The sequence below is a fragment of the Thermococcus indicus genome (genome assembly GCF_006274605.1).
Taxonomy (GTDB): domain Archaea; phylum Methanobacteriota_B; class Thermococci; order Thermococcales; family Thermococcaceae; genus Thermococcus; species Thermococcus indicus.
The window spans coordinates 503425-556929 of record NZ_CP040846.1; the positions used below are offsets into that span (position 1 = coordinate 503425).

At 55.8% G+C, this 53505-nt stretch carries 64 protein-coding genes and 1 pseudogene (2 of these 65 cut by a window edge); 39 read left to right on the top strand and 26 right to left on the bottom strand.

The window, feature by feature from the left end:
- The 4 genes from rrp42 to FH039_RS02640 all read left to right on the top strand — a co-directional run.
- Positions 1-660, top strand: the 3' portion of a protein-coding gene (rrp42, locus tag FH039_RS02625) for an exosome complex protein Rrp42 (RefSeq protein WP_139680111.1). Its footprint begins 150 nt before the window's first position; 660 of the gene's 810 nt are visible here — the last part of the coding sequence; the start codon falls outside the window, past its left edge; it ends in the stop codon at positions 658-660.
- 23 nt (positions 661-683) lie between these two features.
- Entirely contained in the window at positions 684-971 is a 288-nt protein-coding gene (locus FH039_RS02630) for a hypothetical protein (RefSeq protein ID WP_139680112.1), read from the top strand.
- Between the two features lie 51 nt (positions 972-1022).
- Positions 1023-1427 (top strand): cell division protein SepF, encoded by a 405-nt coding sequence (locus FH039_RS02635; protein ID WP_014012603.1) that lies wholly within the window; start codon positions 1023-1025, stop codon positions 1425-1427.
- Positions 1428-1506: 79 nt separating this feature from the next.
- On the top strand, positions 1507-2181 hold the full coding sequence (locus FH039_RS02640; RefSeq protein WP_139680113.1) for a ZPR1 zinc finger domain-containing protein: 675 nt from the start codon (positions 1507-1509) through the stop codon (positions 2179-2181).
- On the opposite strand, the gene FH039_RS02645 is transcribed toward FH039_RS02640, so the two are convergent.
- Complete coding sequence (locus tag FH039_RS02645; RefSeq protein ID WP_139680114.1) at positions 2178-2702, bottom strand: ASCH domain-containing protein; 525 nt, start codon at positions 2700-2702, stop codon at positions 2178-2180. The two genes, FH039_RS02640 and FH039_RS02645, sit on opposite strands and share 4 nt — an antisense overlap.
- 59 nt (positions 2703-2761) lie before the next feature.
- On the opposite strand from FH039_RS02645, the gene FH039_RS02650 reads away from it, so the two are divergent.
- Entirely contained in the window at positions 2762-3139 is a 378-nt protein-coding gene (locus FH039_RS02650) for a hypothetical protein (protein WP_139680115.1), read from the top strand.
- A 21-nt stretch (positions 3140-3160) separates the two neighbouring features.
- Here FH039_RS02650 and FH039_RS02655 read toward each other — a convergent pair whose 3' ends face one another.
- From FH039_RS02655 to FH039_RS02695, 9 genes and pseudogenes are all read right to left on the bottom strand, one after another.
- Complete coding sequence (locus FH039_RS02655; protein ID WP_139681585.1) at positions 3161-4171, bottom strand: homoserine dehydrogenase; 1011 nt, start codon at positions 4169-4171, stop codon at positions 3161-3163.
- 44 nt (positions 4172-4215) lie between these two features.
- On the bottom strand, positions 4216-5061 hold the full coding sequence (locus tag FH039_RS02660; protein WP_139681586.1) for a CBS domain-containing protein: 846 nt from the start codon (positions 5059-5061) through the stop codon (positions 4216-4218).
- 81 nt (positions 5062-5142) lie between these two features.
- Positions 5143-6349, bottom strand: a pseudogene (locus FH039_RS02665) (sodium ion-translocating decarboxylase subunit beta).
- A 6-nt stretch (positions 6350-6355) separates the two neighbouring features.
- Positions 6356-6823 carry a biotin/lipoyl-containing protein gene (locus FH039_RS02670; RefSeq protein WP_139680116.1) on the bottom strand — a complete coding sequence of 156 codons (468 nt, stop codon included), beginning with the start codon at positions 6821-6823 and terminating at the stop codon, positions 6356-6358.
- A gap of 2 nt (positions 6824-6825) precedes the next feature.
- On the bottom strand, positions 6826-7197 hold the full coding sequence (locus FH039_RS02675) for an OadG family protein (RefSeq protein WP_139681587.1): 372 nt from the start codon (positions 7195-7197) through the stop codon (positions 6826-6828).
- 18 nt (positions 7198-7215) lie between these two features.
- A complete protein-coding gene (locus FH039_RS02680; protein WP_139680117.1) occupies positions 7216-8784 on the bottom strand; it encodes a carboxyl transferase domain-containing protein in 1569 nt (522 codons plus the stop codon).
- Positions 8785-8913: 129 nt separating this feature from the next.
- Entirely contained in the window at positions 8914-9345 is a 432-nt protein-coding gene (locus tag FH039_RS02685; RefSeq protein WP_139680118.1) for a translation initiation factor IF-2 subunit beta, read from the bottom strand.
- Positions 9346-9420: 75 nt separating this feature from the next.
- Positions 9421-14934, bottom strand: coding sequence for an LAGLIDADG family homing endonuclease (locus FH039_RS02690; protein ID WP_139680119.1), 5514 nt, complete (start codon positions 14932-14934; stop codon positions 9421-9423).
- On the bottom strand, positions 14934-15428 hold the full coding sequence (locus FH039_RS02695) for a hypothetical protein (protein WP_014012591.1): 495 nt from the start codon (positions 15426-15428) through the stop codon (positions 14934-14936). The genes FH039_RS02690 and FH039_RS02695 overlap by 1 nt, the downstream gene beginning before the upstream one ends.
- 106 nt (positions 15429-15534) lie before the next feature.
- Here FH039_RS02695 and FH039_RS02700 point away from each other — a divergent pair, with 106 nt between their 5' ends.
- Positions 15535-16047: a metallophosphoesterase gene (locus FH039_RS02700; RefSeq protein WP_139680120.1), complete on the top strand. Its 513-nt coding sequence runs from the start codon at positions 15535-15537 to the stop codon at positions 16045-16047.
- A gap of 87 nt (positions 16048-16134) precedes the next feature.
- Positions 16135-16983: a hypothetical protein gene (locus tag FH039_RS02705; protein WP_338064604.1), complete on the top strand. Its 849-nt coding sequence runs from the start codon at positions 16135-16137 to the stop codon at positions 16981-16983.
- On the opposite strand, the gene FH039_RS02710 is transcribed toward FH039_RS02705, so the two are convergent.
- Complete coding sequence (locus FH039_RS02710; RefSeq protein WP_139680121.1) at positions 16964-17554, bottom strand: hypothetical protein; 591 nt, start codon at positions 17552-17554, stop codon at positions 16964-16966. The two genes, FH039_RS02705 and FH039_RS02710, sit on opposite strands and share 20 nt — an antisense overlap.
- A gap of 89 nt (positions 17555-17643) precedes the next feature.
- On the opposite strand from FH039_RS02710, the gene rtcA reads away from it, so the two are divergent.
- From rtcA to FH039_RS02725, 3 genes are read left to right on the top strand one after another with little or no spacing between them, the layout of a single operon-like run.
- Complete coding sequence (gene rtcA / locus FH039_RS02715) at positions 17644-18672, top strand: RNA 3'-terminal phosphate cyclase (RefSeq protein WP_139681589.1); 1029 nt, start codon at positions 17644-17646, stop codon at positions 18670-18672.
- 53 nt (positions 18673-18725) lie between these two features.
- Positions 18726-18971, top strand: coding sequence for a UPF0175 family protein (locus tag FH039_RS02720; protein ID WP_139680122.1), 246 nt, complete (start codon positions 18726-18728; stop codon positions 18969-18971).
- Positions 18964-19443 carry a DUF3368 domain-containing protein gene (locus FH039_RS02725; RefSeq protein WP_240703259.1) on the top strand — a complete coding sequence of 160 codons (480 nt, stop codon included), beginning with the start codon at positions 18964-18966 and terminating at the stop codon, positions 19441-19443. Before FH039_RS02720 ends, FH039_RS02725 begins: the two co-directional genes overlap by 8 nt.
- Positions 19444-19547: 104 nt before the next feature.
- Here FH039_RS02725 and FH039_RS12125 read toward each other — a convergent pair whose 3' ends face one another.
- Complete coding sequence (locus FH039_RS12125) at positions 19548-19805, bottom strand: hypothetical protein (RefSeq protein WP_168188365.1); 258 nt, start codon at positions 19803-19805, stop codon at positions 19548-19550.
- A 76-nt stretch (positions 19806-19881) separates the two neighbouring features.
- Here FH039_RS12125 and FH039_RS02735 point away from each other — a divergent pair, with 76 nt between their 5' ends.
- Positions 19882-20133 (top strand): UPF0175 family protein, encoded by a 252-nt coding sequence (locus tag FH039_RS02735; RefSeq protein WP_139680123.1) that lies wholly within the window; start codon positions 19882-19884, stop codon positions 20131-20133.
- Positions 20130-20621: a DUF3368 domain-containing protein gene (locus tag FH039_RS02740; RefSeq protein WP_139680124.1), complete on the top strand. Its 492-nt coding sequence runs from the start codon at positions 20130-20132 to the stop codon at positions 20619-20621. The genes FH039_RS02735 and FH039_RS02740 overlap by 4 nt, the downstream gene beginning before the upstream one ends.
- Positions 20622-20710: 89 nt before the next feature.
- Here FH039_RS02740 and FH039_RS02745 read toward each other — a convergent pair whose 3' ends face one another.
- The 10 genes from FH039_RS02745 to shyB form a co-directional block, all read right to left on the bottom strand.
- Positions 20711-21544 (bottom strand): hypothetical protein, encoded by an 834-nt coding sequence (locus tag FH039_RS02745; RefSeq protein WP_139680125.1) that lies wholly within the window; start codon positions 21542-21544, stop codon positions 20711-20713.
- 41 nt (positions 21545-21585) lie between these two features.
- Positions 21586-21819, bottom strand: a complete 234-nt coding sequence (locus FH039_RS02750) for a hypothetical protein (protein WP_139680126.1) — start codon at positions 21817-21819, stop codon at positions 21586-21588.
- A gap of 45 nt (positions 21820-21864) precedes the next feature.
- Positions 21865-22710 carry a TatD family hydrolase gene (locus tag FH039_RS02755; RefSeq protein WP_139680127.1) on the bottom strand — a complete coding sequence of 282 codons (846 nt, stop codon included), beginning with the start codon at positions 22708-22710 and terminating at the stop codon, positions 21865-21867.
- Between the two features lie 9 nt (positions 22711-22719).
- Positions 22720-23043, bottom strand: coding sequence for a tRNA-binding protein Pbp11 (gene pbp11 / locus FH039_RS02760; protein ID WP_338064605.1), 324 nt, complete (start codon positions 23041-23043; stop codon positions 22720-22722).
- Positions 23034-23738, bottom strand: a complete 705-nt coding sequence (locus tag FH039_RS02765) for a DUF257 family protein (RefSeq protein WP_139680128.1) — start codon at positions 23736-23738, stop codon at positions 23034-23036. Before FH039_RS02765 ends, pbp11 begins: the two co-directional genes overlap by 10 nt.
- Positions 23738-24418: a DUF257 family protein gene (locus FH039_RS02770; RefSeq protein ID WP_139680129.1), complete on the bottom strand. Its 681-nt coding sequence runs from the start codon at positions 24416-24418 to the stop codon at positions 23738-23740. The genes FH039_RS02765 and FH039_RS02770 overlap by 1 nt, the downstream gene beginning before the upstream one ends.
- 103 nt (positions 24419-24521) lie before the next feature.
- A complete protein-coding gene (shyA, locus tag FH039_RS02775) occupies positions 24522-25769 on the bottom strand; it encodes an NAD(P)-dependent hydrogenase/sulfhydrogenase 2 subunit alpha (protein WP_139680130.1) in 1248 nt (415 codons plus the stop codon).
- The gene (shyD, locus tag FH039_RS02780; RefSeq protein WP_139680131.1) at positions 25766-26506 is read right to left on the bottom strand and encodes an NAD(P)-dependent hydrogenase/sulfhydrogenase 2 subunit delta; all 741 of its coding nucleotides are present in this window, start codon (positions 26504-26506) and stop codon (positions 25766-25768) included. Before shyD ends, shyA begins: the two co-directional genes overlap by 4 nt.
- Complete coding sequence (gene shyC / locus FH039_RS02785; RefSeq protein WP_139680132.1) at positions 26503-27372, bottom strand: NAD(P)-dependent hydrogenase/sulfhydrogenase 2 subunit gamma; 870 nt, start codon at positions 27370-27372, stop codon at positions 26503-26505. Before shyC ends, shyD begins: the two co-directional genes overlap by 4 nt.
- Positions 27369-28373, bottom strand: coding sequence for an NAD(P)-dependent hydrogenase/sulfhydrogenase 2 subunit beta (shyB, locus tag FH039_RS02790; RefSeq protein ID WP_139681592.1), 1005 nt, complete (start codon positions 28371-28373; stop codon positions 27369-27371). Before shyB ends, shyC begins: the two co-directional genes overlap by 4 nt.
- Positions 28374-28540: 167 nt before the next feature.
- Here shyB and nuoE point away from each other — a divergent pair, with 167 nt between their 5' ends.
- From nuoE to FH039_RS02805, 3 genes are read left to right on the top strand one after another with little or no spacing between them, the layout of a single operon-like run.
- Positions 28541-29005: an NADH-quinone oxidoreductase subunit NuoE gene (gene nuoE / locus FH039_RS02795; RefSeq protein ID WP_139680133.1), complete on the top strand. Its 465-nt coding sequence runs from the start codon at positions 28541-28543 to the stop codon at positions 29003-29005.
- Positions 28998-30800 carry an NADH-quinone oxidoreductase subunit NuoF gene (gene nuoF, locus FH039_RS02800; protein WP_139680134.1) on the top strand — a complete coding sequence of 601 codons (1803 nt, stop codon included), beginning with the start codon at positions 28998-29000 and terminating at the stop codon, positions 30798-30800. The genes nuoE and nuoF overlap by 8 nt, the downstream gene beginning before the upstream one ends.
- Before the next feature lies 1 nt (position 30801).
- A complete protein-coding gene (locus tag FH039_RS02805; protein WP_139680135.1) occupies positions 30802-33657 on the top strand; it encodes an NAD(P)-binding protein in 2856 nt (951 codons plus the stop codon).
- 25 nt (positions 33658-33682) lie between these two features.
- Here the strand turns inward: FH039_RS02805 and FH039_RS02810 are convergent, their stop codons facing one another.
- Together FH039_RS02810 and FH039_RS02815 are read right to left on the bottom strand one after the other, a co-directional pair.
- Positions 33683-34861 (bottom strand): aminotransferase class V-fold PLP-dependent enzyme, encoded by a 1179-nt coding sequence (locus tag FH039_RS02810; protein WP_139680136.1) that lies wholly within the window; start codon positions 34859-34861, stop codon positions 33683-33685.
- A gap of 66 nt (positions 34862-34927) precedes the next feature.
- Positions 34928-35830, bottom strand: a complete 903-nt coding sequence (locus FH039_RS02815; RefSeq protein WP_139680137.1) for an asparagine synthetase A — start codon at positions 35828-35830, stop codon at positions 34928-34930.
- 199 nt (positions 35831-36029) lie between these two features.
- Between FH039_RS02815 and FH039_RS02820 the strand changes: the two genes are divergently transcribed.
- Positions 36030-36611: a P-loop NTPase family protein gene (locus FH039_RS02820; RefSeq protein WP_139680138.1), complete on the top strand. Its 582-nt coding sequence runs from the start codon at positions 36030-36032 to the stop codon at positions 36609-36611.
- Here the strand turns inward: FH039_RS02820 and FH039_RS02825 are convergent.
- Together FH039_RS02825 and FH039_RS02830 are read right to left on the bottom strand one after the other, a co-directional pair.
- A complete protein-coding gene (locus tag FH039_RS02825; RefSeq protein WP_139681593.1) occupies positions 36604-37383 on the bottom strand; it encodes a hypothetical protein in 780 nt (259 codons plus the stop codon). The genes FH039_RS02820 and FH039_RS02825 overlap by 8 nt on opposite strands.
- A 29-nt stretch (positions 37384-37412) precedes the next feature.
- Positions 37413-38567 (bottom strand): pyridoxal-phosphate-dependent aminotransferase family protein, encoded by a 1155-nt coding sequence (locus FH039_RS02830; protein ID WP_139680139.1) that lies wholly within the window; start codon positions 38565-38567, stop codon positions 37413-37415.
- Between the two features lie 165 nt (positions 38568-38732).
- On the opposite strand from FH039_RS02830, the gene FH039_RS02835 reads away from it, so the two are divergent.
- The 23 genes from FH039_RS02835 to FH039_RS02945 form a co-directional block, all read left to right on the top strand.
- Complete coding sequence (locus tag FH039_RS02835; protein ID WP_139680140.1) at positions 38733-39899, top strand: MFS transporter; 1167 nt, start codon at positions 38733-38735, stop codon at positions 39897-39899.
- A gap of 219 nt (positions 39900-40118) precedes the next feature.
- Positions 40119-40667: a 50S ribosomal protein L16 gene (locus tag FH039_RS02840; RefSeq protein WP_139680141.1), complete on the top strand. Its 549-nt coding sequence runs from the start codon at positions 40119-40121 to the stop codon at positions 40665-40667.
- A 122-nt stretch (positions 40668-40789) separates the two neighbouring features.
- Positions 40790-41932, top strand: coding sequence for an RNA ligase (locus FH039_RS02845; protein WP_139681594.1), 1143 nt, complete (start codon positions 40790-40792; stop codon positions 41930-41932).
- Between the two features lie 1898 nt (positions 41933-43830).
- Positions 43831-44601 carry a putative RNA uridine N3 methyltransferase gene (locus FH039_RS02850; RefSeq protein WP_139680142.1) on the top strand — a complete coding sequence of 257 codons (771 nt, stop codon included), beginning with the start codon at positions 43831-43833 and terminating at the stop codon, positions 44599-44601.
- Between the two features lies 1 nt (position 44602).
- Positions 44603-45646 (top strand): 50S ribosomal protein L3, encoded by a 1044-nt coding sequence (locus FH039_RS02855; protein ID WP_139680143.1) that lies wholly within the window; start codon positions 44603-44605, stop codon positions 45644-45646.
- Positions 45647-45656: 10 nt separating this feature from the next.
- Complete coding sequence (gene rpl4p, locus FH039_RS02860) at positions 45657-46424, top strand: 50S ribosomal protein L4 (protein WP_139680144.1); 768 nt, start codon at positions 45657-45659, stop codon at positions 46422-46424.
- A gap of 6 nt (positions 46425-46430) precedes the next feature.
- On the top strand, positions 46431-46691 hold the full coding sequence (locus FH039_RS02865) for a 50S ribosomal protein L23 (protein WP_139680145.1): 261 nt from the start codon (positions 46431-46433) through the stop codon (positions 46689-46691).
- 13 nt (positions 46692-46704) lie between these two features.
- Positions 46705-47424 carry a 50S ribosomal protein L2 gene (locus FH039_RS02870; RefSeq protein ID WP_139680146.1) on the top strand — a complete coding sequence of 240 codons (720 nt, stop codon included), beginning with the start codon at positions 46705-46707 and terminating at the stop codon, positions 47422-47424.
- A 5-nt stretch (positions 47425-47429) separates the two neighbouring features.
- The gene (locus tag FH039_RS02875) at positions 47430-47831 is read left to right on the top strand and encodes a 30S ribosomal protein S19 (protein ID WP_014012557.1); all 402 of its coding nucleotides are present in this window, start codon (positions 47430-47432) and stop codon (positions 47829-47831) included.
- 10 nt (positions 47832-47841) lie between these two features.
- Complete coding sequence (gene rplV / locus FH039_RS02880) at positions 47842-48312, top strand: 50S ribosomal protein L22 (protein WP_014012556.1); 471 nt, start codon at positions 47842-47844, stop codon at positions 48310-48312.
- A 5-nt stretch (positions 48313-48317) separates the two neighbouring features.
- On the top strand, positions 48318-48950 hold the full coding sequence (locus tag FH039_RS02885) for a 30S ribosomal protein S3 (protein WP_139680147.1): 633 nt from the start codon (positions 48318-48320) through the stop codon (positions 48948-48950).
- Positions 48937-49137, top strand: a complete 201-nt coding sequence (gene rpmC, locus FH039_RS02890) for a 50S ribosomal protein L29 (protein ID WP_014012554.1) — start codon at positions 48937-48939, stop codon at positions 49135-49137. Before FH039_RS02885 ends, rpmC begins: the two co-directional genes overlap by 14 nt.
- Before the next feature lie 36 nt (positions 49138-49173).
- The gene (gene yciH / locus FH039_RS02895; RefSeq protein WP_206204241.1) at positions 49174-49440 is read left to right on the top strand and encodes a stress response translation initiation inhibitor YciH; all 267 of its coding nucleotides are present in this window, start codon (positions 49174-49176) and stop codon (positions 49438-49440) included.
- Positions 49326-49703 (top strand): ribonuclease P protein component 1, encoded by a 378-nt coding sequence (locus FH039_RS02900; RefSeq protein ID WP_139680148.1) that lies wholly within the window; start codon positions 49326-49328, stop codon positions 49701-49703. Before yciH ends, FH039_RS02900 begins: the two co-directional genes overlap by 115 nt.
- Entirely contained in the window at positions 49700-50035 is a 336-nt protein-coding gene (locus FH039_RS02905; RefSeq protein WP_014012551.1) for a 30S ribosomal protein S17, read from the top strand. Before FH039_RS02900 ends, FH039_RS02905 begins: the two co-directional genes overlap by 4 nt.
- Positions 50036-50040: 5 nt before the next feature.
- Positions 50041-50466, top strand: coding sequence for a 50S ribosomal protein L14 (locus tag FH039_RS02910; RefSeq protein WP_068665902.1), 426 nt, complete (start codon positions 50041-50043; stop codon positions 50464-50466).
- Positions 50467-50476: 10 nt separating this feature from the next.
- Entirely contained in the window at positions 50477-50842 is a 366-nt protein-coding gene (gene rplX, locus FH039_RS02915; protein ID WP_139680149.1) for a 50S ribosomal protein L24, read from the top strand.
- Entirely contained in the window at positions 50842-51573 is a 732-nt protein-coding gene (locus FH039_RS02920) for a 30S ribosomal protein S4e (RefSeq protein WP_014012548.1), read from the top strand. The genes rplX and FH039_RS02920 overlap by 1 nt, the downstream gene beginning before the upstream one ends.
- 11 nt (positions 51574-51584) lie before the next feature.
- On the top strand, positions 51585-52136 hold the full coding sequence (locus FH039_RS02925) for a 50S ribosomal protein L5 (protein ID WP_139680150.1): 552 nt from the start codon (positions 51585-51587) through the stop codon (positions 52134-52136).
- Position 52137: 1 nt separating this feature from the next.
- Positions 52138-52308, top strand: a complete 171-nt coding sequence (locus FH039_RS02930) for a 30S ribosomal protein S14 (protein ID WP_014012546.1) — start codon at positions 52138-52140, stop codon at positions 52306-52308.
- An 11-nt stretch (positions 52309-52319) separates the two neighbouring features.
- Positions 52320-52712 carry a 30S ribosomal protein S8 gene (locus FH039_RS02935; protein WP_014012545.1) on the top strand — a complete coding sequence of 131 codons (393 nt, stop codon included), beginning with the start codon at positions 52320-52322 and terminating at the stop codon, positions 52710-52712.
- A gap of 10 nt (positions 52713-52722) precedes the next feature.
- Positions 52723-53277, top strand: a complete 555-nt coding sequence (locus FH039_RS02940; RefSeq protein WP_139680151.1) for a 50S ribosomal protein L6 — start codon at positions 52723-52725, stop codon at positions 53275-53277.
- A gap of 10 nt (positions 53278-53287) precedes the next feature.
- On the top strand, positions 53288-53505 hold the 5' portion of the coding sequence (locus FH039_RS02945) for a 50S ribosomal protein L32e (protein ID WP_139680152.1). It continues 163 nt past the right edge of the window; 218 of the gene's 381 nt are visible here — the first part of the coding sequence; it begins with the start codon at positions 53288-53290; the stop codon falls past the right edge of the window.

Sequence of the window (53505 nt, forward strand, 5' to 3'; positions counted from 1 at the left end):
CTCGGCAACACCCAGGTTCTTGTGGGCGTGAAGGTCGACATGGGAGAGCCCTTCCCCGACCTCCCGGACAGGGGCGTCATAACGACCAACGTGGAGCTCGTCCCCCTTGCCTCCCCGAGCTTTGAGCCCGGTCCACCGGACGAGAACGCCATAGAACTCGCCCGTGTGGTTGACAGGGGTATAAGGGAGAGCCAGGCAGTTGAGCTTGAGAAGCTCGTCATAGTTCCGGGCAAGCTCGTCCGCGTCGTTTTCATAGACGTCCACGTCCTCGACCACGACGGCAACCTCCTCGACGCGAGCGGCATCGGCGCGATAGCGGCCCTGCTCAGCACCAGGATGCCAAAGGTGGTCTACAACGAGGAGACCGACGAGGTCGAGGTTCTCGACGAGTACGAGCCCCTCCCGGTCAGGAGGATACCGATACCGGTTACCATGGCCAAGATCGGTCCGAACATCCTCGTTGACCCGAACCTCGATGAGGAGCGCGTCATGGACGGCAGGATAATCGTAACCACCGACGAAAACGCCATGATATCCTCCGTCCAGAAGAGCGAGGGCGGTTCGTTCAAGCTTGAGGAGGTCATGTACGCGGTTGACACCGCGATAAAGAAAGCCGCCGAGATAAGGGAGAAGGTTCTTGAGGCCGTTAAGGCCGAGTGACCTTTTCCCCTTTGGTGATTTTTATGAGCCTTGTGGACGCCATCGCAGTGGTTGTGATGGTTCTCTTCACGCTCCAGTTTCTTGCACTGGCGGTTAGGGGCGGCTCAAAAAAGGAGCTCTTCCTGACCCTCGCGCTCTTTTCGATTACCCTCGGCGTCTGGCTCATCTACAACGCCTCCTTTACATGGGGATGGGACTTCTACACCTACGTACCCCTTGCTTTCGCGGTTGCCACCTTTCTCCTGAGCGTTTTTGGGCTTTATCGGCTGCGCGAGGAGGAAGGACCGGGCGAATTTCAGAAAGAGATATAAACACAAATGCCCAAAATAATCCAGCCTTATGATTAATTGGGGGGAACGGTTATGGGATTGTTTGACAGCCTTAAGAAGAAGGACGAAAAGCCCAAGCCCAAGAAGAGGCCGCCGGCGGCGGTTAAGAAGAGTGTTGCCGCTCCCAGGCATGACATCGATGTCGTTCCTCTTGAGGAGGATGTTATTGCTAAGGAGATAGTCAAGCCCCAGATCAGGTACCTCAAGAAGATCGTCGTCACCAGCTACGCCGATCTTGAGAGAATCTCGGAGGAGCTTCAGAACGGCAACATAGTTCTCGTTGACCTCACCCCGCTCGAGGTCAAGCCGGAGGTTCTTGAGAAGGTCGCGGAGCAGCTCAAGGGAATGGTAGGGGCCCTCGGCGGCCAGGCCGCTAAAATATGCAAGCACGAGATAAAGCTCATTCTCGTCCCGTCGGACATCAAGATAGCCAAGTGATTTCCTTTTTGGCCATTTCTACTTCTGCTTACCATGGATTTATAAAGGGGTCGGTCCCTCTATTCTCCGGTGGTGTGAGATGACGGAAGGTGAGAAGCCCAGGGTCGATGTGGGAGAGGCGGATGATATTCAGGTCATCTCTCTTGGGGACTGCCCGATCTGCGGCGGCAAGGGTACGCTCAAGGCCATGCAGTACATCCACGAGATACCCTACTTCGGCAAAGTCATGGAGAGCACGATATTCTGTGAGAAATGTGGCTACAGGAACGCCGACGTTGTGATGCTGGAGGACAGGCCGCCTAAGCTCTACACGGTTCGCGTTGAGGAGGAGAAGGACCTCTTCACCCGCGTCGTCAGGAGCAAGAGCGGGACCATAGAGCTGGAAGAGATAGGTGTCAAGATAGAGCCCGGTCCCGCGGCGGAGGGCTTCGTCAGTAACGTCGAGGGCGTTCTTGAGCGCGTTCGCGAGACCCTCCTCATGGCGAGGGAGTTCAAAAAGCAGGAGGGCGACGAGGAAGCGGTGCGCAGGGCGGACGAGGTGCTCGAGTACATCAACGCCGTCAAGGATGGCAAAAAGCCCCTGACTGTCAGGATAATGGACCCCCTCGGCAACAGCGCCCTCATCGGTGAGAAGGTGAAGAGCCGCCTGCTGACGCAGGAGGAAATCGATAGCCTCAGCCTCGGCCCCTACGTCACGGTCGAGCCCGAGGCTGGAGAGGATACCCCAGAGGAGAACCCAGAAGGCGGCTCTTAGAGATAGACTGCCTCCCTCGACAGGAGATCCTCGATAAGGTCCTTCACCCACTCCTTTCGGCTTTTTCTTGAGAGGTGGATTATGCCCTCAACCTGGACCCCGTAGCGCTCCCTCATCTCCTCCCTGCTCATGGGCTCCTTAAAGAGGAACGGCCTCTCTATCGTGAAGGCGTAGCCGTACCCCCTGATGTACTCTCCCAGCCACCGCTTCCCGTTCTCGCCGTGAACCAGGGTTAAACCGCTGGCTTCCCTGGTCATCTCCCACAGCGTGTCTAGGTCGGCCCTTATGACCTCCCCGACTTCGAAGCCCCCGGCTATGGTGCCCCTCTTTGTCAGGGTCTGTTCCTCGTGGAGGCCGAGCCTTCTCAGCGTGTCCCTCAGCTCGTAGGGGTTTCCCCTGGCCACGTAGAGAAAAACCGTGTCCCCCTCCTCGAACGCCCTGCTCTTCCTAAGCTCTACCGTCTTGAGTCCCCGGAATATCAGCTCCGCGTAGACCTGGTGGAGCGCTATCACGTGCTCCATGGTTTCACCTGGGTAAAGCTCAGCGAAGGGTTAAAAAGGATTGCGCGTCATTCCCTTCGATGGAAGTCTGGGCAGAAAAAGTCCACGTAAGGAACGGAAGACTTTGGAAGCTTGGCCTGTCCTATCTGGCAATCTCGCTGGTTCTTCTCGCGGTGAGCATCGGCAGATGGCCGGTTCTGCCGTTAATGGACGTTTTCATCGCCTTGGCTTTCCTCGTCCTCGCGTCCCGTTCCAGGGCGGTAAGGATAACCTGTGAAGGAGAAACGCTCCTCCTCGTCCCCGACTACTCGACCTTCACCCTGGTCGTCAAGAGGCCCGGTGGAGAGACCCTTTGCAGGGAGTTCTTTCCGCTCTTCGAGGAGAGGGAACTGGAAACCCCTGCGGAACGCTCAGGATTAAAGCTACTCCCCACCGCTTCGGAAAGGTCGAACTCCTGATAAGGGCTGGAGAAGGGGAAGTCAGGCTCCCCCGAGGCTTAGCGAGGCCTTCACGATGTCGCTTACCACGCCGCTCGCCGTCTCCTTCAATCCTGCCCCAGCGCCCCTGATGACCAGCTCGCCGAGCAGGTCGGTTCTTATTACCGCAATGTTTTCGTGGCTCTCAACTGTGAGGGGGCTTCCGAGCGGTACCTCCCGCGGTTCGACGACGACCTTTCCCTTCTCCACCGTTGCTACGAGCCTTATCGTCCTTCCGCGCTCCCGGGCCCTCCTCACCTCTCCCAATGTGACCTCCGCTATTCCCTTAACGGTTATATCGTCAAATGTTATCGGGTGGAATGCGAGGCAGTGAAGGATTGTTGCCTTGTAGCCTGCGTCGATGCCCAGGACATCGCCGCTTGGGTCTCTTTCGGCTATTCCGAGCCTTTGGGCAGTTTTTAGGGCCCTCTCAAAGTCCTGTCCCATCTCCATCTGGCTCAGAATGAAGGTCGTGGTGGCGTTGAGCACCGCCTCCATGCCCTCAATTGAGTCCGCTAGGATGCCCTCGCGCAGGAGGGTGATGATCGGCGTCCCGGCCATCACGGTGGCCTCGAATAGGTACGGAAGGTCTCTTTTCTCGGCTTCCCCGATGAGGTCGGAGTAGTGAAAGGCCAGGGGCGGTTTGTTGCTCGTAACGATCCCCTTGCCGTCCCTGAGTGCCGCCAGATGCCACTTGTAGGCGTTTTTGTCGTTGGTCACGTCGACGACTATATCGGCGTCTACTTCCCTCACGGCCTCCTCCGGCGTAAAATTGTACACCTCGTAGTCGTTGGTCCACGAGGAGAGCTTTCCGAAGTTTTCCTTTACCATGAGCGCCTCCCTGAGGTCTATCCCCTCGGGAAGCCACACCGTTCCGCTCGTGTCGGAGATGCTCACAACCCTGAACTTAAGCAGGTACTTCTCGCGGAAGAACGCCTCCTTGCTGAGGAGAACGCGCGCGGCTGCCCGTCCGACGTTCCCAAAACCGAAGAGCGAGAGCTTCACCTCCCTCACACGCATCACCGCAAGAAGGGGGAGAAGAGGGGCTTAAATCCTTTTCACTTGTTGAGGATCACTTTTATGATGTCCATGTCCCTGACGATGCCGACCAGCTCGCCCTCTCCCCTGATTACCGGGAGCTGCTCTATCTCGTACTTGACCATCTTCTGGGCGACGTCGTAGACGCTCATGTGCGGTGTCGCAACGACCAGCTCGCGGTTCATTATGTCCTCAACGGGCTTTTTCGGCAGCTGGAGCTCGGCCTTCTCGAAGAGGAGCGTCGGGTTGCTCTCGAGTATCCAGTCCTCCTCGCTCGAGGCTGAAAGGGCGGTGCTCTTCATGACGCGGATGACCTCGCTGTCCTTGAGGATGTCCGTCTCGTCCACCATTCCGATCAGGTTGCCTTCGTCGTCGATGACCGGGATGGCCATGGCGTTGCACAGGAGGAGGGCCTTGAGGGCGGCCTTGAGCGGCGTTCCCCTCCAGACAACGCCCACGTTCTTCTGGTAGTAGTTCTCTATCGTCACGTTCTTCAGCTTCTCGTTCTTGGCGAGGTATCTGCGCACTATGTCGCCAACGGTTAGAACTCCTATAACCCTGTTCTCATCATCAACGACGACGACACGCCTGTAGTCCATCTCCAGCATCGCCCTGACGGCCTTTTTGAGGTCGTCGTTGGGCTTCACCGTTGGCACGTCCCTCTTAACCAGCATTGCAAGCTGCTCCTCATCAGGGTGAAGCAGAACCCGCTTTATACTTATGATACCGACGAGGGCCTTGGTGTTTTTGTTGATTACAGGGAATGACCTTACCTTATGCTTCCTGAAGAGTTCGAGGGCGTATTCCCTCGTGGCTGGAAGCTCCACAACCACCGGCTCCGAAGTCATCAAAGTCTTCACACGCATTTCCTTCACCACCGCTTTAAGTTAAAGCGCCCTCCTCCTATTTTAAGTTTTTCATTCAAAAATTGACAAAAAGGTGGGGCCTCATCCCAGAAGAACCGAGATGAAAACACCCGCAGCAACGGCGGTTCCGATAACGCCGGCAACGTTCGGCCCCATGGCGTGCATGAGGATGAAGTTGCCCGGGTCCTCCTCGCTGGCCATCCTCTGAACAACGCGCGCTCATCGGTACCGCTGAAACTCCGGCCGCACCTATCATCGGGTTTATCCTTCCTCCGGAGAGCTTCATCATGAGCTTTCCGAAGAGCACACCGCCGGCGGTGGCGCTGGCGAAGGCAACGATACCGAGGCCGAGGATCATCAGGGTCTCCTGGGTGAGGAAGCTGTCGGCGCGCATCGTTGAACCGACGCCGAGGCCGAGGAAGATGGTGACGATGTTCATGAGCTCCTCCTGGGCTGCCCTGCTGAGCCTCTCCACCACTCCGCTCTCCCTGAACAGGTTGCCTATCATGAGCATTCCAACGAGCGGGGCGGCGCTCGGGACGAGGAGGCCGATGACGATCATGCTGACTATCGGGAAGATTATCTTCTCCCTCTTGGACACGGGCCTGAGCTGCTCCATCCTGATCTTCCTTTCCTCCTTCGTGGTGAGCGCCCTGATGATGGGCGGCTGAATGAGCGGGACGAGGCTCATGTAGGAGTAGGCAGCCACCGCCGTCGCTCCAAGTATCTCGGGCGCGAGCTTCGTGGTGAGGTAGATTGTCGTCGGCCCGTCGGCGCCACCGATGATGCCTATGCTCGCTGCCTGGTGCAGGTTGAAGCCGAGGGCCAAAGCCGTCAGCATCGCTATGAACACACCTATCTGCGCCGCCGCACCCATGAGGGCCGTCTTTGGATCCGCTATCATCGGCCCGAAGTCGGTCATGGCTCCGAGGCCAAAGAATATTAGCAGGGGCACTATCTCCGTCCTGATGAGGGTGTAGTATATTATGTCGAAGATGCCCGGGGGCCCGTACTGCTGGTTGAGGTAGCTCAGCGTCGCGAAGATGTTCTCGGCTATCTCCTCCGGCAGGTTCGGGGCTATCGGCCAGTTGGCCAGGTGGCCGAGAGGAATGTTCACCAGCACGGCGCTTATGCCTATGGGAAGGAGGAGCAACGGCTCCATCTCGTAGCGTATGGCCAGGTAGACGAGCGCCAGCCCGACCATTATCATGACGATGTTGCCCCACGTCAGGTTCAGCAGGCCCATTCCCTGGAAGAACGCTATTATCTGCTCTACGATCCCCGTCATGACCCCTCACCCGAGTTCTATGAGTGCCTGTCCGGTGTCCACTGTGTCGCCTTCCTTGACGAGTATCTTCTTAACCACTCCGTCCTTTGGGGCGGGAATCTCGTTCTCCATCTTCATTGCTTCCAGGACGAGGAGTCCCTGTCCGGTCTTAACCTCTTCGCCCTCTTTTACAAGTATTCTCAAAATCTTACCCGGCATTGGAGCCGTCACGGCACCCTCGCCGGCGGGAGCGGGAGTCGGGGCCGCCGGGGCAACCGGAGCCGGAGCGGTGGCAGTCACTGGGGCTGGGGCGCTCGGGACACTCGGGGCGCTCGCAGCGGGAGCAGCGCTCAGGACACCCACGTCGATTCCAAGCCCCTTCGCTTCAACGGTGTACTCCTTGTCCTCAAAGGCGACCTTGAAGCGGCCGCCTCCGAGTTCCTCAACCTCAACCTCGTACTCAACACCATCGACGATGACCTTAACCTTCGCCATCTTCACCACTTCCCGATTTCGTAGTTGAAGTCCTCAACTTCCTCCATGCTCGACTGAACGCCGTACAGGCGCCATGCATCTGAAACCTTCCTCCTGAATGGCAGGGGCCTGAGCTGGGCGGCCTTCTCGGCGGTGTACGCGAGAACCGCGGCGGTTACAACCGCGAGGTCCCTCGGCGGTATGGCGGGCTTCTCCTCCTCGGCCGCGGCGGTCGGCGCGGGGGCAGCGGGTGCCCTTGCGGATGTCTCTTTCTCAACGAGCCTCCTCTCGCTCCAGCCGACCGCGTAGAGGACGACCGCCAGTATGCTGAGCACCATGAAGACTATGGTGACACCCAGCACCGTCAGGTTCAGGCCCTCCGCGAACTCGCTCATTACTACCATGCTAACACCTCACAGCGGTATGTTGCCGTGCTTCTTCGGCGGCAGCTTGACGCGCTTGCTCTCAAGGGCCTCGAGTGCGAGGATTATCTTGGCCCTGGTTTCAGCCGGGTCTATGACGTCGTCGATGTAGCCCCTCGCGGCGGCTACGTACGGGTTGGCGAACTTCTCCCTGTACTCGGCTATCTTCTGCTGCCTCACTTCCTCCGGGTTTTCGGCCGCCGCTATCTCCTTCCTGAAGATGATGTTGGCGGCTCCCTCCGGCCCCATGACGGCTATCTCCGCGGTCGGCCAGGCGAAGACGAAGTCGGCTCCAAGGTGCTTGCTTCCCATGGCGAGGTAGGCACCGCCGTAGGCTTTCCTGAGGACGATGGTGACGAGCGGGACGGTCGCCTCGGCGTAGGCGTAGAGTATCTTCGCCCCGTGTCTGATGATTCCGCCGTACTCCTGCTGGGTTCCAGGCAGGTAGCCCGGAACATCAACGAGGGTAACTATCGGGATGTTGAAGGCGTCGCAGGTTCTCACAAACCTGGCAATCTTGTCGGAGCTGTCTATGTCGAGAACGCCGGCGAAGTGTATCGGGTTGTTGGCGACTATACCGACGGTCTGGCCGTTCATCCTTCCGAAGCCGACAACGGCGTTCGGGGCGAAGTACGGGAGTATCTCGAGGAAGTCCGGGTTGCCGTTCTCGTCCCTGTCGACTATCTCGTAGATGACCTGTCTCACGTCGTAGCCCTTGTTCGGGTCGTCCGGAACGATGGAGTAGAGGTTCTCGGTCTTCCTGAAGGGCAGGTCGTTAGTCTTGACGCGCGGCGGCTTCTCCATGTTGTTGGAGGGCAGGTAACTTATGAGCCTCCTTATGAGTGCCAGAACCTCCTCGTCGCTCTTGCCGACCAGGTGGGCCTGGCCCGCTCTCTGCGCGTGAACCATGGCACCGCCGAGCTGGGTCGGAGTGACCTCGACGCCGGTAACGGCTTTAACGACCTGAGGCCCGGTGATGAACATGAAGCTCGCCGGGTTGTCCACCATCAGAATGAAGTCTCCTATCGCCGGGCTGTAAACGGCTCCACCGGCGCAGGGCCCCATTATCGCGGTTATCTGCGGAACAACACCGCTGAGAATCGTGTTCATCTTGAAGATATCGCCGTAACCCTTGAGCGAATCAACGCCCTCCTGGATTCTCGCTCCACCGGAGTCGTTGAGGCCTATCACCGGCGCTCCAGCCTCGAGTGCCAGCTCCATGACGCGCTTTATCTTCGCCGCGTGCATCTCACCGAGCGAGCCGCCCATGACCGTGAAATCCTGGGCGAACACGAAAACGAGTCTTCCGTCGATGGTTCCGTAGCCGGTGATGACGCCGTCCGCGGGCAGTTCCTTCTTGTCCATGCCGAACTCCGTTCCACGGTGCCTGACGAAAGCACCTATCTCGACGAAGCTTCCTGGGTCCAGGAGCTTCTCAATCCTCTCGCGGGCGGTCAGCTTGCCCTTGGCATGCTGCTTTTCAACGGCAGCCTCTCCGCCCATCTCAAGAACCTTCCTCTTCCTCTCATACAGCTCGTTGACCTTTTCCTCCATGCTCATGAGAACTCCCCCTGATGGCTTGGGTGCCCGGCACTTGTAGTTTGTAAAGTTTAAAAGGGTTTTCAAAACCGTTAGGCCTTCCAAAGAAAAAATGTGCACAGTCGTGCAGAGAAATGGATGAAAAAGGGTTCAGAGGTGCTGTATCGGAGTCTCGGCACCGCACGCCTCACACTTGAGGAAGTGGAAGCGGCCCTTCTTGATGATCTTGGTGTCCGGACTGCCGCAGACCGGACAGATGACGTAGTCCCTGAGGTACTTCTTCATCTTGTTCGCTATGAGGTACGGTGTGAAGCGTCCCTGGAGGATTACGCGCCTGCCTTCGAGCGTTCCTGCCGTTGCGACCTCGCGCAGGATGAACTTGAGCAGGTGGTTCGGGTCGCGGTTCATGGCCTCGGCTATGTCGACGAAGTTCTCGATTATAGTCCTGTTTCCGGCTATTGTGACGGCCGCCGCGGGCACCTCGAAACGGGAAGTGTGATGCTTGACGTTCTCGGGGAGCTCCTCGTAAGCCTTATCGAGTAAACCTTCGAAATCGTAAAAGTCAACCTTCTTTTCGCTCATGCTCTCACCTCCATCTTAACTATCCGAAGGCGTTTATAACCTTTTGGCGTGGAAGATGAAAGGTAAGGGGAGGCCTCAGGATGCCATTCTGTAGAAGCCCGCCCTCGGCTCGTACACACGTCCTTCGCGCTTGAGGCCTTCAAGGAGTTTTCTTATTTCTCTTTCAGTACCGATTCCTGCCTGCTTCGCCGCCTCGAGGATATTATCCTCCGGCGCCCCGAACTCTCCCTCGCCCTCAAGGTTCTTTATTATGTCGATGAGCCTGTCTATCTTGTTTATCTTCCTGGAGCTCTTGCCGACCTCCAGTATGGAGATATCGAGCGTTCCCTCCTCGTCGGTGGCTATCTTCCTTATCATCTCCTCGATTATCTGAATCGCTGCCCTGGCATCTTCCCGCGTTACCGTCTCGCTCAGCCTCATTCTTGCGTGAGCCTCGCTCAGACGTATGAGCGCCTCGAGCTGCCTCGCGGTAACCGGAATCGGCTGAACGCCCTCCTCCTCGCCGGAGCGCTTGAAGCCCTTCCTCATCCTGACGTAGTAGCGCTTTATCTCGTCCATCGCCTCCCTGCTGAGAACGGGGTGGACGTTCTTCCTCGCGTAGGCTATGTACTTCTTGAGCAGGTCGTAGGGTATCTTCGGCGTCACGACCTCGGCCTCTCCCCTGCGGACCTTGAGGATGTGCTCCGCTATGCTTGCGTCGACCTTCTCGTCCGGCTCGTCCAGGAGCAGGAAGATGAGATCGAAACGACTCAGCAGTGTGGGCGGAAGGTCGAGCTGCTCGGGGAGGCTCTTGTGGCGGTTGAACCTGCCGTACTTGGGGTTAGCGGCGGCGATGACCGTCGTTCTGGAGTTCAGGGTCGCTGTGATGCCGGCCTTGGAGATGCTTATCGTGTTGTGGAGAACCAGTCCGTGGGAGACGAAGATGTGGTACGGCTCAACGGTGACATCGTAAACCCATTCCCAGCGGTCGTTCTGTATTTTCTCGATCTTGGTGACCCTCAGGAAGTTCACGTTGCCGTTCCAGTGGTGGAGGAAAGTCCCAAGCTCCTTATCCACCTCCCAGAGTATCTCCTCAACGAGACTATGTATTTTCTTAACAGCCCACTCATCGCCACGCCTGGCCCTTCTTGCGAGGGAACTCGCCGTTACTCCAACGGTATCGGGGGCCCTCGAAGATGGCAGCAGTTCGACGGCTCTGGCAGGATCCTCAGTGAGAACTTGTTTTATTGTCTCCACCCTCTCAAGAATCCTCTCAAGGAAGGGTTTTAGAGCACTCTCCTTCACGAGGGGCATCGCGAGCCTCTGCCTCTCCTCGGGTCTCTGCCTCACCCCAAGGATTTTTGCGGCTTTCTTCAGGTGGGCGACAACCTCCCTGGGAAAAGCCCTCTCATCCTCGGTCACCACGTACTTCCCGCCAACCTTCTTAACCCTCGCTACCTTCCCGAGGGAGTACAGATAGTCGGCCCTAGCCTCTGCCTCATTTGGCTCCTTGAACTCACTCTCCTCCACGGGCGGAAGTTCAATCGGGTATCTTGCAACCCCGAGGGCTATATCGCTCTTCTTAACCTCCTCGGCTGGTTTTTCCCGTATCCTACCTTTCTCCCACACCATTATTGGATGCTCCGGCGTGACGAGTATCTCCCGCCCGTTGGAGAACCTTATCCTTATGAACTTCTCTGGCGCTTTGTGTCTGCTCACCCTGTCCGCTTTGACTTTCACTATCTCCTTTTTTTCGAGGTCATAGGCAAGTAGATGGAGGTCATCAACGGGCAGGATCTCGGTGTCCTTGCCGAGGATTACTTTATCGCGGTTGGCTTCGATTAGGGAATCTACCAGCTCGCCGATCTTGACCTTCCTGCCGTCGGCTAAGAGAAGCTCAAAGTCGTGGTGATAGCTCTGCTGCTCAAGCGCTTCGTGTATGGCGCTCCTGTCGCGGTCGCTCATCTTGTCGAACTCATCGATTAGTGCGAACCCGCCATCGGCCAGAACCAGAACTCCAGCTTCCAGAACCCACGAGCCGGTGAACTCGTCGCGCACGGCTGCGGCGGTGTTGTGGACGACGAAGCCGTTGGCGATAAAGCTGTGGGAGCCTTCCACCGTTAGGTCGTAGACGTAGTCGTAGGGCGAATCCATTCTCTCAACTTTCTTAACTCTCTCCCACAGGAAGTCAGAGGTGGCAATGGCTCTCAGTGTCTCAAGCTTTGCCTTAACGTCATCTTCTCTGGCATAGTGTTCGCTAAGAAGCCAAGCAAGTTTGGAGTACAGGGACTTGTCCCTGCTTTCAAGAACTCTTGCCACCTCAACGAGAAGCCCAAACTTGAGCTTGCGCGGTCTTTTTCTGAGGAACAGCTCGTAGAATTCTTCATACCTCATTTCCAGTTCCCCGGGCTTCAACGCCTTCCCTATCTCTACCCTTATGTCTTCAGGAATCTCAACTGGCGACTCTTGTAGCTTGGCCTTTGAAAGGTTCTCCACGACCCTGACAAGAGCCTTCCTTGATATTGGCTTCCCCTTCTCCACGAGTGCCCCAAAGTTTGATCCATAGACCTGCTCAACACTCAGGCCGTAGAAAGTTCTGACTTCCTTTATCAGCTTTCCAACGCCCGGTATCACGTCAACGTTGGTATCGTACTTCTGACCCTTCATCCTCTCCACAAGGGCGTCGAGCTTTCTCGCCTTCTCTGGGTGTCCAAAGCCAATCTCCGTTGCGAACTTGAGCACGTTCTCGCCGTAGATTTTGAGCTCCCACCGGTCGTGCCTCGACGTTATCATCTTGTCTCCAAACTTCGAAGTATGACCCGCCCTCTTCCGCCTTCTCAGGTGCGAAACTATTCCGAATCTAAGAAGGGCGAGCTGGAGCTTTCTGGCGAGCTTTTCGCTGGTCGTGTCAAACTCAACGTAGGAAGAGCCTTTCTCACGTATAACAACAGTACCATCGCAGTCAAACAGTCCCCTTATGTATGAAGCAAGCACGCTCTTGGGGGAGGTGAAGAGTTCGTTTGCAAGGTCGAGCTTGTCAGACTTTGGAGATAGAGGAACGCCTAGTTTCTCCAACAGGTGGGCAACAACCTTAGAATGGAAGCGAAGTGATGGAACCCCATCTTTTACCTGCTCGGTAACTTCCACTCCAAAGAGTTCCTTTGCAAGCCCCGCAAACCTGCGCCTCATCTCCGGGTTCTTGTTGGTGAACCTTATAGCTACGCCCCAGCCAGCTTTGGAGACGCTACCGTCACCTGCAACCAGCCCAGCAAAGTAGGCCAGTTGTTCATCGAGGTATTTCGGAAGTTTCAACTTCGTTCCCGCTTGGAGGGAGACAGCTTCAGCGTTTATCTTGTCCCATTCCCAACCAGCCAGTTCAAGGAGCATGCGGAGATGCTTCATCCTTATGTTGCCCCTCGCTTTTGGATTGACCCAGTTGTAGTATAGCATGCCCTCGCTAACACCAAGCCTCTTTGCGAGTTCTCTCTTGCTAATGTGAAGCTCTTTGAGTGCCTCTTCGATGAGCCCCTCGACTTGATCTTTGATTCCATATACAATGAGGTCATCGAGATCCTTGAGAAGTTCCAGAACTGGAACTGTCCTTTCCTCAACGGTTAGTTTTCTGAGGGTTGCAACGTAGTCCCCTTCGCTAAAGCTCTTGGCCTCTTTCCATATCGGTTCCCCATTCTGAATCGTCAAGAGCTTCGTTTCAGGAGTCAACGTTAGCTCCTTGCCCGTTATTGTTCTAACCTTTACAAGCTCTTTGGGGGCTTTGAGCCTCCAAACCCTGCTCAGTGGTGCGTTCTTTATTTTTCCATCCTCCGCGGATAGGCTTTCACCGAGATAGGGGGAATATTCGACACCTTGAGAGTACTGAATTGAACCAATGTCTTTTACCCAATTCTCAGTAAACGTACCGATTTCGTGGACTCCACCCTCGAAAACCACAAGTGAGTCTGGGGCAACGCAGAGTCCGGCAGCAGAACTGCTCTTTCCGCTCGTGTAGATTGCCCTCGGCGCCAGATTGGCAACGTAGCGAAGGATTTGGCTGTTGTGAACGAAAATGTTGTTGGCTATGAAGTTGTGATGTTCCGGAACCTGGAGGTCGTAGACCCATGGATGTTCGGGTTTGTACTCCTCGATCTCGACTATCTTGTCCCAGAAGATGTCTGATTCGGCAAGGAGCTTCCGTAGGCTTTCGTCCTCAGTTTCAGGCACTATCCTCGGCTCATTGTTGCGCCTTGGCGTTGCAATGAAATCCCCAGCCCTCAGTTCCTCGGCCTTCCTTGTCTTGAACTGGCCGCCCTCAAAGGTAAAGAACGGGTGAGTCGGAGTAACCTTAATCTCCCTTCCGCTCGCGGTTTTTATCCTGAACATCCTCTCTGGAGCGGTTCTCTTCCAGGCGATGTTGGCCTTGACTTTTCTGACCTTTAGGTTTCTGGCATCGAGGGCGTAGAGTTCAAGGTCAATCGGGGTGTAGAAACCATCATCAACTTCTCCGAGCTCCCCTTCGGATTTGGCCCTCTCTATGGCCCCCTCAACCAACTCACCTATCTCTTTCAGGCTTCCATCGGCGAGGAGGACCTTCGTGTGGTAATCAACGCACTTTGCAACACCGGGGTCTCCAACGAGCAGAACGTGGCTCTCTCCCCTGAGCTTCGTCCCATCGGGGAGCGTTCTCTGCACACCGCCGAAGAGAGCGAGCGCTATGCCCTTCTTAACTGTCTTGTGGCCCCATATGGCGGGGGCTATGGAGTCAACGATGGCATCGACGATGTCCTTTCTCCTGGCCAGCTCGCGTATCTTCTGTTCGTCCTCCGGGGAGATCTCGAGCTCCTCTATCTCCTTGCTGAGCTGTTCTATGTGGTTCACCTCGAGAACCTTCTTGAATATGGGCCTCTTGTCCTTCTGCTCCAGGATAACGCGCAGGATCCCCGTGACGAGGACGCGGTCGCCCGGCAGGGCGGTATCGACGAGGTCGTCGAGGAGTATCGCGTCAACGAACCTGGGCATCTGGCCGCCCTTGAGGCTCTCCGGCCTGTCCTGAAGGCGGAAGCTCTGGAAGTTTATGAAGCGGCTCTTCTCGACGTCAAGGTCGACGTTCCTTGAGCCGCAGGCGTCGCACTTGGCAGGCTTGACGATGTTGTCGTAGGGCCTCTGAAGCCTGACCATCTCGTTGCCGCAGTCCTTACAGACAAATACCGCTTTTTCAACGAATGGTTTGACCTCGCTCACACGCGTGATGATTCCGTCAACCTGAATGAGCCTGTTTATGTGCTCGCTTCCGAGCTCCTTGACGAGGAGCGTCTTGGGGAGGTTGTAGAACCTCGCATGGGCGGTAAACTCCTCCTTCTTCTCGATGGGGGGTTCCCTCAGGACTATCTGAATGGCATCCTCCGCTGCTAGAATACTTTCCTCAGGGTTTTCTATCAGCTCCGCCGCCAGTTCCGGGTCGAATGAGTTGAGGTGCGTCCAGTCTATCGCGAGCGACCGTCTGGGGGTCACCGTGAGCAGGTCCTTCAGTTTGTTGAGGTAGACCTCCTTGCCCTCGTCGTCGACGTACTCCCTCAGAAAGCGCGCGTACCTCTCTATCATGTCCTCCCTGTCCATCACTCCTCACCGAGCCATTCGTTCCGTATCTTCGACAGCTGCAGGTATATCCTCCTCTCCTCCGGCGACAGGCGGGAGAGGAGTTCCAGGCTGTTGGGCCTCAGCCGCACCGCCTCGAGTATCTTTCTGAATCGTATCTGCTTGAGGTGTTCAAGCTTCTTCTTCAGGTTGGCCAGTTTGGTCAGCTTGATGTTTATGGTCTCTATGCTCTCGCCCGCGTTCAGCCTCACGTAGTTCTCGAGGTAGTACATGTAGAACTCCGCCCTCTCATACAGCCCGGCCGGGAGGGACGTGAGGGGCTCGCTCTCCCTCTCCTCGGCTATGGCCCTGTCTATCTCTCCGATCACTTTATCGGTCTCATCTATAACCTCGACCACCTTCGCTTCCCAGAGCTCCTTTGCCTTCCAATCCTCAACGAGCACGACGTCTCCGGCGCTCCAGTCCCCGAAGGGGCGGAGGATTTTAACGGGTATCACTGCCCTCCCCGTGAACATGACATCACCCTCTCGAATATACCCCTACCCCAGGATGCTCTTAAAGTTTGCCGAGATATGGATAAGCCTATAAGTCCCGCCGCCCTATTTCAGCGCAGGTGAGAGCATGCTGATAGGGATAATGAGCGATACCCATGACAACCTTCCGGCAATCGCGAAGGCTGTCGAGCTGTTCAACGAGAGGAACGTTGAGCTGGTCATTCATGCGGGCGATTACGTTGCCCCGTTCGTTGCCAGGGAACTCAAGAAGCTCAGGGCACCGCTCAAGGGCGTTTTCGGCAACAACGACGGCGAAAGGAAAGGCCTCTATGAGGCGCTGGGCATCTACGATGAGATACTGGAAATCGAGGCCGATGGCATGAAGATGGCCGTGACACACGGCACCGACGAGCGCATCGTCCGCGCGCTTGCCAGGAGCAGGCTCTACGACGTTGTCATAGTCGGCCACACCCACCGCTACGAGATACGCGAGGAGGGCAGGACCATACTCGTCAACCCCGGCGAGGTCTGCGGCTACGTCACCGGGGTGAAGAGCGTCGCCCTGCTCGACACCAGGAAGAGGGAGGTACAGATAATCAACCTCGACACCGGGGAACTCCTCGGGGCAATGAGTCTCTAACGAGCGTCTCTAAAGCGCCTCTGAATGGTTGCCGAGCTTCCTGCACTCTCGATTTTTGCCCATTGAATAAGCAGAAACGAACCGGCGATGGATATGGATGATATACTGATTCCGAAGGAAAGGCGCGACGCGGTCGTGCTGATAGGTGTGGATCGGTCCGGGAGCGTCGAGTTCATCAAGGTCTACGCTGTCAGCGAGGAGAAGGCAAAGGAAACGCTTGAGGAGTTCTTCAGCGCGAAGGGTCTGTTCCCCAGCGACTACCGCCTCGTGAGCAGGGGGGCCGAAGAAACCGGGGGGAAGGCGGTGATAACAACGCGGAGTGAGTCATCTCTGGGCGCATCCCTCTCGAGGCTCGGTCTCCGCCTGCTCTCGAACGGTGTGCTGTACCTTGAGGGTGTCGATAGGGTCTACCAGTTCACCCTGGTGAGCGAGGATCTCTACCGCAGGATAACCTCCGAGAAAGCGGAAACCGGTCCGGAATTTGAACCGCCGGCAATACTGCCGGAGGACGTCCTCTCCCTCGGCCTGGATACGCTCGTGGAAAACCTGCGGGGGATCGAGCTGGATGAACTCCTGCCGGAGGGCGCGGTTCTTCTGCGGGAACCCCCCGTCGATAGGGTCGCCGAGATTCTGGCGGAGGCTAGGGATTACCCGGTCGTGATTGAGACGAAGGACACCGGGAAATACGGGTCCCTTGATTTTCCCGTTGTGCTCAGGCTCCCCCCGCTCTCGCCGGATGAGTTCGCCGCCGAGCTGTCGGCGATACTCGGCTTCGAGGTTGGCGCGGGGTACTTCCTTGACTACCCCCCGGAGAAGCTCGGCCTGAGGAACGCGAAGGCCCTCGCTCGCCTCGTCCGGGTGCTCGTGGAGAAGAGGGGTCTGGGTGAGAGGGAGGCCCTGGCCCTCGCGGTGCGTCTTAACCTTGGAGAGCCTTGAAGTATCGAATCACCGCTTCCCTGAACCAGGGGTTGTTCTTTCCGAGGGCCGCGTTTATCAGTCCCCTGAGCCTTTCGTCATCCGCGATGTACACAAGCAGAAGCCCCTGATCCGGGCTGAGCTCGCCGAGAAACCCCGTTTCTTTCAGAAGACCCTCTCTGCTTCCGGTGGTTTTTTCAAGCTCCACTATCCTTTCGAGGTACGGTTCAACTTTCTCTCTCCTCGCCTCAAACTCCAGCCAGTCTATCGCCAGCCTCTCCCCGGGGGATATGTGGCGTCCTGGGCTTTCCATATAGGGCCTGAGAACGTCCCCGAGCTTCGAGCCCAGCATCTTCCTCCGGAACAGCTCCATGGCCCTGTAATCGTTTTGAAGACGCTTTTTGTCCACGAGGTCGAGGGAGTCGTAGAGGGCTATCCCAGTGAGGTAACAGAGGGCGGCGAAGGGAACCTCCGGGAGGGTGATGCAGTTTCGGGTTACCCTGACGAATTCTCCGTGTCTTCTTTCGGACCCCTCCAGGAGCATTCCCAGGGGATAGCTCAGGCTTTTGATGCAGAACTCAAGTTCGTCCATACTCACACCGCTTGAAATTCGTTCCGTAGAGTAAAAGCCTTTCGGCAAGGTTTTTAGCGGTTCCACCGAAACCCATAACGGTGAGAGGGGTGATAGTGATAGACGGTTCCTACGGCGAGGGTGGGGGCCAGATACTGAGGACGGCCATAGCCCTCTCCGTCATCACCGAGAAGCCCGTTAAAGTCGTCAAGATTCGCGCCAACAGGCCAAATCCAGGTTTGAGGCCACAGCACCTCCACGGAATTCTGTCCCTGAAGGAGCTGAGCGGCGCGAGGGTTAAGGGTGCTCAGGTCGGCTCGACGGTCCTTGAGTTCATACCCGGAAAGGCCGAGCCAAAGCGCATTCGCGTTCCGATAAAGACCGCCGGCAGTGTGACCCTTGTCCTTCAGGCGCTGCTGCCGGCAATGGCATTCATCGGTGGAAGCTTTGAGATAACCGGCGGAACCGACGTCCCCTGGAGCCCGCCGGTCGATTATCTGAAGAACGTAACGCTCTACGCCCTCGGGAAGATGGGGATTGAGGCTGAGATGGACCTCAAGAGGCGCGGTCACTACCCGAAGGGCGGTGGCCTAGTCACTGGAAGGGTTGAGCCCTGGGAAGAGAGGAAACCCCTGAAGGCCCTCGAATGGGGCAAGGTGGAGCGCTTCGCAGGAATAAGCCACGCCACCAACCTGCCGGCTCACGTCGCCGAGAGACAGGCGCGGGCTGCAGGGGAGAGGCTTGGGGAGCTTTACAGCGTCCCCGTTGAGATAGAGACCGAAGTCTCCCGCTCCCTTGGGCCGGGAAGCGGCATCGTCGTGTGGGCCGAGACAGGTTCGCTGAGGCTCGGAGGGGACGCCCTCGGAAAGCGCGGAAAGCCTGCCGAAGTTGTTGGCAGGGAAGCCGCCGATGAGCTCCTCGACCAGCTGACGGGCGGAAAAGCGGTTGACAGGTTCCTCGGCGACCAGCTGATACCGTTTCTAGCTTTCGCAGGCGGAGAAATAGGCGTTGCCGAGATCACCAGTCACCTGATCACCAACGTCTGGGTCGTGGAGCAGTTCCTCGGCAGAATCTTTGAGGTGGAGGGAGAAATCGGAGGGCCCGGGATTATGAGGGTGGTGAAGCGGGCGGAGGGTTAGAGGGGGCAAAGGCGTTAAATACATCGTGAACTTTAACATTGACAGGTGAGAGGATGGAAATAGTCATACCGGATGACGTTCTTGTATCCATCAAGCTCCCGAAGGGCGAAGTCGAGAGGGAGCTGAAGCTTGAGCTAGCGCTGATCCTCTACTCAAGGGGCGCCCTTTCCCTTGGAAAGGCGGCTAAGTTAGCGGGCCTCACGAAGAGAGAATTCTTAGGGGAGCTTGCGAGGCGAAAAATCCCGAGGCACTACACGGAGAGAGAGCTTGAGGAGGATCTGGACTTTGCCCGTGGTTAGCAATTCCACTCCATTAATCCACCTCGCCAAAATCGGAAGGCTTGAGCTTTTGAGGGAGTTTTTCGGCGAGGTTCTTATTCCTAAGGCCGTTTACAGGGAGTGCGTCCTTGAGGGGAAAGGTTCGAGGGATGCGGAGCTCATTGAAAATGCCGACTGGATAAAAGTTGTGGAAATAAATGACGAGACACTAAAGAAGTCGCTCATGCTGGAGCTGGACGAGGGAGAGAGCGAGGCAATAGTTCTGGCGATTGAAAGCAAAGCTGAGCTACTCTTAATCGACGACTACGACGGCAGGGAAGTTGCGAGGGCACTGGGGTTGAAGGTTACGGGAACGATTGGCGTCCTGCTGAGGGCAAAGTTCCAGGGGAGAATTCAAAACATTAAGGGGGAGCTTGAAAGGCTGAAGGAAACGGGCTTCTGGCTGAGCGAGGGGTTATATAAGAGGATTCTGGAAGAAGTTGGAGATGATTAGCTTTCCCTTGCTTTTTTCATGCCGATTTCAACGCCTTTGGCGATGGCTTCTTGGAGGAGTTTTTGAGCCAGGTTTCGGTATTTTCTCACATTTGATCAAGGAAATCAATTCCCGCCAAAAAGGGAGGCCAGTGCCATTAGCCATCCAAACAGTCCTGCACCCAACATGGCGGAGATTATCTCTAACGGTTGTGTAAGGAAGAACGCTAAAATCATGCCGGTAATTGCATTGCTTGAGGCTTTTTGTACTTGTTCAATGTTCTCTTCATCCCTGGGTCTCGCGGAGTCTGCGAGCATTATCAATCCCATGAGGACTGCCAAGGAGATAATAATGAGAACACCCGCCATGCTATGAGGATCCATTTCCCTCCTCCTGGAGGATATAATACTGGGCGAAGGGGTTAAATAGACTGAAGCGTCAACTTAAACTGGTGGGAAGATGGGAAAGAAGATAGTTGTCGAGCTTCCTGAGATGTTAAAGCTGCCAGAAGACGAAGTGGAGGAGAGGGTCAAGGTCGAATTAGCTATAAGGCTCTACGAGAGGGGAATACTCTCCTTTGGACAGGCCAGGAGGCTCGCAGGGCTGAACAAGTGGGAGTTCATTGAACTTCTCGTGAGGGAAGGGAGCGGTATACCCTACGATGAAGAGGAGCTTGAGAGCGACCTTGAAGTCCTGGGGGAGCTCTCATGAGGGCAGTTGTGAACTCGTCTCCGCTTATATTCCTTGCCAAGCTTGGACTTCTCAGCATTTTGGATGAGCTTTTCGATGAGGTCTACATCACCGATGCTGTCTATCATGAAACCGTCATTGAGGGAGTTGCACACGAAGAGGCCCTTGACATCGCAGGAGCAGGCTTTTTGAAGAAGGTCTCGGCCAAGAACCAGAGGCTCGTTAAGTTCCTGCTTGAGATGATTGACCACGGAGAGGCCGAGACGATAGCGTTTGCCCTCGAAAATGAGATTGATTTGGTCGTTCTTGACGACAAGGACGCGAGAAAGGTTGCGAGGGGTTTTGGGCTGAGGGTAACGGGAACTCTCGGGCTTCTCATTCTCGCCAAGGAAAGGGGGTTGATTGGAGAAGTTAGACCCTACGTTGAGGAACTCAGGAAGCGCGGGTTCAGGATCTCGGATGAAATCGTGGAGAAAATACTGAAAAGCGCGGGAGAAGTTACATCTTGATTGAGGTTTCTGATCTGTTGGCCTTCTCAAACTTCTATGCCTCAAGTTCTTTTGAATGAGTAATTTTCATGCGTTTTTATCTTAGGGGCTCAACCCTCCGTAATCCCCGAGAGGAACCTCTCGGCCCCTTCGAGGTCTTTCCTCCGGAGGTAAGCAATGACCCTGGCGTAGAGGCCGGCAAGCTGAAGGTCTTCCGCTTCCTCTATCCGCTTCCAGAGATCTTCCTCGACCCGCTTCAGCTCCTCATAGCCGGCGTTGAGGAGCTTGAGCCCCTGGACGATGCCGAGGAGCCTCGTGGCCTCTTTCCCGAGGCTTCCTCCGTTTTCAAAAAAGTCCCCATCCACTACCTTGTCCCATTCCACGGGCTCTACCATCTTCCCAAGTTCTGATGGCGGTTTTGATAATGGCTCTTTTAGCAGATTCTTCGGGATAACCTCTTCAACGAGTCTCAAGAACTCGACGAGCTCGGGTATCTTGTATATATCTTCAGGTGACTCGAATACTGGCTTGAATTTTCTCTTCCCAAATTCGTCGAAATATGGCGTCTTCATCTCAGCTATTTTTTCGGCTGCCGCGAGTGCTTTATCAACGGCCTCTTCCATCCTCTTCTTTGCTTCCAGCGTCAAGAGATCGTAGTGCGCCCTTACGAACTCTTTTGCCAGCTTCCTGCGGAGCTCCGGGTTCCTCTTTAATTCATCGAAACCTATCAAGATCCCGCCAATGTCATTTTCTCTCAATTTATCCGTTGCGTATTCCCTGTGCTTTGCAAACACGATCTCTTCGACGAACTTCTCCAACACCTTTGCATTGTTCTTTCCAAGATGTATGCTGGAAATGTTATTGGGTCCCGACAGTGCGGGAATATGTGTCAGTAATTGGAGGAATATATTCCATTTCATTGCGTCTTGAAGATCCCTCGCCATTATCGGCTTACTTTTGAGGTCTTCCCGTTCGACTCCGTGCTCTATGTCAGGTGTGTGTTATCAGTGGCATTATATATTCTCACTCCATCATTTTCTGGATCTTTCAGCCGCTCTGAGAGGTGTTTCTTATATATTTTTTCTTCTTCTAGCGTAGCGCTTTCTGGAATCTCTTCGAAGATATGATAATCCTTCGCTATTATCTCTTTCCTGAACATCCCCTTCTTTACCTCTATACGCCGCTTCCCCAACTTGTCTACAGAATAGAGCCTTACCATACGTGCCCCCTCAAAGACTTGGAGCAAAGGAGCATAAATCGCTTTTCACTCCCCCATCTCCACCCCGTAGACCTTCTTCGGATTTTCCACGTGAATCTTGTAAACGTCCTCCTCTGTGAATAATCCGTTCTGGAGGAATGCCTTCGTTCTCTTCGGCACGGTCTTCGGGCCGAGAACTGCGCCAGGCCTGCTCTTGTCGTCTATGTAGTCCGTCTCCATCATGAAGCGGTTGCCCTGCTTGATGGCCTCGGTGATGTTCTTCCTGCTCGCTATCACACTCGGAAAGACGCCGACCTCCTCGGCGACCTTGACGAGGGGAGGCGAGAAGTGCTTGACAACTTTGTAGGGCTTTATCCCGACCTCCCTAACATACTCGCCCAGCTCCCTGAATTTAGCTTCGTCGAAGCTCTCGGTGTGGAGCTGAACCGCGCAGTCCGCCTCTTTGGCGAGGCTCATCCCGTACTTCATCAGCTCGATGCTGGCACTCCAGATTTCCTCGGGAACCTCATAGTGCGGCCTGCCTATCTCGCCTATGGCTATGGCCTTCCCCTCAAGGCAGAGCTTTTGGGCGTATTCGAGGGCCTTCATGACCTCGCCTTTGGCGTATTCGAGGCCTTTCTGCTCGGCCAGATAAACGAACTCCGCGGGGTGTACGCCAACGACGGCATAGGCCTTGACGGGCGTCTCACTGTTTATCTTCTCGACGAGCTCGATGTGGAAGTCCATCGCGTTCATGAAGTCCTCCGCCTTCAGCCCGGGGAAGCCGTAGTCGTGGGCGGTCTTATAGACCACGACCAGATGCGTCCCTCCAGCGCGATGGAATTGCTTGACCGCCTCAAGAAACAGCCCCTTGTAGGGGTCAACGTGGAAGTGGTCGTCCCAGATTATCATACCATCACCTCACGACTGGTAGACCTCAAGGGTTTCCCCTTTCTCGCAAGGAATTTCGTTCTCGAGCATGAGGGCCACTCTGTCTCCGGCCACGGCAAAATTAACTTTTTGGTGGTTTCTCTCGATCTCCATGATGAGACCCGCTTTTCTCCCTTTGACCTTGTAGCCAGGATAGATGAGTCCCTCGAGAACCTCCCCTATTAAAACCTGTCGTTTAAGAACTCTGAGAATCTTTTCGACCTTAAATCTGCCCACAGGCCTTCTGGAAACTATCTCGACTTCTGGGGTCTCTTCCCTTTTCCTGCGGAATATCCTCAGAAAGTTCACTCCCACCACCGGAGGACTTCCCGCGGGGAAATCAGCAGGTATTCTTTGTTCATTAGGAGGGTGAATATAGATTTTCTCAGCCTAATCCTTATGACCCCCTCTCCTTCATCCGTTAGTTCTATCACCGACGTTGCTATGTCTTCCATTAGCGGCAGGGGATTGTAGGGAATTCTTTCAACTATAGACTTTTCAATCAGGTACACGTTTATCCTGCGTTCGTCCCCAAGTTTTTGTTTTATCAGGGCGAGATGGGTGTACATGTTGTGAACATCGTCCTGAAGGAATAGGAGTCTATCCAGACCTAAGACAAAATGTATGTAGGGACCGTCGGGTACTATCTTCTTCAATTCTTGATCGATTTTTTTCTGGTAAACATGGGGGTCGTTTTCAAAATTGATCTTGGCGAGAACGTTGCCGGCCTCTTGGCTTCCTCCAACCTTAAGAACCCTAATGTTGAAGCCCTCCGGATTGACTCCTAAGAACTCCAGATGAGCCAGGTAAACGGGCAGGGTATCGAAAATATCCTCGATTACTATGGGCATTCTCCTGCGTTTTGAGTATTCCATGAAAGCGTGAAGGGTAAATTCTGCCCCTAAAGATGCACTGTTCTCTATGATGGTAGTTCCTCCAGGCCATATCTGTTCGAGCATTGCGTCAAGATCCTTCTTTGTGATAAGGATAGGCTTTTTAAGGGCTTCCATCAGTCCCACCCCCCGGTATCGATTTTGGTCTCCCTCTCGAGTAGAGCTGGATTTATTGTCTTCAGAACCTTGAGATTTGCTCCCGTATGATAGGGGGTGAGTTTTATGACTGTAGTGGAGATTCTCTCGAGCTCTCCCATGACCTTTATCGGAAGGTTCTCGAGGACTCCCTCGTTAACTATGTAGAAGGCCTTTCGCTTCTTGTTTCCGACGAACTTCTGCATGCCGAGTATTATCCTATAGGTGTCGAGGGGATTCCTCACGTGGAGGAGCAGATTCTCCAGACCAAGAACGAGATTTATCGCAGGAGATGGGAACTTCTGAAAGGTTATGAAACTCGTTTTTTCGTAGTTTTGAAGGTACACCCTTGGATCTGGATGGAATGGGACCTTTGCTATGACGTTTCCGACCTCGAACCTTCCACCTGTTTTAAGAACGTAAACATTGTCCCTGTCAATGTTTATCGTGAGATTCATGAATTTGGCGTGGACGAGTATCGTGTGGAGGGCATCAAAATTATCATCTATGAGCAGTGGGACGTCTCTTTCTGCCGCGTAATCAACGAAAAATCTCAGCAGAAACTCTGGGATATAAGAAGTTGTGTATCTCACCAGAACCGTCTCTCCAGGGAGAACGGAGTCTGCTATCTCGAGGGCTTTCTCCCATTCCATTGCACCCATCTGTACAGGTTTAGTTCTCCAAGGATATAAACGTTTTGAGGGATTGTTGAGAATTCCGCACTGGGGTTGGACTTTAGATTTTACAGCGATAAAAGGAAAGGGGTCAAAACTTAACGAGGTGCACGGAGCAGGAGATACAGGGGTCGAACGCCCTTACGGTCTCCTCAAGCCTTCCTATCATCGCCCTCTCGTCGGCCTCGCCGTACAGTTTTCTGGCCTCCTCCAGCAGGCTGGCCTCCATCATCGCGTGGTTCAGCGCCGTTGGGGTTATTATGTTGGAGTAAGCGACCTTGCCGCTTCCGTCTATCCTGTAGTGGTGTATAAGGACCCCTCTCGGGGCCTCGACGTAGCCTATCCCCTCGCCCTCCCTGGGCTCAACCGGGACGTTCTCCCCTTCGATGCCCCTGTCGAGAAGGGTCTTTGCTATCTCGTTTGCCCTCTCGAGGGCATAGACCAGCTCTATAGCCTGGGCTAAGTTGTTGTAGCTAACGTAACCTGAGGAAAGTTTCTCCCTGTGCTCCTCAAAGAGTCTCTTAGCGGTGGGGGTGAGCATCTCCGACTTGAGGAGCAGTCTCGGCAGCGCCCCGACAAAGAATGCCTCGCCCTTGTAGCGGCTCTGCTTGGCAAAGCTGTAGACGAGGGAGCGTTCCTCTATCCTCTCGGTGTAGTGGAAGGCACCTTCCTCATCAGAGACCAGTCTTTCGCCCCAGAGGTAGCCGTCGGTGGCGACGAAGTGCCTTGCCTGGGCGCCGTATGGATCCAGTTGGGCGAAGAGCCTCACCGCTCTCCTCGCCAGCCTGAGGAGGGCTTCGCTTTCCTTCTCCACCCTCTCGAGCTCTTCCACCGTTGGATACCTGCCGAATCCGCCTGGCTTGACGTTTATCCCGTGTATCTCCCTGCCGCCTACCATCACCCTTATCCTGTTGCCGAAGGCCTTCAGGGCGAGGCCTTCCTTCACGAGTTCGCCGTGTTTTGTGGCCATCCGTATGGCGTCGGGATAGCCGAAGACGTCCGGGGCAACGAGGAGGTAAAGGTGCAGTGCATGGCTTTCCAGAAGTTCGCCGATGAGTCCGAGCTCCCTGAGGAGCGTTATCTCCCCCGGAACCTCAACGCCGAAGGCCCTCTCGATTCCAATGACCGAGGCGACGCTGTGGGAGAGGTAGCAGATGGCGCATATCCTCGCTTCAAGGTCCGGAACGTCGTAATAGTGTCTTCCCAGGGTGAGCAGTTCGAAGAATCTCGGCCCTTCGACTATCTGGAGCCTGACGTCCTTTACCTCGCCGTCCTCGATGACTATCTCGGCTTTGCCGTTGCCCTCAACGCGCGTGAATTCCCGCATCTCAATTATCATGGCTCCCACCTCGCAAAGGTCTTGAACTTCCTCACGATGTACTCGTCATCGTAGCCGAGGTCCTTGAGTATCTCGTACTCCCCGGCCGGGTTTACCTCGCCCGGCAACGGGCCTCTGCACCCTATGCACCCGAGGCCGGAGCGCACGCAGACAGCTTTGCAGCCCCCGTAGGTTATCGGGCCGAGGCAGGGAAGGCCTTTCTTCACCAGCACGCACTCGTACTCGTTGAGCTTGCACTCAATGCAGACGGGATAGTCCTTTCTAACGGGTTCGATGCCCTTGTCTATGTCCATGAGCACCTGGTAGACTTCCTCCTTGTCGTACGGGCATCCGGGGAGAGCAAAATCAACAGCCACGTATTCGACGACCGGTTTGGAGTCGAGGGCGCGCATCGGGTTCCCACCGTCTCCATAGACTGCCTTCAGCTTCTCCCTGATGGGCAGCTCAACGCTCCCCTGAACCGACCCGTGGGTCGCACAGGTTCCGAGGGCGATGAGGTACTCCGAGTGGTTTCTCGCCTCCTTGAGCAGGTTCAGGTCGCGCTGGGTCGAGACGGTTCCCGTTACGAGTGCAACGTCGTAGTGGTTCCCCTCGCTCAGGCTGGTCGCCATGTGGAACTCGGTTATCTCGTAGAATTCGAGGAGGTCGAAGAGCTTCTCGTAGAGGAAGAGAATGTTTAGTGCACAGCCGCCGCAGTCTGTAAGCTCAAAAACTGCCAACTTGAGCTTGTCCATCATATCAACCCCCTTGTGGAGAGAGCGTCCCAGTACGTGAAGACCGGTCCGTCCTTGCAGACGTACTTGATGGACGTGCTCGTTCCAACGATGCAGTGGCCGCACTTGCCTATCCCGCAGCGCATGCGCCTCTCCAGGGTCATGTATATCCTTCCGGGAGAAAGCTTTCTGTCGAGGAGTTCCCTTATGACGAACTTGTACATGACCGGTGGGCCGCAGATGAGGGCGTAGGTGTTCTCGACGTCGAACTCCTCTCCCCTGAACAGGTCGGTGACGACACCCTTGCACACCCTGTCCGAGAAACCCCTCTCAAGATAGATGCACGAGGGGCTTTCAACCTCGTAGGCGAGCTTGACGCTGCAATTCATGGCCTCGCCGTGCTTCAGGAGGTGTATTATCTCGTCACGGAAGAGTATGTCCTCGTAGGCCTTGGTTCCGTAGAGCAGCCAGACGTTCTCGTATTTGCCTGTGTCGATGGCGTACCAGAGAACAGAGCGAAGGGGCGCCATTCCGAGACCGCCGGCGACAAGAATCAGGTTCGAACCCTCCATCTTCTCCATGGGGAATCCGTTTCCGTAGGGCCCGCGGATCCCCACGACGTCTCCTTCCTTCATCTTGTGAACGAACTTGGTCATCCTGCCGACCTTTCTGATGCAGAGCTGGAAGTAGCCCCTCCTCGTGGGTGAGGAGCAGATGCTTATCGGGAACTCGCCGAAGCCGCGTATGTCAACGATGACGAACTGCCCGGGCCTGAAGTCGAACTTGGCCTCAACCTCGGGGTCGAGGAAGCGAAGTGTGAAGAGCTTCTCCCTCGACGTCAGGTCCTTCACTTCGAGAATCCTTGCGTCGTACGTCTGGTACGGGTTCATTGGAGCGACCCCCTTACCTCCTCAAGAACCTTAACGTGCTCTATCTTCGCCGGGCAGAACTCGTCGCATCTTCCACACCCGACGCAGTTGTAGCCGGCCGACGGGTCAAAGTAGCTCTTGCAGTAGTAGCGGTGCCTGAAGCGGTCCAAACGTGTGGGCCTGAAGTTGTGGCCTCCCGCAACGAGTCCATGATTTTCCATGAAGCAGGAGTCGTAGCGCCTCTCGCGGACGGCTTTGTACGCGTCCACCCAGCGGTCGCAGACCTCGTAGCAGCGACACGTCGGACAGACCATGTTGCAGTTGCCGCAGGCGAGGCATATCTCAGCGTACTTCTTCCACACGGGGCTGTTGTATGCCAGATCAAGCATGTCGGCGAGGCCCTCCTGTGGAAGCTCCTTCTGGAAGGCTTTGGAGCGCTTCTCCTCGAACTCCTTGAAGTTGGCGAGGTCCTCGTCGGTCACCTCCTCGAACAGCTCACCGTTCTCCCAGGCTATCTCGTGGCCGCGGACGCTGCCAATCCTCACAAGCCATCCGTCCGGCAGCTCGTGAAGGAACAGGTCGAAGCCGTCCATGGCGAAGTGCGTACCGAGGCTCTTGCAGAAGCAGTACTCGTCGGGCATGCAGCTTATTCCTATTATCAGGGTTTTCTCGCGCCTGCTCTTGTAGTACGGATCGGCCGGCTCGTCGAGGTACACCTTGTCGAGTATCTTTAGACCGTGGATATCACAGGGATGGAGTCCAAAGAGGACCATGGGCTCTGCTTCTACCTCCTCTTCCCAGCGGCCGTTTTTCAGCCTGAGAATGGCCTCTTTGGGCCTGAAGAAGAACTTCTTCGGCGGGAGCATGGTTCTGTTGTAGTCGAGAGCCATCTCCCCGGGGTCGTGCACTTCCTGGAAAGAATAGATGCACCCTCTTTTGACCGGGGCATACAGGGTACCCCAAGCCTCAAGGGACTTGAAGAACCTCCCAAAGTTTTTGGAGGATAGTTTTATATATCTCAAGGGCATCACCGCCTTAAATGGGATTACAATTTTAAGTTTGTAAAGAATCGATTTAAGAATTTTTCAAACGAATGGTTACCAACCAGATGTTACAAACTTGTACTTTAGTGCACGCTTATAAACATTAAAGTTGAGACTCTTTTGAGAAAATCCCGTGGTGATGCGAGATGGAAGCCTCGTTCGATTACATGCGCTCTTATCCACCGGAACCGAGTTCCCTAATCCCTCTTCTCCAGAGAACCCAGGAGCGCTTCGGTTACCTTCCCCGGGAGGCCCTTGAAGAGATTGCGAACTACCTCGGCGTCCCTCTCAGCAGGGTCTACGGCGTGGCGACATTCTACGCCCAGTTCAGGTTTGAACCCCTCGGGAAGTACGTCGTCAAAATCTGCCACGGCACAGCCTGCCACGTAAACGGCGCCGTGAACATATCCCAGGCGATAACGGAAGAGCTTGGGGTTGAGGAGGGGCAGACTACCGAGGACGGGCTCGTTACCCTTGAGCGCGTCGCCTGTCTCGGATGCTGCAGTTTGGCCCCGGTCATAATGATAAACGACAAGGTCTTCGGCAAGCTCACGCCTGACAAGGTCAGGAAGCTGATGAGAAAGCTCAGGGAGGGGAAGCTCGATGTCTGAAATCAAGGCCATCGCTGTCGGCATGAACTCCTGTGGAATAGCTGCCGGCGCGAGAGAGACCTACGAAGCCATAAAGGCCGAGCTCGAGAGAAGGAACCTCGACGTGAAGCTCAAGATAGTCGGCTGCGTCGGCATGTGCTACCGCGAGCCCCTCGTTGACATCATCACCGACGACGAGATAATCACCTACGGGCACTTTGACCCCAAGAAGGTTCCGAGAATCATCGAGGAGCACGTGGTCAACGGGAAGCCGGTCGAGGAGTGGATAGTCAAGCGCGACTGGTGGGAGGACGGCGAGAGGAAGACCTGGGACGTTGACGGCTACTTCGCCAAGCAGAGGAAGATAGTGCTCGAAAACTCCGGCTACATAGATCCGGAGAACATCGATGAGTACATCGCTGCCGGTGGCTATGAAGCCCTCAAAAAGGCCCTCAAAATGGAGCCCGAGGAGATAATAGACGTCATCATGAAGTCCGGGCTGAGGGGAAGGGGCGGTGCAGGCTTTCCGACCGGCCTGAAGTGGAAGTTCGCGAGGGAGGCCAAGGGCGACGTCAAGTACATCGTCTGCAACGCCGACGAGGGCGACCCCGGAGCGTTCATGGACAGGAACGTCCTGGAGGGCGACCCGCACCGTGTTATTGAGGGCATGATAATCGGTGCCTACGCGATTGGGGCAACCAAAGGGTTCATCTACGTGAGAGCAGAGTACCCGCTCGCCATAAGGAGGTTGAAGATAGCGCTGAAGCAGGCGAGGGAGAGGGGCTTCCTCGGTGAGAACATCCTCGGCTCGGGCTTTTCCTTCGACATCGTCATCAAGGAAGGTGCCGGGGCTTTCGTCTGCGGCGAGGAGACAGCGCTGATAGCCTCCATTGAGGGCAAGCGCGGAATGCCGAGGCCGAGGCCACCGTATCCGGCCCAGAAGGGTCTCTGGGGCAAGCCGACCAACATCAACAACGTGGAGACGTGGGCCAACGTGCCCTGGATAATCAAACACGGATGGGAAGCATACGCCTCGATAGGAACCGAGAAGAGCAAGGGCACCAAAGTCTTCGCCCTCTCGGGCAAGATAAAGCACGGCGGAAACGTCGAGGTTCCGATGGGCATGACGCTGAGGGAGATACTCTACGAGATAGGCGGTGGGACGAAGACAGGCAAGAGGATCAAGGCCGTCCAGCTCGGCGGGCCCTCCGGAGGCTGTATCCCCGAGTACCTCTTCGACACGCCCGTTGACTACGAGAGCGTGAACGCTACTGGGGCCATAATGGGGAGCGGCGGAATGGTCGTCATGGACGAGGATACATGTATGGTTGACGTGGCGAAGTTCTTCCTCGATTTCACCGTCAAGGAATCCTGCGGAAAGTGCACCTTCTGTCGCCTGGGCACCAAGAGGATGTGGGAGATACTGGACAAGTTCACCAAGGGAGAGGCGACGGAGGAAGACCTCGAAAAGCTCGAACGGCTCGCCTACCAGGTCAAAGCCGGGTCGCTCTGCGGCCTCGGGCAGACTGCACCTAACCCAGTTCTCACAACGCTCCGCTACTTCAGGGACGAGTACCTTGCCCACATTGAAGGAAAATGCCCCGCCAAGGTCTGCAAGCCGCTCATCAGGTACGTCATTATAGCCGACAGGTGCACCGGTTGCACCGCCTGCGCCATATTCTGTCCTGTCAAGGCTATCAGCGGCGAGAAACTGAAGCCCCACGTCATAGACCAGGAGGAGTGCATCAAGTGCAGGACCTGCTACGAGGTGTGCCGGTTCGATGCGATAGAGATAGTCGATGCGGGGGGTGAGTGAAATGGTCAAAATCATAGTCAACGGGAAGGAAATCGATGCTCCAGAAGGAAAGCCGCTCATAGACTTCCTCCGTGAAATAACCCATATCCCCGGCTTCTGCTACACGAACGAGCTCGACCCCTACGGCTCGTGCCGCTTGTGTCTCGTCTCCACCAAGAGGGGAGTCACAACCTCGTGCACCCTCAAGCCGATGGAGGGACTTGAGTTAGAGACCCTCAGCGACGAAGTCATCTCAATGAGAAAGACGGCACTTGAGCTCATACTCTCGGACCACTACGGCGACTGTATCGGCCCCTGTCAGGACGGCTGTCCGGCCCACAGCGACGTTCAGGGCTATTTAGCGCTCATAGCGATGGGCAAGTACCACGAGGCGGTCAAGCTGATGAAGGAGAAGTACATCCTGCCGGCTGTCCTTGGAAGGGTCTGTCCGGCCTTCTGTGAGGACGCCTGCCGGAGGAACCTCGTGGAGGAGCCCCTCGCTATAAGACAGCTGAAGAGATACGCGGCCGACTATGACCTTGAGCACGGCCCGTGGATGCCCGAGATTCCGCCCTCGACCGGGAAGAGAATAGCCGTCGTCGGCGGCGGGCCGGCAGGATTAGCATGCGCCTACTACCTCAGGACGATGGGTCACGAGGTCACGATAATCGAGGCGATGCCCCAGCTCGGCGGAATGATGCGCTACGGCATTCCGCCCTACAGGCTGCCGAGGGATGTTCTTGACAGGGACATAGCGACCGTTATCGACACGGGAATAGAGGTGAAGACCAACACCGCCCTCGGAAGGGATGTGACTCTCGACGAGCTCCGCGAGAAGTACGATGCCGTCTTCCTCGGCGTTGGCGCCTGGAGAAGCAGGAAAATGGGTATTCCTGGAGAGGAACTTGAGGGAGTGATGCACGGCATAGAGTTCCTCAGGAAAGTCAACATGGGCGAGGAAGTGAAGCTCGGGGAGCACGTTATAGTCGTCGGCGGTGGAAACACGGCCATGGACGTTGCGAGAACAGCTTTGAGGCTCGGTGCAAAGGTTACCGTCGTTTACCGCCGCTCACGGGAGCAGATGCCCGCCAACGAGAGGGAAGTTGAGGAGGCGATGGAGGAAGGCGTCGAGTTCCTCTTCCTCACGAACCCGGTGAAAATCCTCGGCGACGGGAAGGTCGAGGAGGTGGAGCTCATAAAGATGCGCCTCGGCGAGCCGGATTCAAGCGGCAGGCGGAGGCCTATACCGATCGAGGGCTCGGAGTTCAGGGTTAAGGCTGACAACGTTATCCTCGCCATAGGGCAGTACTGCGACGAGGAGTTCCTCAAGAGCCTCGGCATCGAGGCAAGGCGCGGAAAGGCGGTAGTTGATGATGTTACTCTCCAGACGAGCGTTCCCGGTGTCTTCGCCGGCGGCGACCTCGTCCTCGGGCCGTCAACGGTCATCGAGAGTATAGCCACGGGGAGGAGGGCCGCGATAATGATAGACCTGTACCTCAAAGGCAAGCTCGATAAGGCGAAGGAAGTCCTCACCGAGCCCGAGAAGCACGTGGGAGAAGTCCTAAACGACGACGACCTGTATAGGGTTCTCTTCGACCTCAGGCCCTACAACCACTGGAAGAAGGTCACCGAGAAGGACTATGAGAGCGTTGAAAGAAAGCCGAGGGCGAAGGTGAAGCTCCTCGATCCGGAAAGGCGGAAGAAGACCTTCGAGGAGGTCGAGCCGAACCTCCCGGAGGAGCAGGTTCTTGAGGAAGCGAGGCGCTGTATGAGCTGCGGCTGTATGGAGGTCTTCACCTGCAAGCTGAGGGAGTATGCGACGCTTTACAACGCTCAGCAGTACGCCTTCGAGGGCGAGCAGAACAAGTTCGAGATAGACGAGAGCCATCCGTTCGTTACCCTCGACAACAACAAGTGCGTCCTCTGCGGCCAGTGCGTCAACTTCACCCACGAAATAGCCGGAGAGGGGGTGCTGGACTACCTGTTCCGCGGATTCAAGACGAGGATCTCGCCGCCTCTCGGCGAAACCCTCGGCGATGTGGAAGGCAGGTTCATCGGGGAGATGATAGACCTCTGTCCGGTTGGAGCGATAACCGAGAAGCTTCCCTTCGTCAAGCCAGGGCCTTGGAAGACGAAAGCCGTTCCAACGGTCTGCAACGGCTGCTCCTTCGCATGTGAGATGAATGTGGAGGTCTACGACGGTATGCTCGTGAGGGCATCGAGGGTGGAAAACTCTTGGAACGGGCACCTCTGCGACGTCTGTCGCTTTAACAGGCCCTGGGCTGAAGACCTTGCCGGACCGCTCCTCAACGGCAAACCGGTGAGCTGGGAGGAGGCGAAGCGCTTCATGGCTGAGAGGGACTACGCCCTGATTTTAACTCCGGAGCTGACGAACGAAGAAATCGCTCAACTAAAGGCCTTCGCTGAGGATAAGGGCATCCCGGTAGGCTCGACCGTTAGTGGAAGCCTTTCTACGGCCACCCTTGAAGATCTCAGAAACGCTAAGAGGATTCTCCTGAGGGCTGATCCAGATAAGTTCCCGCTCCTTAAGATACTCCTGAAGGGCAAGGAAATCGTCGAGGAGGGCTACGACGTTGCGATACTCGAAAGCCCGGCAGTGCCTCTCGACGTTCCAACCCTCATCCTCCACGATGGAGTGAATGCCGCCGGACTCCTGAAAGCAGGAATAACGGGAATCCCGGAGAGCGAGGCCTACGTCGTCGTTGGCCGGCCCACTAAGGAACTGCCCGGAGACGTCCTTGTGGTTCCAGCGGGTGTGTGGGCAGAGAAGAGCGGAACCGTAACCAACGCCTTTGGGATGGAGTTGAAAATGGAGGGGGCGAGGGAAGGTTATTCGCCGGTGAAGTTTTTCTCGTGATTTTCTTTTCTCTTTGAGCTTTGATTCATTCGCCCATCGCCCCGAACAGAGCCTCAAGGAAGGCCTCAACATCTTCCAGCGTGTTGTACAGGTGCGGTGAGACCCTTATTCCGTAGTGGCTGAGGACGCCGCGGTGACTGACCGAGATTCCCTCCGCGGCGAGCTTTTTGTGCAGTCTCTCCTCTTCCTCGTAGCTTAGGCCCGTCTTTATCGTTACTATTGGTGAACCCTCCGCGAAGACATCAAGGCCCGCACTTAGAACCTCGTCCCTTATCCTGCCAGCTAACCTGAGGTTGTGGCGCTCTATCTCCTCGATGCCTATCTCGTTTATTAGCTTCAGGGACGCGAGGAAGGCTGAGGCCATAAGGTACGGCGGCCCGCCGCCGAAGTCGAGCTTCTTGACGCCCCTCGCGGGCTCCAGTTCGCCCCATGGATTCTTCTCCGGCAGGCCCCACCAGTTACTCCACTCTCCGGTCGGCGGCTCGTTGTTGAGCAGTCCGGTTATTGGCTTAGCCCCCTCTAAGAGCTCGTCGGAGACATAGATTAGTCCAGCTCCAGTGTCCGGGCTGAGGAGCCACTTTTCACCACCCGCCGAGAGAGCATCAACGCCCTCCTTTTCAGGGAACAATCTCATGGCTCCGAGGTGCTGGACGGCGTCAACTATCAGCCAGGCGCCGTGTTCATGGGCAACCCTCGAAAGCTCCCTCAGGTTGAGCCTCTCTCCGGTGACCCAGTTCACCGAGCTGAGAACGACGGCAAACGTGCTGTCGTCTATCGCCTTCTCTATATCATCCAAGGTGTGAACTCCGTTCCTGTTTCTCACAACGCGGAGCTCAAGGTTGAAGCGCCTCGCGTAGCTCCTGAGAAGCGCGGGCACGGTTGGAAACTCCGTGTCCAGCGAGACGATGTTCTGACCCTTCTTAGGCTCAAGTGCCAGCAGAATCCTCCTCAGGCCCTCCGTGGTCTGTATGGAGAGACCGACGTTTTCTGGGTTAACCCTCATCAGCCTTGCCGCCTCATCCAACAGCGGCTTCAGGACGACCCCGTCCATGTAGTCAACCGAGTTGACCTCCCCCCTGAACTCGATAACGTCGTTGAGGAGCTTTGTAGCCTCAAGAAGAGCCCTCGAGGGCATCAGCCCAAGGCTCGCGGTGTTGAGGTATGCCTTAAACCTCCTCAGTGCTGGAAACAGGCTTTTCCTCATAGAAATCCCCAAAAGAAGTAGGGAAGGATGGTTTAAATGGATTTTGAAAGGGGATGTAAAAAGGCCTCAGATGACCGCAGGGACGCCTGGAATCCTTGGGAACGGCTGCACCTCCGCTATGTGCTTTGCCCCTACCATGTAGCGGACCAGCCTTTCCACGCCGATTCCCGCTCCGGCGCTGGGCTTTAAGAGGCCGGCCTTGGCTACCTCTAGGTACGGCCTGAAAGCGTCGAGGCTTATCCCTGCCTTCTTCATCTTCCTCACGATGACCTCGTACTCCCACTCTCTCTCGCCGCCGCTCGAGACCTCGCCGTAGCCCTCGGGAAGGTAGAGGTCGTAGTTTCTGAAGTGGCCGGGCCTCTCGGGGTCTTCCCTGTCGTAGAACTCCCTTTCGATGTCCGTCACCCAGAAGGGTTCCTTCATGACCCTGCTGGCCTCGTCCTCGTCCCCGAACTCCTCCTTTATCTCCTCCAGCGTGAAGCGCTTGAACGGTGTTTTAACCTTTGGAACCTCCCTCTCGAGCCCCCAGCTTCCCGCTTCCTTGAAGAGGCCGCTGATGAGTCCCTCGATGAGGCCCATCACATCGTCCATGCTCGCGTAGGCTATCTCGAAGTCGAGCTGAGTGAACTCGTAGGCGTGTCTGCCGTCGTCGGCTGAGCGTCCCTCAAGCCTGATGTTGGGCGATAGGATGAAGAGCCTTTCAATGCCCATAGCCACCGCCATCTGCTTGTGGAGTATCATGCTGTGGGTCAGCCTCAGCCTCGAGCCGTAGACCTCGACCTCGGGCGGTCTGAGCGCCTCTTCGGCGGCCGGATCTGGCCAGAGCGGGTCTGTGATGGAGCTGAGCATGACCGGAAGCATCCACTTGAAGCCCCTGCTCACCATGTATCTTGTCATATAGTCAATTACTCTCGTCTGTATCTCCATGATAGGTTCAATTTTTCTGGTCACAATTTGGAGAGCGTTCATATCTATCACCTAGTTTTTGTCACCGACTTTCCCCTTTATGGTCTTTGTGCAAAAACTTTTGGATTTTGGGCAAAATATGACATTTAACTGCGGTGATTTTTGAATATACGACAATAAATTGTGCTTCGTTTGACGTTTATCAACGCCCGCCGGCGATAGCGTTATAACGCCAGTCGAGAACCTCCTATGGTGGTAAAGCATGGGAGTGTACATATTCACGCCTGAGGACCTGATACGCTACGGCGCCGCGAGGGAGGAGCAGCTTGAGGTTCTGAAGAACGCAATTCTCTCCAAGAAGGACATCCTGGTGGTCGGTTCCAGCCGCTCCGGAAAGACCAAGCTGGTTGAGGCGCTGATGCACTTCATACCCGACGACTGGAAGGTGGCAGTCATCACTGCCTACGGAGAGTTCAAGCCCTTTAAGCCGAACATCGTTGTTATAGACACTCAGTTCGACAGCCAGCCCCTGGAGAGGCGCACTTCTGACGTTATCTCCAGAATCAAGGCTTTGAATCCGGACTACGTCGTCATCGATACCCTTCACACCGTTGACGCCGCGAGAATATTCCGGGAGCTCATAGACGATTACGCCTTCATAGTGACCTCCCTCGCCCTCACGGATGACATAAAGGACGAGGTAAGGCACTGGCTCAGGATAAGCGGTGAGACCTTCGACAAGTTCGACATCGTTGTGGAGCTTAAGAGGGACTTCAGGACCGGCAGGAAGAGTATAAACCGCATATACGAGGTAAAGAACGGGGAGCTCAGGCCCGTTATTTAGGTCTCTTCCTTTCCTTCAGCTTTCTCCATCCGTCCATTATCTCGCTTCTGACCTTTCTCTGCCCCTCTTTCGTGAGGTAGCCCTTTCTCCACGCGGCGTACATGATGCTGTTGAAGGCGAGCGTGGCCACAACCGCCAGAAGCAGAGAGTTGATGGCGACACCGGCTATCGTTCTCTGGGTTCTCCTGAACATTCCGAGGGCAACGTAGTCGTTGGGGGTCATGTGCTTCATGGGCAGAACAGCTCTCTCGGTGCCATCCTCCGGCATAAGGGAGAGCATGTGGTTCCATGTGACGACGTATACGTTGATGTGAGTCCCGTTAACGGTGCAGTTTGGTATTACCACCTTTTCCTCTTCCCAGAGGCAGCTTCCGTTCTCGAGGAGCCTTCCGTGGACGTTGGTGTGGTCATAGGTCTGGAAGTAGAAGGTGCCGTTGTCCGGGTTAACCTTCACAACCTCTATGTCCTGCGTCGCCCCGCCGTAAACGAGGCCGCGGAAGAAGCGGTAGAGCTTATCTATCAGTGAGTTGCTGAAGTACTCGTCCTCCCAGACTATGTAGTAGTAGAGGCTCCCATCGTAGTCCACCATGTAGAGTATTCCCATTGGCCTGTCGTCCGGGGCTGTATGGACGACCGGGGTGTAGAGGTCTATCATGTCGCTCTGCCCCGGCAGATAGCCTTCCATTGAATATCCACTTGAGGCGAGCCCAACGAACCAGAAGATAAGGAAGTTGAGAACGAGCCAGATGGTTATCCACTTCTTCGAGACCATAACCTTCACTGAAATAAAAAGAAGAAGGCTCAGCCCTTAAGCTTTTCTATTACCTCCCTGAGGTTGGTGAGCATCTCCTCGATGTCCTCAAATGTCATGTAGCCCATGTTTCCAATCCTGAAGGTCTTCTCGGCAACACTTCCGTAGCCCTTGGCCAGCTCAAAGCCGCGCTCGCGCATCGCGTTGTAGACGTCCACTCCCTTCATTCCCTCTGGGACGACGACCGCTGTGATGGTCGGGCTCTCGTAGCCAGGCTCGGCCAGAACGCCGAGTCCCATTTCCTTGACGCCTTCCCTTATCATCTCGCTCCTCTTCCTGTACATTCCAAGCCAGGCATCCTTGCCGCCCATCTTCTCGACTATCCTGAGCACGACGTTGAGGCCGAATATCTGCGGGAGCGGGGGAGTTGAGGGGGTTCCCTTCTTCTTGCCGTTGAACTTCTTGTAGAGCGGTAAGTCAAAGTACCAGCCGCGCTCGGGCATCTTCTCTGCGATCTCAAAGACCCTCTCGCTCACAGCTGCAACGGCCAGGCCGGGCGGGACGCCGAAGGCTTTCTGGCTGCTCGCGAATATCATGTCGAGGCCCCACTTGTCAAATTTGATGTCCGCGCCGCCCATGGCCGAGACCGCATCGACGAAGAGCAGCTTGTCGTGCTCGTGAACGACCTTGGCCAGCTCGGGGAGCGGGTTCAGCACGCCGGTAGAGGTCTCGTTGTAGGTTATGGTCACGGCATGAACGTCGGGGTTCTTTCTGAGGGCCTCGTCGAGCTCCTCTGGCTTGACGGCGTAGCCGGGCTCCTTCCTCAGAATGACTGCCTCCCTGCCGTTGGAGTTGACGACCTCGGCGAACCTGTCTCCAAACGCCCCCACGGTCGTGACGAGAACCTTTCCCCCTCTAGGAACGGTGTTCCTGACGGCCGCCTCCATGAATCCCGTTCCGGAGCTCGGGAAGAGTATCACTTCGCCTTTCTCGGCTTCGAGAAAAGCCTTGAGTCTGTTGAGGGTGTCAACGTGAACCTCCTTGGCCTCGGCCGAGCGGTGGCTGAACATCTGGACGCCCATTATCGCGAGAACCTCGGGGAAGCATGCAACCGGGCCGGCCGTAAAGAGCTTGTACTTCGGCTTGACGAGCTCGTACAGCTCCCTGTAGGCTTCTTCGTACTCCATTTCGAACCTGAGTTCCATCAGCATCACCTCGGCGGGAGTTTGGAGGGGAGATATAAAAAGGGTTCGCTGGGGGCCTGCACCGATTGGTTGAAGTTCCACTCATTTATTCCATCGATAACTGAAAAATCTTCGGCACGGTCAATACTTTTAAAAGTTTCACCCTAACGCTTAGAAGGTGGTCTGATGGAAATAAGACGCCTCGCTGGAATAATCCTTCTCATCCTCTCCGCCTTCACAGGGACTATAGCCTTCCGCCTCGCCACCCCAGCCATAGCGTTCTATACGCGTGACATACTCAAGGCTTCGATGCTCTCCGTTTCAATCGTCTCGATGTCGTTCGTGCTCGCGAGGGCATTTTCGTCAGTCTTCGGCGGGTTGATGCTCGAAAGGGGCAAGAGGCTCGTCTATATCGGCGCGATAGCAATGATGGGGAACGCCTTGGCGGTTCAACTCTATCCCCTGACCTCAACTTGGGTTCAGGTTGCGGGAATAAAGCTCCTCAACGGCTTCCTCAACGGTCTGAGCTGGCCGATGGCACAGTTTGTGATAGCGGTCGCAACGCCAAAGGAGATAAGGGCGAGGGTCACGGCGATATACTTCTTCTTCGGCAGCATCGCTTCCCTCCTCGGAAACTACGTCTACGCCTACACGATAGACCTCGGACTGGGCGGTCAGATGTGGATTTCCTCCGCGTTCTTTATCCTGACCGGCCTGATAATGGTGGCCAGCTACATCCTCCTCTATGAGAGGATAACGCCCAAGAGGAAGAAAACTCCCGACGGTGAAAGGCCAAGCCTCGACCCTAAGAGGGTTCTAATCATCGCCTCGTTGATGGCCGTTATAGTGGCCTTTACCTCTGGCGAGATAACCTACGTCTACGTCTCCGAGGCTTTGGGAATGGAGAAGGCAACGACCGCAACGCTCATCGGCTGGGCCGGTTTCCTCGCCGCGATGCTGAGCTACTTCGCCTCCTGGCTCGCCGACGTGAGGAGCGAGAGGCGGATGGTTCTGCTCACGTCCATAATGGCCGCGGTTTCTCCGCTTTTGGCAGCTATAAAGACCGCCCCGACGGTTTTCCTGGGGATATTCCTTGCCCTCTTCGCCTTTCAAAGCTTCAGACCGATTTCCAGAAAGGTCTTGGCGAGCTACCACCGCTCCTCCCTGGCTATCGGAGGCGTCAACGGCGTCCAGAACCTCTCGACCTTCCTCGGGGGGATGCTGTTTGGCTTTGCGTACTCGCTGGGCGAGCTCCATGGGGTTGTGACACTCAACCTTGCCCTGCTTGCATTTACTCCAGTTTCGGTGGCCCTGCTCTGGCAAGGCGTTAAGCTTAAAGGTGGTGGGAAGTGACAGCTGGTGTCGGCGAGCACTCCAAAACTTTTATAAAAGCGAGGGCAAGCTAAGTTTAGGCTTAGCTCTCATTGAGATTACTGCGAAATGCCAATAACCCTTGGAGGGGTAACGGGCTCAAGACCGAGCCCTCGGGCCGATGTCCGAAACCGGCAACGGGAGTAGGAAAAGCCCGTAAACCGATTCACTCGGAGGTCAGGCTCATTTGGAGGTGAGAGTATGGGACTGAGACCAGCCAAGATTGATAGGGACGTTGACAAGCCCGCTTACACGAGGAGGGAATACATACGCGGTGCGCCCGGTCCGAAGATAACGATCTTCGACATGGGCAACCTTTCGGCTGAATTCCAGTACGAGGTCAGCCTTCACGCCGAGCAGGCCATGCAGATAAGGCAGAACGCCCTCGAGGCCATCCGTATCCAGGTGAACAGGTACCTCCAGAAGAACGTCGGTAGGAGCAACTACCACTTCAAGATAAGGATTTACCCGTTCCAGGTTCTCCGTGAGAACCCGATGGCTACCGGAAGGAAGGCCGACCGTTACGGAAACGGTATGAGGAGGCCCTTTGGAAAGCCGATAGGCCTCGCCGCCCGCGTCAAGAAGGACCAGAAGATACTCACCGTCTGGGTGAACGAGAACCACCTCAAGTTCGCCCTCGGCGCCATGCACAGGGCCAAGATGAAGCTGCCCTACAGCGCCTACTACAGGATCTACGACAAGGAAGGCAACGACATCACCAGCAAGGTTCTCTCGACCATGAAGCGCTGAAGCACAGCGCTTGTCCTCTTCTACATTTTCATAACCCCTTGTGTTTGCGCTTTTGAGGGATGTTTTTGCCATATATTCATAATGATTATTAACGATGCAGTCCAACTTAGACTGGTGGGATGATGGTAAGCTCAAGCTTTAGGGTAACCCTTCTCAAACTCGGCCTCCCCGAGAACAGGCTGGTGGTTCTTGAAGGCAAGGGTGGAGTGGTGGAGGGCGAATTCGAAGGCATCAGGTACGTTCGCTTTAGGGATTCCGCAAGGGGCTTCCGGCGTGGAACGGTCGTCTTTGAGAACGGCGATGTCGTTCTTGGATTCCCCCACATAAAGCGCGTCGTCCAGCTGGAGAGGGGGATAAAGCGGGTCTTTAAGAACAAACCCTTCTATGTCGAGGAGAAGGTGGATGGCTACAACGTCCGCGTCGTTAAAGTTAAGGACAGGGTTCTCGCTCTAACGAGGGGCGGCTTCGTATGTCCCTTCACGACGGAGAGGATACTGGACTTCATAAACGAGGAGTTCTTCAAAGATTACCCCAACCTCGTCCTCGCCGGCGAAATGGCCGGGCCAGAGAGCCCGTACATCGTCGAGGGGCCGCCCTACGTGAAGGAGGACATCGAGTTCTTCCTCTTTGACATCCAGGAGAAGGGGACTGGAAGGAGCCTTCCGGTGGGGGAGAGGTATAAACTTGCCGAGGAGTACGGCATTCGTCACGTTGAAACTTTCGGCCTCTACGACCGTTCAAAAATTGAGGAGCTGCATGAGCTGATCGAAAGGCTCAGCAGGGAGAGGAGAGAGGGCATCGTCATGAAAACGCCCGACATGAAGAGAATCGCGAAGTACGTAACGCCCTACGCTAACATCAACGACATCAAAATAGGCTCCCACATATTCTTTGACCTGCCCCACGGCTACTTCATGGGACGGATTAAGCGCCTTGCTTTCTACCTCGCGGAGAGGCACATCAAGGGCGAGGAGTTCGACGAATATGCTAAGGCCCTCGGAAAGGCCCTCCTCCGGCCCTTCGTCGAGAGCATCCACGAGGTCGCCAACGGCGGCGAGGTCGAGGAGGTCTTCACGGTGAGGGTGAAGAACATAAGCACCGCCCACAGGATGGTGACCCACTTCGAAAGGCTCGGCGTGAAAATCCACATCGAGGACATCGAGGATCTGGGCAACGGCTACTGGCGGATAACCTTCAAGAGGGTTTATCCCGACGCCACGCGCGAGATGAGGGAGCTGTGGAACGGCAGGGCTTTCGTGGACTGAGCAATGCTTCAAAAATTATTCCTGTGGAGATTATCTTGGGGAGGATAATCTTTGTGGGTTGAAAGTTTGCCCACACCCCTGATTTTTCCATCTGGAGATTCGGCGGATGAAGTTCCGGACACTAATCCAGCTCAGTGCTAATGGCGGTTGGTCACTTTAACTTGCACTCCTACAAGTAACTTGCGGGGGTGCAAGTTGATTTTACACGTTTTTGTTCTATGATGTCAATTTTAGGACATTCTGAGATTCTGGCGAACTCATGTATGTGGAGATGGATTCGTCTGGTTTTTGTAGGGAAAAGCTTGGCCAAAGAAACTTTTCTGGCGAAAAGTTTCATCAAAATCAGTCAAAAACATTCCGCCAGTGCTGAAGCTTTTAGAAAAAGCTTCGCCAAAAGTTGGTAGCTCTTCTTGAGGCTGTGCTCTGAAGATGGGGTTTTCAGGTCAGGTGCCAACGTTCCAAGTGAGAACCTGTTTTAAGTTCCTTTGACGAGGGTTTAACTTGAAAAAGACGCCCGTAGGGCGTCAAAAAGGCAAACCTAACCTAAGGATGAATTTTGGGCAGATTCTCTATGTTAAACGCTCCAGCCATGATAAAACCCCTTGAAAATCAGCACGTCAAAAGGAGCTACAAATTTTGATGAAACTTTGCCCAGCAAAGTTTCCGAGGGGTGTGGGGGTGTTAGCCCCCCAGCAACCTTTGCCTGCGCAAAGGTTGACCAAATGATTCTGACTTTATTTAATCGTATTGGAGCAGTTCGTACGTGTTTTAAAATGGGTAGACTTTTAGAAGGCTTTCTTGAGTAAAAATGAGAAATGTTCGCTGGGTTTCTCTTTTCTGCGCCCTTCGGGCGCCATTAAACGTAAACCCCTCTGAAAAGTCAATTCAATTGTGAAAGCCACTTGAGATAAGGCACATGGAAAGCACGTACGAACTTTGATGAAACTTTGCGGAGGCAAAGTTTCTTTCCGTGGGGTGGAACCCCACTTCGGGGGTTTGAGAGTACAGAGCAAGCTTTAACAAAGCTTGACCAAAAGATCGTGATTTTTTAAGATAGTGCCCTTGAAGATGGATTCATTTCAAAATCAGCCATTAAGAAGTTGGATCCTTCGAACAGACTTGTTCACATGGGTTCTACTTGAACCGCGCTCCTTCGGAGCGCTAAAAAACTTGAACCCCTTCTGAAATGCCTCCTTGGAACGAATCCGACACTCACAAAGTAAATTCTAGAGAATCCACTTAAGGACACTCATTACAGACAGAATCACGAACCTTGATCAAACTCTGCGGGACTGTCGTCCCTTGCGTCGAGCGGAGCTCGACGTCGCGCAGGCGAACAAGCTTTTAGAAAAAGCTTGACCAAAAGAGTTCCCTTTCTGTCAAATCGGCAGAGAATAAAAGTGTGCACTATCAAAGCAGTACCTTTTAAATCAGGGTTTAATCCCTGAATGAGCTATTGAAGAGGTTTTACGTCTTCTTGGCGTCCAAAGGACGCCTTGGGGGAGTGAAACATTATAAAACTGCTATATGCAGAGTAACCCTACCAAAAATCAGCATTATCAAAATCGCACACAAATTTTCCGCCAGCGCTCCTTGGGAAGCGAAGCTTCCCGAGGTGTTGAGGCTTTGCCTCAACATGCGAAGCAGGGGCTGTTTGGGGGGTGTGGGGGCGTTAGCCCCCCGGTAGTTTAAAAAGAACTGGGGTGCGGGGTGAAACCCCGCATCGGGGGTTTGAGAGTACAGAGAGATAAGGGGGCGGAGCCCCCTTGTCTTTCGTTTGCAAAAAATTTGTATACCTCCAAACCCAAAAAAGGGTGGAACGGTTCGAAAGCCTTTTAAATAGTCTCCATAGACCCCACTTCAGCGTTAAAGTACCCACAGCAAAGGATGACGGAAAAATGGCCTGGCACATCTTCATTCCAGATTCGCTCCTTGAAGAGACCGACGACCCCAAAATCCGGACGTACAAGGTTGGGCAGATAGCCAGGGCCGCTGCAATCTTCGGCGTTGAGCACGTGTGGGTTTACAGGGCCGGCGGCAGGGACGGAAGGTTCATCAAAACAATCCTTGAGTACGCGGAAACGCCCCAGTACCTCAGAAAGAGGCTGTTCCCCCTCATGCCGGAGCTCCGCTATGTTGGCGTCATCCCGCCGCTAAGAACTCCCCACCACAAGCTCAAGGGGAAACCGAGGGTCGGGGAGATCCGCGAGGGCTTCGCCTTCCGGAAGGGAAGGAGAACCTACGCGGACATCGGTCTCGACGACCTCGCCGCGGTGGAGGGGGACGTTGAGGGGCGCGCAACTTTCAGAATCGTCTCAGCAAGGCCTCTCAGGGTGATACCAGCGAAGCCAGAGGAGTACTGGGGGTACAGTGTGCATCTCACGAGGAAGTCACTGGCAAAAACACTTAAAAAGGCCAGGCTGGATTTGGCGATTGCCACCTCCCGGAGGGGGCGTGACATTCGAGAGGTGAAGCTTCCCCCGCTCGAGGGGGAGGTCGGATTCGTGTTTGGCTCACCGAGGAAAGGCGTGATGGAGCTCCTCGGCGAGGAGGAATATGACTTTGATCTAATCCTCAACACCATTCCAAATCAGCGGACGGCCACCGTCCGCACCGAGGAGGCCGTGTTGGCCACACTCGCGGTGTTTAATCTCATAAGGAGGGATTGAGATGGGAAAAATACACAGGCCAAGGAGAGGTTCACTGGCTTACTCCCCGAGAAAGAGGGCTAGGAGTGTAGTCCCAAGAATCAAGAAGTGGCCGAAGGACAGTGAGGTCAGGATGCTCGGTTTCGCCGGCTACAAGGCTGGCATGACCCACGTCCTCATGATCGACGACAGGCCAGGGCTCACCAAGGGCAAGGAGATCTTCATGCCGGTCACTATCGTGGAAGTCCCGCCGCTCTTCGTCTACGGCATCAGGGCCTACAGGCAGGGCTACCTCGGTCTCGAGACCGCCACCGAGGTCTGGTTCCACGAGCTCAACGACCACGTCAAGAGGCGCATAAAGACCCTGCCGAAGAACTACGACGAGGATGCGTTCAAGGCCAAGCTTGCCCAGCTTGAGGAGCTTATCGAGGGCGGCGAGATAGTTGACGTCAGGCTTCTCGTCCACACCCAGCCGTGGCTCATCAAGCTCAAGAAGAAGCCCGAGGTCATGGAGTACGCCATCGGTGGCGACGACGTCAAGGCCAAGTTCGAGTACGCCAAGGAGAAGATAGGCAAGGAGCTCCGCGCGAGCGAGGTTCTCCACGAGGGTGAGCTCCTCGACATCATCGCCGTCACCAAGGGTAAGGGAACCCAGGGCCCGGTCAAGCGCTGGGGTGTCAAGATACAGTTCCACAAGGCCCAGAGGGCTGGCAAGGCCAGGCACATCGGTAACCTCGGTCCGTGGCACCCGACCAGGGTCATGTGGACCGTCCCCCTCGCGGGTCAGATGGGCTTCCACCACAGGACCGAGTTCAACAAGAGGCTCATCGCCATAGGTGAGAACGGCGTTCTCAAGCTCGGTGACAAGAAGGAGATTGAGATCACTCCGAAGGGCGGCTTCCCGCACTACGGTGTCATAAGGAGCGACTTCCTCATGATACAGGGCACCGTTCCGGGAGCCTTCAAGAGGATCATCAGGGTCAGGCCGGCTATAAGGGCGCCGAAGAAGAGGCCGCCGGTTGAGAGGCCGCAGATAACCTACGTCAGTAGGGAATCCAAGCAGTGAGGTGAGATAGATGAAGGTTAAGGTTTTCAATCTCGAAGGCGAGCCTGTGGAGGAGATAGAGCTTCCGAAGGTCTTTGCCACTCCGTTCAGGCCCGACCTCATCAGGAGGGCTGTCATCGCCTCATGGACCCACAGGATACAGCCGCAGGGTAGGGACCCGATGGCCGGCAAGAGAAGGGTCACCGAGAACATCGGAAAGGGCCACGGAATGGCCAGGGTTGAGAGGATAAAGACCTCCCCGAGGTTTGCCGCCTTCGTCCCCTTCGCGAGGGGTGGAAGGAGAACCCACCCGCCCAAGGTTGAGAAGGTCATCTGGGAGGACATCAACAAGAAGGAGCGCAGGCTGGCCATAATGAGCGCCATCGCTGCAACCGCCAACTACGACCTCGTCAGGGCCAGGGGCCACATCGTTGACAACGTCCCGCAGGTCCCGATAGTCGTCACCGACGACCTCGAGAAGGTCTTCAAGACCGCCCAGACCAGGGAGATATTCAAGAAGCTCGGCATCTGGGACGACATCGAGAGGGCCAAGAAGAACACCAAGATAAGGGCCGGTAAGGGCAAGATGCGCGGAAGGCGCTACAAGAAGGCCAAGGGGCCGCTCATCGTCGTTGCCAAGAACGAGGGAATCGTCCAGGGAGCCAGGAACCACCCCGGCGTTGACGTCGTCACCGTCGAGAACCTCAGTGCCGAGCTGCTCGCTCCGGGTACACACCCCGGAAGGCTTACGGTCTGGACGAAGGGAGCTATAGAGAGGCTTAGGGAGATTTACGGGTGATGGGAGATGGATCCGTACAAGGTTATCGTCAAGCCGGTCGTCACGGAGAAGGCCGTGGCCATGATCGAGAACGAGAACAAGCTCACCTTCATAGTCGACAAGCGCGCCACCAAGGGGGACATCAAGAGGGCCGTGGAAGCGATGTTCGACGTCAAGGTCGAGAAGGTCAACGTCCTCATAACCATGAAGGGCGAGAAGAAGGCTTATGTGAAGCTCAAGCCTGAGTACAGCGCAAGTGAGGTTGCTGCCAGGATAGGATTGTTCTGACGGGGTGAGTGAGATGGGAAAGAGTCTGATTCAGCAGAGGAGAGGTAAGGGAACCACGACCTTTAGGGCCCCCTCCCACAGGTACAGGGGCGCCATCAGGTACGTTCCGCTCAACCTTACCAAGGAGAAGACCCTCGTCGGCAAGGTCGTCGAGATACTCCACGACCCGGGAAGGACCGCCCCGGTCGCCAGGGTCAAGTTCGAGAACGGCATGGAGAAGCTCATCATAGCTCCGGAAGGGGTCCTCGTCGGCGAAGAGATAGCCATCGGGCCGAACGCTCCAATCAAGATCGGCAACACCCTCCCGCTTGCCATGATACCGGAGGGAAGCTACGTCTACGACATCGAGGGAGTTCCGGGCGACGGTGGCAAGTACGTTCGCGCCGGCGGTGCCTACGCCCTCGTCGTCAGCAGGGAGAAGGACAAGGTCATAGTCCAGCTTCCGAGCGGTGAGCTCAAGCAGTTCAAGCCGACCTGCAGGGCCACCATAGGTGTCGTCGCCGGCGGCGGTAGGCTCGAGAAGCCCATCGTCAAGGCGGGTAAGGCCTACTACATCGCCAAGGCCAGGAACAGATTCTGGCCGAAGCCGAGGGGTGTCAAGATGAACGCCGTCAACCACCCGCACGGTGGTAAGGAGCACCACATCGGCAGGCCGAGCACCGTTTCGAGGCGCGCCCCGCCCGGAAGGAAGGTCGGTCACATAGCCGCGAGAAGAACTGGTAGGAGGAAGTGATGAAGATGGCGAGAAAGAAGGAGTTTAAGTACAGGGGTTACAGCTTCGAGGAACTGCTCAACATGTCACTCGAGGACTTTGCCAAGCTCCTCCCGGCCAGGCAGAGGAGGAGCCTCAAGCGCGGCCTCAGTCCGGAGCAGAAGAAGCTCCTCAGGAAGATAAGGCTTGCCAAGAAGGGCAAGTACAACAAGCCGATAAGGACCCACAGCAGGGACATGGTTATACTCCCCGAGATGGTCGGCATGACCATCCACGTCTACAACGGAAAGGAGTTCATCCCGATAGAGATCAAGGAGGAGATGATCGGCCACTACCTCGGCGAGTTCGCCCTCTCCAGGAAGGTCGTCCAGCACGGTTCACCTGGTGTCGGTGCGACCAGGTCATCGATGTTCGTGGCGGTCAAGTGAGGTGGTATAGATGAGCAGGGGCAGGTTTTCCTACTCATTCCAAAATTTTGACCCCGAGAAGATGGCTCGTGCCAGCGGAAGGGATCTCAGGATATCCCCGAAGCACAGCGTCGAGCTCCTCAGGGAGATCAGGGGAATGATGGTCAACGACGCGCTCAGGTACCTCGACGACGTCATAGCCCTCAAGAGGCCGGTTCCGATGAAGCGCCACAACGACAGCCAGGGTCACAAGCCGGGCAGGGGCTTTGGTCCGGGTAGGTACCCGGTCAAGGTCGCCAAGGCCGTCAAGAAGGTCCTCCTCAACGCCAAGAACAACGCCGAGCAGAAGGGCCTCGACCCCGACAGGCTCAAGATAATCCACGCGGCAGCGCACAGGGGCCCGGTCCTCAGGGGTTACATCCCGAGGGCCTTCGGAAGGGCCACACCGTTCAACGAGCAGACCACCCACATCGAGATAGTCGTTGAGGAGATTAGGAGGTGAGACTTTTGGCGATCGAGAGATACTTCATCAAGGAGAACGTTAAGGAGATGCTCATCGACGAGTACCTTGAGAAAGAGCTCCGCAGAGCGGGCTACGGTGGAATCGACATCAAGAAGACCCCACTCGGAACCAAGGTCACCATCTTCGCCGCCAACCCCGGCTATGTCATAGGCAGGGGCGGCAGGCGCATAAGGGAGCTCACCAGAACCCTCGAGAGGAAGTTCAACCTCGAGAACCCGCAGATAGAGGTCGAGGAGATCAAGAACCCGTACCTCAACGCCAAGGTCCAGGCCGTCAGGCTCGCCCAGGCCCTTGAGAGGGGCGTCCACTTCAGAAGGGCCGCCTACTCGGCTATCAGGGCCATAATGAGGAACGGCGCTCGCGGTGTCGAGATAAGGCTCAGCGGAAAGCTCACCGGCGAGAGGGCCAAGAGCGTCAGGTTCTACCAGGGCTACCTCGCCAAGGTCGGAAACCCTGCCGAGACTCTCGTCAGCAAGGGCTACGCCCAGGCCAAGCTCAAGCTCGGTGTCATCGGTGTTAAGGTTTCCATCATGCCGCCCGACGCCAAGCTCCCGGACGAGATTGAGGTCATAGAGAAGCTCGTTGAGGAAGAGGTGAGCACCAATGAAGCCGAGTGAGATTAGGGAGATGAGCATCGAGGAGATCGACAAGAAGCTCAGGGAGCTCCGCCTCGAGCTCGCCAAGGAGAGGGGTGTGCTCACCATGGGGGCCTCCATAGAGAACCCCATGGTCATCCGCAACCTCAGGCGCGACATAGCGCGCCTGCTTACCATAAAGAAGGAGAAGCTTAGGGAGAAAAGGTGAGGTTCGGTGCCAAGGATTGTTAACCCTCTGGATGAGATGCTCTTTAAGGAGGTCCTGAAGGAGCAGCAGAGAATTAGAGTGTACATAGAGAAGGCCCGCTACGGAAAGCTTAAAACCATAATCGAGGGCATAGACGAGAAGGAGTTCGACCTGGATGATATAGCAAAGAAGCTGAAGGCGAAGCTGGCATGCGGCGGAACGGTCAAGAAGGGAAGGATAGAGCTCCAGGGAGACCACAGAGAAAGGGTCAAGAAGTTGCTCGGAGACCTTGGATTTTCCGAGGACTTGATAGAAATCGAGTGAATCAGAAAAACATCATCTGGGGCGAGCTCATAGGGCTGAAAGCAAAAATTATAAGGGCATCTCATCCAGAGCTGGTTGGCATCGAGGGCTACGTCCTTGACGAGACGAGGAACACCCTCACCATCGGCGGTGAGAGGGTCTGGGTTATCCCGAAGGACGTGGCGGAGCTCGAGTTTGAAGTTGGCGGTAAAAAAATCCGAATCAACGGAAAGGAACTGATTGGAAGACCCGAGATGAGATTGAAGAAGAGGTGGCGAAAATGAGAGAGATCGGATTGAAGGTTCAGCCTCCCGCTGAGAAGTGTGACGATCCCCACTGCCCCTGGCACGGACACCTCAGGATACACGGCAGGTACTTTGAGGGTGTCGTCGTCAGCGACAAAGGCAAGAAGACCGTCGTCGTCGAGAGGCAGCACTACCACTACCTCAAGAAGTACGAGAGGTATGAGCTCAGGAGGAGCAAGGTTCACGCTCACAACCCGGAGTGCATAGACGCCAAGGTCGGTGACAGGGTCCTCATCGCCGAGACCCGGCCGATAAGCAAGACCAAGAGCTGGGTTGTCGTTGCCGTCACCAAGAGGGCTGGCGAGAGGTGATATGAATGGCGAAGAAGGGTGCAGGTGCTACGAGAGGAATTAGCCCGGTCAGGCCGACTCGCGCTCTTCCGATAGGCGCTTACCTCAAGGTCGCCGACAACAGCGGCGCCAAGGTCATCCAGATCATAGGCGTCGTCGGCTACAAGGGCACCAGGAGGAGGCTCGCCTCTGCCGGCGTCGGCGACATGGTCGTCGCCACCGTCAAGAAGGGAAGGCCCGACATCAGGCACCAGGTTGTCAGGGCCGTCGTCGTCAGGCAGAGGAAAGAGTACAGGCGCCTTGACGGAATGCGTGTCAAGTTCGAGGACAACGCTGCAGCTATAGTTACCCCCGAGGGTGTCCCGAGGGGGACCGAGATCAGGGGTGCCATAGCCAGGGAAGCCGCCGAGCGCTGGGTAAGGCTCGGCAGCATAGCGAGCATAGTGTTGTGAGGTGAGAAAGATGAAGTTGAAGACCAGGCAGCCGAGGAAGCAGAGGAAGTTCCTCTACAACGCTCCCCTTCACCTTAGGAGCAAGGTAATGGCCGCCACCCTGAGCGAGGATCTCAGGAACAAGTACGGCGTCAGGAGCCTTCCGATCAGGGAGGGCGACAAGGTCCGCGTTATGCGCGGAGACTTCAAGGGTAAGGAAGGCAAGGTCGTTGAGGTTGACCTCAAGAGGTACAGGATACACGTCGAGGGCGTTACCCACAAGAAGACCGACGGAACCGAGGTGTTCTACCCCCTCCACCCGTCGAACGTTATGATAATCGAACTCAACCTCGACGATGAGAGGAGAGAGAAGATAATTAAGAGGAGGGCTGGTTGATGGCGAGGAAAGGCGCTAAGAGGCACCTTAAGAGGCTTGCCGCTCCCAATCAGTGGTACATCTCGAGAAAGACCTACAAGTGGGCGGTCAGGCCGAGGCCGGGTCCGCACAGCATGAGGACTTCCATACCCCTGCTCTACATAGTCAGGGACTACCTCGGCTACGCCAAGACCGCCCGCGAGGCGAGGAAGATACTCAACGAGGGCAAGATCCTCGTTGACGGCCGCGTTAGGAAGGACTACAAGTTCCCGGTCGGTATCATGGACGTCGTTTCCATCCCCGAGACCGGCGAGCACTACAGGGTTCTTCCGAACAGGATCGGCAAGCTCATACTGCACCCGATAAGCGAGAAGGAGGCCAACATAAAGCCGCTCAGAATAAGCAACAAGCGCATGGTCAAGGGGGCGAAGGTTCAGCTCAACCTCCACGACGGAAGCAACCACCTCGTCACCATGGATGAGAAGGACAGGTACATGACCGCCAGCACCGTCCTCATGAAGGTCCCAGAGAGGGAGGTCATCGAGGTTCTCCCGTTTGAGGTCGGTGCCTACGTCTTCGTTACCCAGGGTAAGAACGTTGCCAGGAAGGGTAAGGTCGTCGAGGTCAGGCAGTTCCCGATGGGATGGCCGGACGTCGTCACCATCGAGGACGAGAACGGGGAGCTCTTCGACACCCTGAAGGAGTACGCCTTCGTCGTTGGTAAGGAGAAGCCGGAGATTTCCCTTCCGTGAGGTGAGATAAGATGCAGATCAACAGAGAGGCTATCCTAGCGGACTGGGAAGCTCACCCGATGAGGAAGCCCAGGATCGCTAAGCTTACCATCAACATTGGAGTTGGCGAGAGCGGTGAGAGGCTCACCAAGGCTGAGACGATGCTGGAGGGGCTCGTCGGCCAGAAGCCCATAAGAAGGCGCGCAAAGCAGACCAACAAGGACTTCGGAATCAGGCGCGGAGAGCCGATAGCGGTGAAGGTCACCCTCCGCGGCAAGAAGGCCGAGGAGATGCTGAACAGGCTCCTCGAGGCCGTTGACAGGAAGCTCAAGGCGAGCAACTTCGACGAGCACGGCAACTTCTGCTTCGGAATCCAGGAGCACATCAACATACCGGGCGTTGAGTACGACCCGGAGATAGGCATCTTCGGTATGGACGTCTGCGTTACCCTCGACAGGCCAGGATACAGGGTCGCCAAGAGGAAGAGGCAGAGGAAGAAGCTCCCGACCAAGCACAAGCTGACCAAGGAGGAGGGTATCGTCTTCGCTATGGAGGAGTTTAAGGTTACCGTGGAGGGATTGTGAGATGGCGAAGGCTGACTACAACAAGAGGAAGCCCAGGAAGTTTGGAAAGGGTGCGAGAAGGTGCATGCGCTGCGGCCAGTACGGCCCGATAATCAGGATACACGGCCTTATGCTCTGCAGGCACTGCTTTAGAGAGATAGCCCCCAAGCTGGGCTTTAAGAAGTACGAGTGAGGTGAGAGGAGATGACGTTGCTTGATCCGCTGGCGAACGCTCTCTCCCACATAACCAACAGCGAGAGGGTCGGTAAGGAGGAGGTTTACCTCAAGCCGGCTTCCAAACTCATGGGAGAGGTCCTCAGGGTTATGCAGGAGAACGGCTACATCGGCGAGTTTGAGTTCATAGACGACGGAAGGGCCGGCATCTACAGGGTGCAGCTCATAGGTAAGATCAACAAGGCTGGAGCGATAAAGCCGAGGTTCCCGGTCAAGGCCAGGGAGTACGAGGCCTGGGAGAAGAGGTTCCTTCCGGCCTTCGAGTTCGGTATCCTCATCGTCTCGACCTCCCAGGGCGTCATGACCCACAAAGAGGCCATCGAGAAGGGAATCGGCGGAAGGCTGATAGCCTACGTCTACTGAGGTGAGAGAGATGCCGATAGACGCGTGGGTAAGGGAAGAGGTTGAGATTCCAGAGGGAGTCGAGGTCACCGTTGAGGGGAACACCGTCAAGGTCAAGGGTCCCAAGGGCGAGCTCGAGAGGGAGCTCAAGTATCCGGGCGTTCAGATATTCACAGAGGACGGCAAGGTCGTCGTCTTCAAGGAGTTCCCGAGGAAAAGGGACATAGCCATAGCCAGGACCTTCAAGGCCCACATAGCGAACATGCTCAGGGGAGTCACCGAGGGCTTCACCTACAAGCTCAAGATCGTTTACAGCCACTTCCCGATGACCGTCAAGGTTCAGGGAGACGAGGTCGTCATCGAGAACTTCCTCGGTGAGAAGAACCCGAGGAGGGCTAAGATACTCCCGGGAGTCACCGTCAGGGTCTCCGGCCAGGAGGTCATCGTCGAGGGCATAGACAGGGAAGCGGTTGGCCAGACCGCGGCCAACATCGAGCAGGCTACCAAGATAACCAAGTGGGACAGGCGTGTCTTCCAGGATGGTATCTACATCGTTGAGAAGGCTGGTAAGCCGATAAAGTTCTGAGGTGTGAGAAATGAACGAGAAGGCGAGACTCCTTAGGATAAGGGCCAGGATCAAGAGGAAGAAGCCCCGCTTCCTCCGCCAGGAGTGGTGGAGGTACCCGAAGTTCAGGAACGACCCCAAGTGGCGCAGGCCCAAGGGAATCGACAGCAAGATGAGGCTCAAGAAGAAGGGCAAGCCCCGCTCACCCAGCATAGGCTGGAGCTCCCCTAAGGCCGTTCGCGGTCTCCA

What these genes read in the sequence shown, in the direction of transcription:
- FH039_RS02630 (WP_139680112.1), top strand. Translation starts at nt 684, where the DNA reads ATGAGCCTTGTGGACGCCATCGCAGTGGTTGTGATGGTTCTCTTCACG.
- FH039_RS02635 (WP_014012603.1), top strand. Translation starts at nt 1,023, where the DNA reads ATGGGATTGTTTGACAGCCTTAAGAAGAAGGACGAAAAGCCCAAGCCC.
- FH039_RS02640 (WP_139680113.1), top strand. Translation starts at nt 1,507, where the DNA reads ATGACGGAAGGTGAGAAGCCCAGGGTCGATGTGGGAGAGGCGGATGAT.
- FH039_RS02645 (WP_139680114.1), bottom strand. Translation starts at nt 2,702, where the DNA reads ATGGAGCACGTGATAGCGCTCCACCAGGTCTACGCGGAGCTGATATTC.
- FH039_RS02650 (WP_139680115.1), top strand. Translation starts at nt 2,762, where the DNA reads ATGGAAGTCTGGGCAGAAAAAGTCCACGTAAGGAACGGAAGACTTTGG.
- FH039_RS02660 (WP_139681586.1), bottom strand. Translation starts at nt 5,061, where the DNA reads ATGCGTGTGAAGACTTTGATGACTTCGGAGCCGGTGGTTGTGGAGCTT.
- FH039_RS02670 (WP_139680116.1), bottom strand. Translation starts at nt 6,823, where the DNA reads ATGGCGAAGGTTAAGGTCATCGTCGATGGTGTTGAGTACGAGGTTGAG.
- FH039_RS02675 (WP_139681587.1), bottom strand. Translation starts at nt 7,197, where the DNA reads ATGAGCGAGTTCGCGGAGGGCCTGAACCTGACGGTGCTGGGTGTCACC.
- FH039_RS02680 (WP_139680117.1), bottom strand. Translation starts at nt 8,784, where the DNA reads ATGAGCATGGAGGAAAAGGTCAACGAGCTGTATGAGAGGAAGAGGAAG.
- FH039_RS02685 (WP_139680118.1), bottom strand. Translation starts at nt 9,345, where the DNA reads ATGAGCGAAAAGAAGGTTGACTTTTACGATTTCGAAGGTTTACTCGAT.
- FH039_RS02690 (WP_139680119.1), bottom strand. Translation starts at nt 14,934, where the DNA reads ATGGACAGGGAGGACATGATAGAGAGGTACGCGCGCTTTCTGAGGGAG.
- FH039_RS02695 (WP_014012591.1), bottom strand. Translation starts at nt 15,428, where the DNA reads ATGTTCACGGGGAGGGCAGTGATACCCGTTAAAATCCTCCGCCCCTTC.
- FH039_RS02700 (WP_139680120.1), top strand. Translation starts at nt 15,535, where the DNA reads ATGCTGATAGGGATAATGAGCGATACCCATGACAACCTTCCGGCAATC.
- FH039_RS02705 (WP_338064604.1), top strand. Translation starts at nt 16,135, where the DNA reads ATGGATATGGATGATATACTGATTCCGAAGGAAAGGCGCGACGCGGTC.
- FH039_RS02710 (WP_139680121.1), bottom strand. Translation starts at nt 17,554, where the DNA reads ATGGACGAACTTGAGTTCTGCATCAAAAGCCTGAGCTATCCCCTGGGA.
- FH039_RS02720 (WP_139680122.1), top strand. Translation starts at nt 18,726, where the DNA reads ATGGAAATAGTCATACCGGATGACGTTCTTGTATCCATCAAGCTCCCG.
- FH039_RS12125 (WP_168188365.1), bottom strand. Translation starts at nt 19,805, where the DNA reads ATGGATCCTCATAGCATGGCGGGTGTTCTCATTATTATCTCCTTGGCA.
- FH039_RS02735 (WP_139680123.1), top strand. Translation starts at nt 19,882, where the DNA reads ATGGGAAAGAAGATAGTTGTCGAGCTTCCTGAGATGTTAAAGCTGCCA.
- FH039_RS02740 (WP_139680124.1), top strand. Translation starts at nt 20,130, where the DNA reads ATGAGGGCAGTTGTGAACTCGTCTCCGCTTATATTCCTTGCCAAGCTT.
- FH039_RS02745 (WP_139680125.1), bottom strand. Translation starts at nt 21,544, where the DNA reads ATGGCGAGGGATCTTCAAGACGCAATGAAATGGAATATATTCCTCCAA.
- FH039_RS02750 (WP_139680126.1), bottom strand. Translation starts at nt 21,819, where the DNA reads ATGGTAAGGCTCTATTCTGTAGACAAGTTGGGGAAGCGGCGTATAGAG.
- FH039_RS02755 (WP_139680127.1), bottom strand. Translation starts at nt 22,710, where the DNA reads ATGATAATCTGGGACGACCACTTCCACGTTGACCCCTACAAGGGGCTG.
- FH039_RS02765 (WP_139680128.1), bottom strand. Translation starts at nt 23,738, where the DNA reads ATGGAAGCCCTTAAAAAGCCTATCCTTATCACAAAGAAGGATCTTGAC.
- FH039_RS02770 (WP_139680129.1), bottom strand. Translation starts at nt 24,418, where the DNA reads ATGGGTGCAATGGAATGGGAGAAAGCCCTCGAGATAGCAGACTCCGTT.
- shyA (WP_139680130.1), bottom strand. Translation starts at nt 25,769, where the DNA reads ATGATAATTGAGATGCGGGAATTCACGCGCGTTGAGGGCAACGGCAAA.
- shyD (WP_139680131.1), bottom strand. Translation starts at nt 26,506, where the DNA reads ATGATGGACAAGCTCAAGTTGGCAGTTTTTGAGCTTACAGACTGCGGC.
- shyC (WP_139680132.1), bottom strand. Translation starts at nt 27,372, where the DNA reads ATGAACCCGTACCAGACGTACGACGCAAGGATTCTCGAAGTGAAGGAC.
- nuoE (WP_139680133.1), top strand. Translation starts at nt 28,541, where the DNA reads ATGGAAGCCTCGTTCGATTACATGCGCTCTTATCCACCGGAACCGAGT.
- nuoF (WP_139680134.1), top strand. Translation starts at nt 28,998, where the DNA reads ATGTCTGAAATCAAGGCCATCGCTGTCGGCATGAACTCCTGTGGAATA.
- FH039_RS02805 (WP_139680135.1), top strand. Translation starts at nt 30,802, where the DNA reads ATGGTCAAAATCATAGTCAACGGGAAGGAAATCGATGCTCCAGAAGGA.
- FH039_RS02810 (WP_139680136.1), bottom strand. Translation starts at nt 34,861, where the DNA reads ATGAGGAAAAGCCTGTTTCCAGCACTGAGGAGGTTTAAGGCATACCTC.
- FH039_RS02815 (WP_139680137.1), bottom strand. Translation starts at nt 35,830, where the DNA reads ATGAACGCTCTCCAAATTGTGACCAGAAAAATTGAACCTATCATGGAG.
- FH039_RS02820 (WP_139680138.1), top strand. Translation starts at nt 36,030, where the DNA reads ATGGGAGTGTACATATTCACGCCTGAGGACCTGATACGCTACGGCGCC.
- FH039_RS02825 (WP_139681593.1), bottom strand. Translation starts at nt 37,383, where the DNA reads ATGGTCTCGAAGAAGTGGATAACCATCTGGCTCGTTCTCAACTTCCTT.
- FH039_RS02830 (WP_139680139.1), bottom strand. Translation starts at nt 38,567, where the DNA reads ATGGAACTCAGGTTCGAAATGGAGTACGAAGAAGCCTACAGGGAGCTG.
- FH039_RS02835 (WP_139680140.1), top strand. Translation starts at nt 38,733, where the DNA reads ATGGAAATAAGACGCCTCGCTGGAATAATCCTTCTCATCCTCTCCGCC.
- FH039_RS02840 (WP_139680141.1), top strand. Translation starts at nt 40,119, where the DNA reads ATGGGACTGAGACCAGCCAAGATTGATAGGGACGTTGACAAGCCCGCT.
- FH039_RS02845 (WP_139681594.1), top strand. Translation starts at nt 40,790, where the DNA reads ATGGTAAGCTCAAGCTTTAGGGTAACCCTTCTCAAACTCGGCCTCCCC.
- FH039_RS02850 (WP_139680142.1), top strand. Translation starts at nt 43,831, where the DNA reads ATGGCCTGGCACATCTTCATTCCAGATTCGCTCCTTGAAGAGACCGAC.
- FH039_RS02855 (WP_139680143.1), top strand. Translation starts at nt 44,603, where the DNA reads ATGGGAAAAATACACAGGCCAAGGAGAGGTTCACTGGCTTACTCCCCG.
- rpl4p (WP_139680144.1), top strand. Translation starts at nt 45,657, where the DNA reads ATGAAGGTTAAGGTTTTCAATCTCGAAGGCGAGCCTGTGGAGGAGATA.
- FH039_RS02865 (WP_139680145.1), top strand. Translation starts at nt 46,431, where the DNA reads ATGGATCCGTACAAGGTTATCGTCAAGCCGGTCGTCACGGAGAAGGCC.
- FH039_RS02870 (WP_139680146.1), top strand. Translation starts at nt 46,705, where the DNA reads ATGGGAAAGAGTCTGATTCAGCAGAGGAGAGGTAAGGGAACCACGACC.
- FH039_RS02875 (WP_014012557.1), top strand. Translation starts at nt 47,430, where the DNA reads ATGGCGAGAAAGAAGGAGTTTAAGTACAGGGGTTACAGCTTCGAGGAA.
- rplV (WP_014012556.1), top strand. Translation starts at nt 47,842, where the DNA reads ATGAGCAGGGGCAGGTTTTCCTACTCATTCCAAAATTTTGACCCCGAG.
- rpmC (WP_014012554.1), top strand. Translation starts at nt 48,937, where the DNA reads ATGAAGCCGAGTGAGATTAGGGAGATGAGCATCGAGGAGATCGACAAG.
- yciH (WP_206204241.1), top strand. Translation starts at nt 49,174, where the DNA reads ATGCTCTTTAAGGAGGTCCTGAAGGAGCAGCAGAGAATTAGAGTGTAC.
- FH039_RS02900 (WP_139680148.1), top strand. Translation starts at nt 49,326, where the DNA reads ATGCGGCGGAACGGTCAAGAAGGGAAGGATAGAGCTCCAGGGAGACCA.
- FH039_RS02905 (WP_014012551.1), top strand. Translation starts at nt 49,700, where the DNA reads ATGAGAGAGATCGGATTGAAGGTTCAGCCTCCCGCTGAGAAGTGTGAC.
- FH039_RS02910 (WP_068665902.1), top strand. Translation starts at nt 50,041, where the DNA reads ATGGCGAAGAAGGGTGCAGGTGCTACGAGAGGAATTAGCCCGGTCAGG.
- rplX (WP_139680149.1), top strand. Translation starts at nt 50,477, where the DNA reads ATGAAGTTGAAGACCAGGCAGCCGAGGAAGCAGAGGAAGTTCCTCTAC.
- FH039_RS02920 (WP_014012548.1), top strand. Translation starts at nt 50,842, where the DNA reads ATGGCGAGGAAAGGCGCTAAGAGGCACCTTAAGAGGCTTGCCGCTCCC.
- FH039_RS02925 (WP_139680150.1), top strand. Translation starts at nt 51,585, where the DNA reads ATGCAGATCAACAGAGAGGCTATCCTAGCGGACTGGGAAGCTCACCCG.
- FH039_RS02930 (WP_014012546.1), top strand. Translation starts at nt 52,138, where the DNA reads ATGGCGAAGGCTGACTACAACAAGAGGAAGCCCAGGAAGTTTGGAAAG.
- FH039_RS02935 (WP_014012545.1), top strand. Translation starts at nt 52,320, where the DNA reads ATGACGTTGCTTGATCCGCTGGCGAACGCTCTCTCCCACATAACCAAC.
- FH039_RS02940 (WP_139680151.1), top strand. Translation starts at nt 52,723, where the DNA reads ATGCCGATAGACGCGTGGGTAAGGGAAGAGGTTGAGATTCCAGAGGGA.